Origin of the sequence: Polynucleobacter necessarius, from assembly GCF_900096765.1 — a bacterium.
In the GTDB taxonomy this organism is placed as follows: Bacteria; Pseudomonadota; Gammaproteobacteria; order Burkholderiales; family Burkholderiaceae; genus Polynucleobacter; species Polynucleobacter necessarius_F.
In genome coordinates, this window is the sequence record NZ_LT615228.1 from 1 (window position 1) to 54973 (window position 54973).

Genomic DNA, 54973 nt, shown 5'->3' on the forward strand with positions numbered 1-54973 from the left:
GATGAACTCAGAACAAGGCTTTACAGGGCCGGTGAATATTGGCAACCCAGGCGAGTTCACGATGTTGCAGTTGGCTGAAACTGTATTAAAGCTATCTGGCGGTAAATCAAAGATTATTCACCAGCCTTTGCCATCAGACGATCCCAAACAGCGTCAGCCCAATATTGAATTAGCCAAGTTAAAGCTTGGTTGGCAACCGAAGGTCAATCTAGAAGATGGTCTCAAGGAAACGATTGCTTACTTTAGGAGGGTGCTAGCTGGCACGGGCAAATTAGGAGGCATCATATGATTGACATAATCGCACATCGTGGTTATTGGCTTGATGCTGCTGAAAAAAATACCTTCATAGCTTTCACAAGGGCTTTGGAAAATGGCTTTGGGATTGAAACTGACTTTCGGGACTTTAATAGAGAGCTGGTGGTCTCTCATGATATCCCCGTTGCTGGAGCGATGAAGGCCTCACAATTTATTGATTTGTATAGAAAATATCCCGTTTCTGCGCCCATGGCCTTGAATATCAAGTCAGATGGCTTGCACGACTTAATAAGTCAATTCATAGCGCATGCTGAATTTAAGAGTTCATTTGTATTTGATATGGCTGTACCCGATATGCGAGGTTATTTAAAAAGCGGTGTTCATACGTTTAGCCGCTTAAGTGAATATGAGCCGCACCCTGTATTTTTGAAGGATTGCAAGGGTGTCTGGCTAGATGCTTTCGAAAGCGAGTGGTATGGTGCCAGCACTATTAGTTCTCTGCTGAACCAGGAGAAAAAAATAGCAATAGTCTCTCCAGAGCTACATGGGAGACCACGTTTAGCTCTATGGGCTCTAATTAGAGATCATGATTTTCATCGTAATGAATTAGTGTCTATTTGCACTGATTTCCCCATGGAAGCAAAGGAATATTTTTATGAGCAAGATTAAGGCCATATTATTTGATATGGATGGCGTCCTCATAGATGCAAAAGATTGGCACTATGAGGCACTCAACCAGGCGCTTGCTATTTTTGGCATGGAAATTAATCGATATGATCACCTAGTTACTTATGATGGCTTACCAACAAAAAAGAAATTAGAGATGCTTACTCTGGAGCGTGGATTACCTAGAGCATTGCATAGCTTTATCAATGACATGAAGCAAGAGTTTACTTTTCAGTTAGGCTATGCGAAATGCAAGCCAACATTTAATCATCAATACGCGCTGTCTCATTTAAAAGCGAAGGGTTATAGGATGGCAGCCTGCTCAAACTCGATCCGAAAAACGATGGATATCTTGCTTGAAAGGGCTGCGCTGACTAACTATTTTGATTTTTACCTCTCCAATCAAGATGTCCATGAGCCTAAGCCACACCCTGAAATGTATACCGTTGCAATGCAAAGGATGAACTTACAGCCTAACGAATGCCTCATACTTGAAGATAATGAAAATGGCATTAAGGCTGCTCGAGCCTCTGGCGCACACCTCTTAATTATTCATGATGTCCATGAAGTCAATCTGGAAAATATCACCAAAAGAATTGATGAAATCGAGGTACAGCCATGAATTTAGTTATTCCAATTGCATCTAGTTCTAAGTTTTTTAGTCTTGAAGAGTTTGGCTACCCAAAACCTTTAATTGAAATCATGGGAATACCTATGATAGAGCACGTGATTAAAAATATTACCTACTGTAATAGCTTCAAAAAAATTATTTTTATTTTGCAGCAAGATGAATGCGATCGCTTTCATCTTGACAGTACCTTAAATTTATTAAGCCCCATTAAACCAGAGATTATTAAGTTGAGGGCAGATACAAAGGGTGCTTTATGCAGTGTTTTATTGGCCGTTGAGCACATAAATCAGAATGAGTCCTTGCTTATCTCAAATGCTGACCAAATCTTTGACCGAGGTATCGCCGAGCATCTTCAGCAGTTTGCCTCTAGCAGTCTGGATGCGGCCTGTCTTACCTTTAGTTCTGTGCATCCACGCTGGTCTTATGTAAAAACAAATGGGGATGGATTGGTGATAGAAACTGCAGAGAAAAGACCCATTAGTAAGCATGCAATTGCCGGGATTTACTGGTATAGAAAGGGTTCTGAATTTGTACAAAGCGGTATGGCCTCCATTAAGAATGGATCCTGTGTAGAAGGCAAATATTTTATCTCTCCAGTTTTTAATGAATATGTCTTGTCTGGCAAGAAAGTTGGTTATTACGCAGTGCCTAATGAGCAATACCATACGTTCTATAGCCCCCAAAAAATAGAAGAATATGAGTCAAGCCTTAAACATAATGATAGGCAATAAGATGAAAGTATTTTATTTGAACGATATGACCAAAGGTTGGTTTGTTGGTAACTTTACTCCCACGGTCCTATCAACAAATCAGGTTGAGGTTGCCGTAAAAAAATATAAGGCTGGTGAATATGAGTCAGTACACCACCACAAAATTGCTACCGAGATTACCGTGATTGTTGATGGCGAGGTAAAGATGAATAATGTTGTCTACAGAGCGGGTGCGATTTTGATGATAGAGCCTAACACTCCCACTGACTTCTTAGCGCTTACTGATGTCACTACTACGGTTGTTAAGTATCCAGGCGTAAACAATGATAAATACTCTGGAGTGCCAATTGATTAATATTGTGATTCCAATGGCGGGGCATGGGAGTCGGTTTTCGAGGGCTGGCTATACCGATCCAAAGCCACTTATACCTGTGCATGGTAAGCCTATGATTGAGGTTGTCATTAATAATTTAACGCCAAGCTGTGAGCATCGTTTTATATTTATTTGTCAAGCGGAGCATCTGCATGATTACCCGCTTCGAAATTTGTTAGAAGAAAAGTCGCCTGGATGCAAGATTCTTGAGGTAAGTAGAGTCACGGAAGGAGCTGCTTGTACAGTTCTCTTAGCGAAGCAATATATTAATAATGCTGACCAATTGATGATTGCCAATTGCGATCAATATGTCGAAATCGATATTAATCAGTACCTAAATAGCCTAAGGCCGAATATGGATGGCTTAATTATGACAATGAAAGAAAATCAGGATAAATGGTCATATATTGAGCTCAATCAACATAACAAAATTATCCGGGTGGTGGAGAAAGAGGTGGTTTCTGATGAGGCTACTGTCGGTATCTATAACTATCTACATGGTGCTGACTTCATAGTTGCTGCAGAGGCAATGATTGCCAAAAATCTACGGGTAAATAATGAGTTTTATGTGGCGCCAACTTACAATGAAATGATTGCTAGAGGCAAGACTATTGCTTACTTTAATATAGGTAGACTGGGTCATGGAATGCATGGTTTAGGAACGCCAGAGGATCTCAAAAACTTCATAGCACGGATTAACCAACTATGAAAAAAAACTTAAGGGTTATCTTGATAGAAATCCATTTCTATCAAAAGTTTCCTATTTAATTTACCGTTTGTTAGTAGTCATGAAAGGAGTAAATATAAATATTGACTCTTTGCGAGAATTTAGATCACTACAAAATGGCTTTGTTGATTTAAGTCCTGGAAACTACAAGTTTTACTCCAATGTATTGCTCGGATTAATTTCTCTCTTGTCTGATGAGCGAGTGAGACCAGTTATCCTCGATGTTGGTGCAAATGACGGCTGGTTTGCAAAAGTTGTTTATAGATTTCTAGGAAAAGAGGCTTCAGTCATTTCCTTTGAGCCCCTAAAATCGATGAGCCAAAAGCTGCAAGCAATTGCTGACCGTTTTAAATATATTAAAGATGAAAGTTATGCTCTAGGATCCACCAACGGGGTTGTTGAGATTACCGAATATAGTACTTCCATAGTACTTCCGGCCTAAGCTCCTTAAAGGAGTTTGCACCCTCTTATCAGTATGACCAAGAGCACTATTTGATAAATCCGATATGTAAGTATCCGGTAAATGTTGTGACACTAGATTGGTATCTTGAAGAAAACCATATCGAGAATCCGATTATTTTAAAAATAGATACTCAAGGTTTTGAAATGGAAGTTTTGAAGGGGGCTGCTAAGGCTCTTTCGAGTGGAAAAATTAAAGCGGTGATAATTGAAGTTATGACTATTCAAAAATATTCAAGTTCAGCTTTGTATAACGATATTTTTGATTTACTCCATTCCTACGGATATGTTTTATATGACCTGCATCAATCCTACTACGAAATAAATGGAATGTTATCTGAGTTTGATTGTGCCTTTATTTTAAAGAAATGTTAAATGCTTAAATCCGTTACATGACTAAAAAAATATTGAAGGGTATAGGTGTCGACTTAATTGGAACTATACTAGTCATAGTTATAGGGTTTTTAGTAGTACCTATCTACTTAAGTTTTCTTTCAATAGAGAGTTATGGCTTATGGCTATCAATTAATGCTTTGGTAGCATTAATTGGTTTTTTGGATTTGGGAACCGATCAGTATTTAATAGCAATTGCGGCGGATTCAAAATCATTTGAAAAAAGTGAAATCCTAGATTCTATTTTTTTGGTGTTCATTATCAAAAGCATAACTTTGGTTGGCTTATTAATTGTAAGTTACATAACATTTATTTTTTTGGGATCGTTAATCAAGTTCAATACAGATCTCAATCCTACTGCTGCGATTTTATTTTTTTTCGCACTATTGAACTTAATCATTGTAATAATAGGGGGGTCTATCTCAGCAATTTTAGTGGCTCGTCAACATTTTTYATTGGTAAATGGCGCGGCTGCTCTTTTTAATGTCCTTTCTAGTGTTGGCGCAATTGTGTTGCTCAATTTTGGTTTTGGAATTTTATCTCTCCCAGTTTCTCTAGCATTCTTTACTTTTATGCAATGTTTATATCTATTTTTACAGCTTAAAAATAGATATCCTAAGTTGAGAGTTCGCTTCAAACCTATAAACCTAGGCTTATTAAGAGAGGTGCTCAAATATTCTTTTTCATTTCATCTTGTTAAATGCGTATACGGAATTTTTAGGGTGCAATATCTATTAATTGCGATGGGTTCAATTCTTGGTCCGGCTTTTGTTTCGAGTTTTAGTGTTACGAATAGATTGCCTTCAGCGCTAAGTTCGAATAGCATGAAATTAGCCACCCCATTTTTCCCCTCCCTGGCAGAACTCTTCGCGAATGGCGATATTGAGGGAGTTAAAAATATTTTTTTTGGAATGAGCAAAGTATTGATGAGAATTTCAATTTTCGTCATCATCGTGCTTTACTGTTTCAACCAAATTTTTGTTGGTTTATGGGTGGGGAATAATCTTTACACTGGAAATGCGGTGATGAGTTTGATTTTGGTGTACACTTTTCTCTATATTCCAATGGGAGCATTTGGGGTGGTCGTTTATGCTTCAAAGCGATTTGGCTATTGGCCAGTCTGGCTAGCGGCAGAGATGCTGGTTACCGTTGTTCTCTCGCTTGAATTGGGTCCCGTCCATGGTGCCCCAGGGGTTGTGGCGAGCTTTGTAATTGGGGCAACAGTAAGCCAGGCATATCTTTTTATTCTAGTTAAAAAAGAGCTGGGATTTAGTTTTAGGAATTACATTAAGATCATTTTCTCTTATCTTTTTGTGCCTAGTTTAGTCACCATTATGGGGGGCATTATTTTTAGTGAAATCTTAAAAGTCGATAGCTGGATTTCATTGGCTTTTGCTATCAGTGGATTGACTCTACTCCAATTATTTTCGAGAGAGGGGATAAAATTTATTGCCTCAAAAGAAGTTGAATTCAAAACTAGGGTTATGCGAGCATTTTCATTATGAGAATTGGGTGTGTTATACAGGGCGATATCCGCAGGGGTACGCCTTATGTTATAGACGAGCTTTCCAAAAAATTTGATTTTACGGTTTTATCAACTTGGGCAAATGAAGATAGTTACATTCCAGCTGGAAACTATTCAGTCATTAGAAATGAAAAGCCGCCTAACGGCGGCATTTCAAATAGAAACTTTCAGCGCCTCAGTTCGGCTAAGGGGGTTCAGGAGGCAAAAGCTTTTGGATGCGATTACATACTGAAATGGCGAACAGATATGCTCCCCTCTTTTCTTGACCTTAATATTCTTTTGGAATGGGCCCAATATAAAGTTCCTGATGGGGTTGAGTCTAGGATTGTTATGCCGGCATTTAGAAATTTATCTGTTGATCCAGACTGGTTTTCATCAATACCTGATTTATTTGCTTTTGGCCATACCCAAGAAATGGAGATGTTGTGGGGCGATATTGGTTTTGATTATGCCTTAAGTATGAATATGCCAAAACAGATGTCGATGGAGTTGATGAAAATTTTTCCAAGTACCTCAGATTTGTCCGAGCTTTATTGCTCTGAGTCTGAGCTTTATGCAATTTATAAATCAAGATTGCAATCAAAGTTAGGCCGCAGCCTCGATCATAGGGAGATAGCAGTCAATTATTTTAGATTATTTGATTACAGGCGACTTGGAATTTTTTGGTTTGGTAAATCTAGCGGATTTCGCAGTGTTGGACAAGCTTGGGAGCATCCTTGGTGGAGTGAAGCTGACTGGAAAAGCGGCAAGGTTTCCGCCGTAGCCCCTGGATACATAGTGGCGGGGCGCTTTGCTTTCATTTTTAAGTTATTTTCAGCTATTACTGTTTTGCTGGAGCGCTCTAGCCAAACCATTAAATGGTGGGTAAGAAAATGAGCTTAGCTAAATTTTTTAGTCGCGGCGCTAAATTTTTTTCGAATGACCTACGWCGTAGGTCATTCGAAAAAAAAATTCACCCTGATACTTGGTATAGACATGATCAAATTCTTGAAGATGCAAAATTTAGGTCCTTAGTGGATGGGGACAGTCCTAATTTTTACTCTGATATTGCTAGGAGGGGGCAAGCCCTTCGAAATGAAGTATTAATTAGATTTAAAAATAAGTACTGTAATACAAGAGGCGTGAGAATTTTGATCCACATTCCGCCTAAAGCAGTATCTCCAGGGGGGCACTCTCTTTTTTCCAATTTATTAGAGAGTATTCAGTATATTGGCATTCCATGTGAGGGATTGTATTGGGGGGAGTCAACTGAAGATCGATTAGAGTCTTTTAGGCCAACTGTGCTTATGTCGAGTGACAACGATATTTATAGAAATAGAATAAATTGGGCGGCAGTTGAAAGATATCGGCATAAGGTATCTCTGCAAGTTGGCTTAACTGCTTCCATAGAGGCTTATGGAAATTCGCCTCTCCAAGCCAGACTTGATTGGGCGAAATCAAAAAATATCAATTTTTTTTATAGCTTCAGATCTCCAGAGTACCTTGAGGCCCGCAAAGATTATGCCCCGTATTTTTTACAGGGTTATTCAATATACAGTATTGAATTTGGGGCCAACCCCCTACACTATTATCCAATTGATGCTGTTAAGGATTTGCCATATACGTTCCTCGCCTCTTCTAATCCAGATAAACAAAGTAGATATGAGGAATGGCTTACTCCAATAATGTCTAAATATCCAGGATTTTTGGATGGCCCAGGATGGTCAAATATTAGTCAATATGCAGAAATTAAATACCATAAATTTTTATATGCACGAGCAAGAGTTGGAATTAATTTGCACATTGATGATAGTATTGATTGGGCTAGTGAATTAAATGAAAGAACATATATTCTGGCTGCTTGTGGAATTCCTCAGTTAATAGATAATCCACTTCTGCTTAATAATCGATTTACAAAACAATCCATGTTCCAGGCTAACTCTCCATCTGAATATAAAGAGCTTTTTGAGTTTATAGTTAATTCCCTAAACGAGGACTTTAAAGAAGCTTATTTTGCACTTCATGAGGTGTATGATAACCATACAACTTTTCATCGAGCCGAGGGTTTTGTACATCAGATGGCTGCATTATTAAATGAAAGTATTAATCTATAAAATTAATCATGAAATACAATTTATTTAAAAAAATAGTACATTTAATTTTTATGCGTCCGATTGAATTTTTAGTAGATTATTTGGCATTTATGAATAATTCAAGAAAGCAGCGGGACGCTAGGTTTGGTTATGCAATAAAAAAAATTAAGTTATGTCTAAGAGATAAAACACTATCAACATCATATGATCGACATTATATTTACCATACGGCATGGGCAGCTAGATTAGTTTCTAGAATAAAGCCTTTATTGCACGTTGACATATCTTCAAGCTTGTATTTCAGCTCAATTGTTTCCGCATTTGTACCCATTGAGTTTTACGATTATCGACCGGTAAGATTGGGTTTGTCTGGTCTAAATGATTTTCATGCTGATCTTAGTTCACTTCCATTTTCTAATGAGAGCATTCATTCTTTATCTTGTATGCACGTTATTGAGCATATTGGCCTGGGTAGATATGGCGATCCTATAGATTCAATTGGCGATTTAAAAGCGGCTGCTGAAATTACTCGGGTATTAGCTATTGGTGGAAGCCTGATCATAGTTGTGCCAGTGGGGAGGCCAAATATTGTATTTAATGCGCATAGAATTTATTCTTACAGCCAGGTTATAGCCATGTTTAAAGGCCTTGAACTAGTGGAATTTTCACTCGTTCCAGATGATCCATATGATGGTGGATTAATCGAAAATGCAGATATAAATATAGTTAGTAGTCAAAATTATGGCTGTGGACTTTTCCATTTTAATAAAAATAAAAAATGACATTTAAATATATATCATGCTTAATAAAAAAGTTAATTCCATTTAAGGATTATTTTAAATATGTTTCGTGGCGCATGAGAGTTGCATCATCTATAAATAGTAAAAGTATTAATGCCAATCAGTCTAATTTTATAAAGTATTCTTCTGCATCCATTACTGGAGTTGTTTTTTCAAAGGATCGAGCAATGCAGTTAGATTTATTATTGAGATCCTTTTTTGAGACAAAAATTGGTGAATGTAGTATTAAAATAATCTATGCATATTCTAGCGAACAGCATAAAAAATCATATGAAATACTTTGCTCCATATATGGCGATAAAGCTGACTTTATTTCGGAGGTTGAATTTTTTGGTTTTAAGAAATGCCTAGAAAAAACAATATTAGAATTGTCAACTGAGAAGGTTTTTTTTCTTGTTGATGACATTTTTTTTACAGAATCTATAGATTATGATTATCTATCATCACTAGATATAACTAATGCAATTTTTAGCTTAAGAATGGGTGCTAACCTCAGCTTTTCATATGTTGTAAATTCTTTGCAGCCACTTCCTAAAAATATTGAAGGTAATAATGGAGTTGAAGGTAATAATGGAGTTTTATTAAAATGGAAGTGGAGAGATGGACTGTTTGATTGGGCGTATCCACTTTCTGTTGATGGCCATATTTTCCCTACATTAGAAGTGCTGTCTTGGATAAGGCGTCTAGACTTTAATAGTCCAAGCTCATTTGAAAATTCCCTGCAAAATATTAAATATTTATATCGTAATAAGGACGGCCTCTGTTTTGCCAAATCAAGATTAGTTAATGTGCCAGCTAATAAGGTTCAAAACGAAATTGCTAATCAATATGGCTCAATACATCAAGATCACTTACTTCAGTTATGGCTGGATGGCATGGTAATTGATTATGCAAATTTAAGAGGTTTGATGAATAATTCAGTTCATCAAGAGGTTGATTTTAAATATATTAAACGTGGGCTCTAAGCTTGAACACACCTCGTGTTTCGATAATCATGCCAGCGTTTAATGCTGAGAGAACAATATCACCTGCAATTAAGAGTGTCCTTGATCAAAGTTTTAATGAGTGGGAATTATTGATTATTAACGATGGGTCTACAGACGGCACATTAGAGGTTATTTCAGGGTTTAAGGATAGCAGAATTAAAATAATCAACCAAATTAACCAAGGTGTTGCTGCAGCTAGAAATTCAGGTTTGAAAATAGCTACCGGAGAATACATTGCCTTTTTAGATGCCGATGATCTATGGCTTCCCTCTAAATTACAGAAGCAGATTTCTATTTTTTCTAAATCTCAACTAGATTTAGGTTTAGTCTATTCTGGATATCGAGGTTTTAAATTTAGCGAAACAGATTCATTTAGTCTGTTTACAGGCCCTATAAATATTCATAATAATGATCACTACAAGCTTTTGGTTTCAAACTACATTGCTACACTGACTGTAATGATAAGGCGTGATGTAGTGTTTGATGTTGGATACTTCAGGGAGGATCTTAGGGGGACGGAAGATTGGGATTACTGGATCAGGATTTCAAAGTTATATAGGCTAAAGAAAATTGATCAGGAATTAGCTTTATATAGAATTTCAGCCGGGAGTCTTTCAAGTAATAAAATTACTCATGCCAATGAAGAGTTAAAGGTATTAAAAGCGCACTTACTTGTTGAGGTCGGTATACCCAACAATATCATACATATGGCATATTTATTTTGGTCAATTAAAGCTATGAAGTATCAGCTTTTGACTTGTCGCTTCAAATATTTTCTAAGATCTCTGTTGAGTATTTTAATGTTAAATAATTTCTTTCTCAGAAATTATTTTATTTTATTGTTGTGGATCATTCGTCATTCTTATACTAGAAATCTATCAAAAATACGCGCATCAAATTTTTTTCAATGAATGCCTTGGCTCCCCCAGTATTAATTTTTATTACAGCTTTTATCTTTAGTCTTGGGGTAACCTTTGACTTGGAAATTTACGTTTTCATGTCGATGCTTTACGTGTTGTTAGTGACATCAGTAAGTTCTTATCTTATATATAAAAGCCTTAAGAATTCAATTCATATAGCGCCAAGTTACATAGCTCTTATGACCATTTGTAATCATAGCGGCATGTTACTTGGCTTTCTAATGGCGGGGGGGGCTGATTCAATGATTTGGGCGGCTGATGCAATGGATCATCATCTTCCTAATGCTATTGCCTTTTCTGATTGGATGGCAGGCGAAGGGCAATTAGAAATTTTTAATGAAAACCCATTTAAAACAATTTACATTTCTAATATTTGGGTAGGGTTATTTTTTTATTTTATGGGTGCAAATCCTTTGGCTACTGGATTGGCTATGATGCTAATAAAAATAGTAACCATCTTCATAATTTACAGGGCAGCAATGGAATTGACAAATGATGCTTGCACTTCTTCAGTTGCAGGAATTATTTATGCACTTAGCCCAACAATCACATTTTATACAATTCAATTCTATAAAGATTTTTTTATTCAGCTTTTAGTCTCATTGATATTACTATCAATATTTAAGTATAGAAATAAGATTAAAACTTTGTTAATCATCCCGATCACTATATTAATCTTTGAAAGATTTTATTTATCGATAATGATTTCTATTACATTTTTAGTATACTTTTTCCTTACGGCCAAAGGAGTAATAAAAAAAATATTAATGCAAGTCTTTTGCATAATTTTATCTTTCATCATATTTAGATACTATTTTAGAGGTCAAGAAATTTATGATTTATTTAATATAATTCAAAATTTTGCAGATACTCATAATGATTCTGCGGATGTTACTCCGACGACTAATATTTTTATTGATTTATTTAGAATTTTGTTTACTCCATTTTTTAATTTTCATAAATTAGAGGCCTATAATAAATTTGATTCTTTATTAATTTGGGGAAGTTTTGTACATCAAGTGGTGATGTTATTTTATATAAAGGGAATTTGGATTTATAGAAAAAATAGTTTAACAATTGTGAACTTAGCATTTATTTTTTTAATTTTAATTTTGGCTCTCATTGTTCCCTATAATGGACGAGCTCGCGACAGCTTTTATCCATTAATAGTTATTTATTCTGCAATAGGAATTGCATCATTATTTAAAAGAAATAAATGATTTTATGAAGTCTAAGTGCCAAAATTCAGAACTTAGGGTAATGCAAGTACTGGGTGATGTTTCTGGTGGGATAAGAAAACATGTTCATGACATTGTTAAGTCCGGGGTTGATTATGATACTAATATTTTTTATGTCCATGGGTCAACGTTAGATGTTAAAGCACAATTTGATATTAAATCATTTGATTTATATGGTATTAATAGGCTCCAGTTAGATATAGTAAAAAAGCCCCATTGGAGAGATTTATCTAATATTTTTATATTGTTACGTTATTGCTACAATAATAATATTGATATTATTCATGGCCATGGCGCAAAGGGTGGAATTTATGCAAGAATCGTTGGATTTCTTTTAAAAATTCCATCAATTTATACGCCGCACGGCGGAAGTTTGCATGCAAGTTTTGGATTCTTTGAGGGGTTTATTTACAGATTTATTGAGCGTATATTTAAGCGTATAACCGCTCTTTTCATATTTGAGTCTATATACTCCCTTCAGCGGTTCGAAGTTTTATGTGGGATTCTAGCTGATAATAAGTACATAGTTAACTACAATGGTGTTGATGAAACCCTATTTCTGCCTAAAAAACATTGGAATCATGGGGTTGAAAATAAAGTAAATTTATTAGTGGTTGGAATACTGCGAGATATGAAAGGGCAGCAAGTTGCAATAAAGGCGTTGAACATATTAAATCGATCAAATTTTTACCAATTTCATCTTCATTTTTGTGGCTCTGGGCCAGAATTTTCGTCGCTAGTTAATTTTTGCAAAGATAATTTTATAGATAACGTTACTTTTCATGGGGATGTTGGGGATGTTGCAGCCTATTATGAAAAATGTAATATTGTCCTGGTGCCATCTTTATTTGAATCGTTTGGTTATGTAGCAGTTGAGGCCTCTTTGATGCTTAGGCCCGTAATTGGCTCAAATTGCGGCGGATTGACCGAGGTTATTCAAGATAAAAAGACAGGCTATCTATTCGACTTGGGTGATGCAGCGTCACTATCAAATAGAATCATTACCATACTTAATGATACTGATAAAACAAATGAAATGGTAAATCTTGCAAAGGATTTTGTAGAAAACAATTTTACATTGAAAAAAATGCTTGATAATCTTTTTGATAATTACAAAAATCTTTGATTTTTTTATTATATGCAAAATATTTCAAATAATGAGCCATTGCAGGCCTTTCCTTATGCCGCACCTAATGATGAAATCAAAATAAAATATGCTCATATTTTTAAATTAAATGAACCTTTGCCCCTACATTTTCATAAGGTAGTATTTGATAAGTTTGTGGCGATATTATTTCTGTTGATTTCTGCCCCTATCTTATTGATTCTGAAGCTTGCTTTTTTAGTTGAGGGTTGGATTATTCCCGAAAATGCCGGGCCTATGTTTTTTTATTACAACGGAGTAAGTGCTGGGGAGATTATTCCTAAATATAAGATTCGACTAATTAAGACTAAATACATAGAGCCTGAGGGGGCTAAACGCCATGATTGGATTGCTTATTCAGCGGAGTGGACTCCGGATAGTAGGACCTATGTTGGTCAATTTGTTAAAAAATTCTATCTTGATGAATTGCCTCAGTTCTGGAGCGTACTAAAGGGGGATATGAGTATTGTTGGACCACGTCCTCTGTCTGTATTGCACTATGAGCGTGACCGAGCCCAGGGGAATGTAACCCGATTTTTGCTACGAGGGGGACTTTTGGGATTGGGCCATATTAATAAGGGTACCTCAGAAATGGGTAACCCAGTCTATGAATATGAATACGTGGATCAATATCTCAAACGATCTTCTTTTGGCTTGCTATGCCTAGATTTGTGGATTATTTGGAAGGGTATTTTGGTAATTGTTAAGGGCGGTGGTCATTAGGTTTTAGTTAAAGCCAGCAATTCTCCAATGGCGGTGGAAAGTTGTCTTTGAATACTAGTTTGATACCGCATCAAGCGATCAAGTTGATCTAAGTCTGGGGTGGTGGCCTGTTCTTCGATGGGGCCTAACTTATTAAAGTCAGCAATTTTTTGTGCGCGCACGATCATTCTCATGATTTCTTGACCGTACCACTCGGCAGCTCGCTTTAATTCTTTTAATTCCACCGCTTTTATACCATCTTCAATGTTTAATTCTATTTTAGGCTTTTGATTTGCAAAGACTATTTTCCAATTGATGCTTTGCGAGTAGGGTTCACTACCCTCGGGTTTTTGTTTGGGGAATCTTATTGGCAATAAACTCACCGATGGTCAGCTCGTTTTTTGTAGCCTCACCAAATAAATACTCACAAAACCTAGGAGTTTTATCTAAAAATTCTTCGTGAGTTGATGGTCTCTCAAAATCTACCCAGTAGTTCAGTTCATTACTGATTTCAATCTTTTCTAAAGCTAGAATTTTTTTCCTTACCACCGATTCCCATCGCCAAATTTAATGCTAATGATTTAGTCTCTCGATCCATATCAAGGTGCCGGGCAAGTTCATGGTATCCCCGACTTAGTGCTCTGCTGCGAAGAAACTGCACATCGATTGTATTTTGTATGCGTTCTAATTGAACATTTAACTTTGCTATACGCTCTAGCTGGATACGAATCAATGGATTCGTAGTTGGGTAGGATTCTTTTAGCTCTGCTAATAGTGTGTCATATTTATTTTGCTCAGCATCATTTAGCAATCGAGGCGATGTTGCGCCATGCACAATGGCATTTTTTGATGATTTAGCTTTTCCGGACTCTGAAATCGGGCCGGTAGAGTTCTTTTTGGGTTTGGCCCTTTGGCTAATATTTTTGCTTTTTTGGTTCAAAGCCATGGTATTGATTCCTCAGATATTGATAACTACATTTGCTCCACATATCGCATTACTGTATCCGTTTTTGACCATCTACCTCGATTCATTATTACGGGCATGCTGGCCCCCTCCCTTACTAAATCCTGAGCTGCTCCGACTCGCATAGAGTGGCCGCTGATATTTTTGATAGTAGCGCAATCTAGATTAGCTTTTTTGGCTAATTTCTTATAGATCCGTGGAATTTGACCAGCACCTAGATTTCCAGAAATTTGATTTGCCCGGTTAATGCCTCTAAAAATAGGCCCAGAATGAATTTCGCTTTTTGCCAACCATTCTTCCGCCGCTGCAGTGGCTGACAAAGAAAGATGTAACCATTTTTCTTGGCACTGTTGATCTGTTTTGCTTTTACGTAATTTAATTGAAATAAGTTTATTTTTCCCATTCTCCGAAAGGATAAATTTAATATCGTCAATTAATAAATCCACTATTCCGCTTCTTCTGCAAAGGGTGTCATAGGCAACGAGCAACAGTGCTCTATCTCGAATGCCACGAAGAGAATCATCTGTAGATTTGAGCATTTTATTAAGCACATCTCTATTGATTCCCATGACCTGCTTAGATGACCTTCCCAACTTGCGATGCATTCTGCGTATGGCTAGTTGCACATCGCAATCTTTAGTGGGATCTTCAAGGCGATTGAGTTTGTGGATGGTTGAGATTGAAACTAGGATTTGGCGGATATAGGCTGATGTAAATTTGCCGTCGCTCAGGCTATCGATATAGTTGCTGACAACGAACGGTTGTGAAGGTAGTGGAACAGTTTGATGTTCATGGCAATAGATGATGAAGGTATTGAAATCTGCCTTAAATGCCCTGATAGTTGCAGGCGCATAAGCACCTTCTATTCTTTGCAGAGTTTGGATAAGTAGTCTGGATGCGTTATCCTGATGCAGTTGAGCTAATTTCATAATTTAAAGAAACTAAAAGTGTCAATAATGACACATTATATGTCTAATGATTACAGGTGCGCAAGTACGGGCTGCAAAGTCCCTTATTAGATGGTCGGGATCTGATTTAGCCGATCAGGCGGGGGTTAGCTTATCAAGCATACGCAGGATTGAGGCTTTTGATGGGGTGCCGGATTCGGCCAGCGTAAAGGTGCTGCATGCAATTCAGCAAGCTTTTGAAGATGCTGGAGTTGAATTTATTGGGTCCCCAGAAGAGGGGCCAGGCGTTCGTCTTAAGTTGAAAAAAATAGCTTTTTTGCGAAACGAACTATCTAGTTTGAAGATAGTCTAAGTAGCGGTTGCGTGCGTAGAGCTCGCTAATGCCATATATCGCGCCTGCCAATCATTTCCTCTATTTCCGACATTAATATCAGCGGACTCTGATTCTTAGTTTTCCCAGACCAATTTAGGCTTATCTAATTACATCATGCAGTTTTAATTGGAGGAGTCAGATGCTATCAATCGAGTATGTACACAAGCGGGTCAAGTTATTTCGCATTGAGTTAAGTCTGCTCGTAGTTGCTTGCGTAGCAGTGGTGATTTTGATCTGGCAAATACTGCGAGTGTTGATGGTGCTTAAGTGATGGAAATGCATTTGATGATCTTTTTTCTATTGAAGATATTGCTGCAATTTATCTCAAATCTACTGTGATGCTTGGTGATGCACTTAAAGATGCATCCAGGTTGGAGTTTTGAAGCTCACTATTCTTTTGTATAGCCATACATAGGATATTGAGAATAGGATAAAGAAGCTGGTAAGTATAGGAGTTGAACTCCAAAATACGAGCGCGGGTACTGTAGCTAAGCTGCTGAGAATCCATAGGTAGGGTGCGGTTTTGGAATTTGCATTAAACCAATCGAGTTCATTATGAATGTCCGTTGGATTGAGAATTCGTCTAAAAATTAGTGAATGAAAATGAATGCCGTCAGGATGCCCAGGATTTTTTCCTTGGTGAAACTTTCTGCGGTAGATGGTGAAGAGAGTCTCCATGATGGGGTAAGCATTGATCATCAAAGCAAACCAAGGCGAGATTTCAGGATGGCGATTAACTACTAGTACGCTGAGCACTGCGATCCAAAAGCCAATTAGATAAGCGCCGCCATCCCCCAAGAAGATCAAGCCTCTAGGGTAATTGAGTAAGAAGAACCCCATGATGGCTGCGGCCATCGAAAAACTCAGAAAGAAAATGAATGGATCATTAAATTTGAATCCAATGTAACCAAGCGCAAGCAAAGTAATGATCCCCACCATACTGGATAGTCCATTGAAGCCATCGATGATGTTGTAAGCATTCGCTAATCCAGTAATTGCAAATACAGTAAAAATAATGGAGATGGCTGGTATAGAAAATGCTAGGTCGATGAAAGGTAAATCAAGACCAGTAATTCTGGCATGTAAGAAAATGGTAGCTAAGCCTGCACCAAAAGCTGTTAGCAGCAAGCGAGTGCGTACGCTAATCTGCTTGGTGAGATCTTCTGTTAAGCCAATTCCAAAAGCAGGTAATGCGCAAAAGAGCATCAACATTCCTGGAGGGTCATCTTGAGCGTTTTGATAGTTGATTGCAATGGCAGCAAACAGCGCTAGTGCAATTCCAATGCCGCCAATTCTGGGGACGGCCGCAATATGAAATTTTTGCGGACCATCAAAGTCTTTATCCCCACTGATTCCCCCATGTAATTTTTGGGTGCGAATAATAAGGATCGTGGCAAAAAAGGAGATAAAGAAAGCCGTTAATAATGAGATCACCAATTAATTATAAATACTAAAACGGCCTGAATTTCAGATATTAGCTAGTTAGTTTCTCGAGGTTTTCTCTGGCTGATCAGTAAATTAGGGTTTGTGCTTATTTTTTATATTGGTCTACGGCACCAAACTTAAAAACAAGTATTCAAAAAAGATAATGAGGTGCACAACTCCTCGCAGCAAAGTAGTTCTACCATTCCTTGCAGCAAAGTAGTTCTACCAATCGCCAAAGTTAGGCCACCAATAAAGAAGGTTAAATACATCAGCGTCATATTGAGGCTGCTGATACCAAGACTGAGTGGAAGATTAAAGTAAATTGCAATTGCCGCAATCGTTGGTATAGAGAGTCCAATACTGGCTAATGCTGATCCTAGAGCTAGGTTCAAACTACTTTGTAATCTATTGGCTTTTGCTGCTCGCACAGCTGCAAAGCCCTCAGGCAATAGCACTAGCATCGCAATGGCAATACCTACAATCGTTTTGGGTGCGCCAGCTGCTTTTACTCCTGCTTCAATCGCTGGGCTTAGTAACTCTGCAAGACCTACTACGACAACCAAAGAAATAACCAGCAAAACTACGCTCACTCCGGTTTTGAGATTACTGGGCTTAATCGCATGAACGTTCATATCCGTTTTATGTTCTTCCGCCTTCGGCAGATAGTAGTCGCGATGACTGACGGTTTGAAAGAATAAAAATGCTACATAGAGCGCAAATGAAACAATCCCAGCAAAGGCTAGTTGACTCTTAGTAAAGTCAGGACCTGGCGCGCTGGTAGTCACAATCGGCATTACCAGAATAAAAGTAGCTAAAGCAGTCAGTACAGCAAGTGATGAGTTGGTACCTTCGTTGCGAAAACTCATTTCATGGTGGTGTAATCCGCCAATGAAAATACAAAGTCCAATCACACCATTTAAAACAATCATGACGGTAGCAAAGACGGCATCACGAGCTATAAACTCAGATCCCTCATGACCTGAGAGCATCATGGAAATAATGAGCGAAACTTCAATAATGGTGACGCTAATTGCGAGAACTAGTGCACCATAAGGCTCGCCTGTTTTGTGAGCAACGACTTCAGCGTGGTGAACAGCTGATAGTACTCCGCCAACTAGGGTCATCGCCATAATGACAATAAACCAAGTTTGACCTGCGAGCTGATGAAGAGAGTCTGCTATATGGATAACTGAAAAGTAGGAAGTTGATTGAGTTGATTGATTGGCGTTAAGCTACCAAGATTACTAATTACTATTAAGAAGATACCTAGATTATCTAATGATTATGGTGACAGCTATGACATTTAGCTGCATTTTTCAGGAATTCATCTCTATATGAAAGCAATCATTCTGTTTGGCCATGGCGCTCGTGATGCACGTTGGCGTGAGCCCTTTGATCGCTTAGCGGATCTGTGGAAGGCTCAGTACCCCAATACTCCGGTAGAGCTTGCGTTTCTGGAAATGATGGCGCCCTCCTTAGAAGAGGCGGTTGGATCATTGGCATCTAAAGGGGCTGCCCAAATTTCTGTAGTTTCAGTCTTTTTTGGCCAAGGCGGTCATTTGTGCAATGACTTCCCAGTTTTACTGCAAGCTTGTCAAGCCAAGTACCCGCAGATTGCCTTAAGCGCGACGACTGCGGTTGGTGAAGATCTGGCCGTCTTGCAAGCGATTGTCGATTTCGCTGCTAGAGCGCTCTAGAGTTTCTTCACTATTGATCTGATTATTTCTTAAAGCCTCACCAACCATAATCAGCGCAGGTGAATTACTGTTAAACCACTGATCTGCTTTACCCAGTGCCAGTTCCTTTAGAGTGCTAGACCATAAGCGCTCACGTTTAGTTGAAACTGCTTCCAAGATCTGCACCGGCGTATCTTGGTGATGATTCTGGTTGGTGCTAATGAGTTGCTGCGCAATTTTGGCAGCATCTTTGCGACCCATGTAGTACACCACAAGGTATCTGCATTGGGTTGTGCGATAGGTTGTGAGAATGGCTGTGCGATTTTCTGAGTGGTAGGTTGCTTAGAGTTTGCTGTAGGTGCATTCTCGGTAGCTTGTGCTAGCGTTACAAAGGCAACACTTCTGCTAATCCCTCTAAGGGTAAGCGACTGCTGTATGCTCGCTGCACTAGCTAAGGCTGCAGTAACTCCCGGGACGACTTCAACTGCGATACCCGCAGCTTTGAGCGCCTGGATTTCCTCATCGGCCCTACCAAAAAGCATCGGGTCGCCGCCCTTAAGGCGAACAATGATTTGGTATTTTTGCGCAGCATCGACTAAACGTTTATTGATAAATTGCTGAGCGGAAGAGAGTTTGCCGCAGCGTTTACCGACTGCAACAAGCTGTGCTTGTGGGCAAAGTAAGAGCATTTCTGGGTCAACCAAAGCATCATGAAATACGATATCGGCTTGTGCTAATAACTTAGCACCACGCACGGTGATGAGATCTGCTGCGCCAGGACCAGCACCAACTAAATACACCTTACTTGGAGTATCGCTACTACCAATTTTGGTATGAGCAGCCTCTGGTGAATTGACGGAGGTATTTGACTTAGTCATGATGCGATTGATTGGATGTATTGGTTCAGCGTCTTTAGATTGATAGTGTTGCCCGTTTATCGCGCCAGGTATTTTGCATAGTTACGCTAAACAAATCGAATTGCTTAAGTGCTACATCAAGTTTTTGATCGGGGCGTAGGGCAAAGCTATCAAAGCCAACACGAGCGCCTTGCAATAGCTGGTCGATCAATACATCACCAATCGCGCGGATTTCCCCAGTCCAGGCAAAACGATCGCGTAATAGCGCGGCAGTACTGAAGCTTCTACCATCTCTAAAGATAGGAAAGTGCGCTGCAACGAGTGGCCACACTTTTTTACCTGCTTCGATTACATCAGCATGCTTGAGGATGTCATCATCAGCAGCAAACCAAACGCCAATCTGACCGGCCTTTGCTTTTGATTGAATATCCGCTTCTTTATTGTGAGTAATCCACCAAGAAAACGGTACCAATACTTTACTCTTGCCGTGCTCTAAGTCAGGGAGTTGAAAATTCGCACCTTTATCTTCGTCTTTATTAACATCGCCACTCCAAATGAACCATTCATTCGGGCCTAAGCTAGGCTTTTGTCCTTTGGGAAAATGCACGATTTGCTCATGGGCTGCAATCACATTGCTGCTGTTATTGGTTTGGCTCATGATGCATCTTCTCCCGATTTGGCTGTTTCGGCCTTTTCTTTCTTCTTGGCGTTCTCGTTTTTATCTTTATAGGTGGCCTCTTTAAATGGTGCCACTCCAAGTCGGTTGTAGGTGTCAATAAAGGCTTCGCCTTCATTGCGCTGCTCTACATAAGTATTGATGATGTTACTCATCACATCGGGGATTTCATCAGCGTAAAAAGAAGGCCCAATCACTTTGCCAATGGCAGCATCATTGCCTTGCTCGCCACCTAGGGTGATTTGATACCACTCTTCACCATCCTTATCGACGCCAAGTACGCCAATATTACCAACGTGATGATGACCGCAAGAGTTAATGCATCCAGAAATATTCAAACTAATGTCGCCTAGATCAAATAGGTAATCCAGATCATCAAAGCGCTCTTGAATTGCTTTAGCAATTGGCAATGACTTGGCCATTGGCTAGCGAGCAAAAATCGCCGCCTGGGCAGGCAATGATGTCAGTTAGCAAGCCCACATTAGGCAGTGCTACTTTTTGCTTTTTCGCTTCTTGCCAGAGTTCATAAAGCTGAGATTGCTCGACATCTGCTAGCACTAAGTTTTGTTCATGCGTAGCACGCAGTTCACCAAAACTATATTGATCGGCCAGATCGGCAATGGCCAGCATCTGCGCTGTTGTGGCATCACCAGGCGCTACTGAACCATGAGGTTTGAGCGACAAAATCACACTGGCATAACCCGGTACTTGGTGTGGTTTGACATTGCGCTCTAACCATCTTGCAAAGGCTGCTTTTTCAGCATCGCTTGCCAGATTAATCACTTGCTCATTACTGAGTGCTGGCAAGCTCTTATAGGCAGGCTTTGTAAAGTGTTTGGCAACGCAATCCCACTCTGCTTGTGTAAAGTTATCGTCACCATTCTTGATATGTAACCACTCACCTTCGACTTGCCTTGCGAATTCTTCTGGGCTTAAAGCCTTAACCAAGATCTTGATACGCGCTTTATAGAGATTGTCCCGGCGACCAAAGCGGTTATAGACGCGCAGTAATGCTGTTAAGTAGCTTGGTAGTAATTGCCATGGCAAGCCAGTTTTAATCAGCGATCCCAAAATCGGTGTACGCCCCATACCACCACCAGCATAGATGTCAGCTAACAGTTCACCTCGGGCATTTTTCTTGAGCTCAATACCCACGTCATGGCAAAGCAAAATAGTGCGGTCTTCTTTTGCGCCATTAATCGCAAATTTAAATTTACGGGGCAGGTGAGCAAACTCCGGATGCAATGTTGACCATTGACGTAGTAACTCACAGATCGGACGTGGGTCTACGTATTCATCGCCAGCAACTCCAGCAAACGCATCGCTCATAATATTGCGAATGCAGTTGCCTGATGTTTGGATGGCATGCATTTCAACTTTGGCAAGCTCAGCCAAAATATCGGGCGTGTCTTCTAGTGTGACCCAGTTGTACTGAATGTTTTGACGGGTAGTGAAGTGACCATAACCACGGTCATATTTTTCAGCAATCAGCGCCATGGTGCGCAATTGTTTGGAATTAAATAAGCCGTAGGGAATAGCAACGCGCAGCATGTAAGCAAGGCGTTGGTGATAAAGACCATTCTGGAGTCTTAGTGGACGAAACTCTTCTTCAGCCAAACTGCCGTCAAGGCGTCTTGATACCTGGTCTCGAAATTGTGCAACCCGTTGATCTACAAGGGTTTGGTCAATGTGGTCATATTTATACATAGCCCACGATTGTCATGGATTTTCAATATTCCTTCAAATACTCAAAAATCCATTCTATATAACCCGCAGCTATATAGATTCGAAAGCTCACAACTTGGCAAAAGTCTGCTTCAATAGCCTAAAAAGAGGGGTAAAAATCCCCCAAATCATGAAAACCATCATTACGGAGACAGAATGAAAACATTTCAGGCGCGTGGCCTATTTGCTGGCCTTGTTACCAGCTTGTTGTTTAGTGGCTCAATTTACGCCGCAGACACTTCAAAAGCACCTTTACCACCAAGCGCCACCCCGGGCCAAGGATTTTCAGCAGAAGGTCTGAAAAGAATCGATGCTTTTTTTGCGGAGCAGATTGCCAACAATCAATTGCCTGGTGCAGTGTTAGCGGTAGCTAAAAATGGCAAGTTAGTCATTTTTAAACCTTATGGCTATGCAGATAAAGCCAGTGGAAAAGCCATGACCACCGATGCCCTATTTAATTTGGCATCTATGACAAAAGTGATGGCGTCTGTTGGTGGCCTCACTTTTTATGAAGAGGGTAAGTTGCCACTCAATGCGCCTATTTCTAATTGGTTGCCTCAGTTTAAGAGTATGCAAGTGGGGCAAGTGGATGCCGACGGCAAGCTCACTACTGTACCGGCAAAAAATCCCATCACCGTACAAGACCTCGTGCGTCACACCAATGGTTTGACCTACGGTGGTCGCGGTACAACCGCAGTGCATAAGCTCTATCCAGCTGGATCTGCTCCTGCAGCAGTTCAATATACTGCGCCAGAATTTATCGACAAACTGGCGAGTACTCCTTTGCTCTATGAACCTGGAACTGTTTGGGACTATGGTTTTGGTATTGACGTGCTGGGCATTATCGAAGAGAAGATTGCTGGCAAGCCCTTGGGTAGCGCGTTGCAAGAGCGCATCTGGAACAAAGTGGGTATGCCAAATACCACTTTTCAGGTGGCAGAAAAAGATCGCGCTCGCTTAGCACAACCGCTGCCGATTGATCCGATGACGGGTAAGCCACAAAAGGTAGATATTCTCAATCAGACAGTGAAGTTTGATTGTGGCGGCTCCTGTGCTTTTTCTACAGCAGGCGACTATGTGCGCTTTGGTCAGATGCTACTCAATGGCGGCAGCTTAGATGGCAAGCGTGTACTAGGACCACAAACAGTCGCCTTTATGACTTCAAACCACCTCAATAAAGATATTAAAAATAATGTTGGTGGCACTGAGCCTGGTCGCGTAGGTTATGGCTTTGGTCTGGGTGTTGCGGTACGTATGGAGCGCGGCCTATCAGCGATCAACGGTAATGTTGGTGACTTTACATGGAATGGCGCTAACGGCACCATCTTCTGGGTTGATCCAAAAGAGCAAATGGTTGTCGTAATGATGGCAGTAGCACCAGGAGAAATTCGGAAGGTCCATCGCGAGCAACTGAACTCGGTCATCTATGGTGCGCTTGAGAAGTAATTGTGGTCGCACCCCTCAGCAATAAAGGAAAAAAGTAAAAAAGCCCCGGTTCGTCGAGGCTTTTTCTTGGGTATCTTTGGTTGCTTAAAAAGTGATAAATAATCTACTTTACAGAATCTGTTATACGGAATACAATAGCGCATGATCCATTCATTCTCTTGCAAAGACACTGAAGACTTATTTAACAGCAAGTCATCAAAAAAGTTGAAGGGTATAGAAAGGGTGGCGAGACGAAAGTTATTGCAATTGCATGCTGTAACAGTTTTGATTGACTTACGTATTCCGCCGGGCAATATGTTGGAGGCTTTAAGTGGGAATCGTAAGGATCAGCATAGTATTCGGATAAATAACCAATGGCGTATTTGTTTTAAATGGAAGGAAGATGGCGCTTATAGCGTAGAAATTGTGGATTACCACTAAGGATATGAATATGACAAAGCTACTTGACGAAATTCATCCAGGAGAGATTCTTCTTGAGGACTTTATGAAGCCCATGGGTATTACTGCTCGTCAGTTAGCGGCTGATATCGATGTTTCACCCAGTCGTATTAGTGAAATTGTGCATGGCTTGCGCCCAATAACTGCAGATACAGCTTTGCGTTTAGGTCTATTCTTTTCAATGGAACCGCGTTTTTGGCTTAATCTTCAGTCTGAATACGATATGCGAATGGCTAAGCGTACCCTTCAAAAGGAAATTGAACCACGCATACGTGTATTTCAAATAGCAGCATAAACCCCGCTAATTGGGATTCATATTTCAGTGATGGCTGTTTATAAGCCTACTTCGCGATAGTGCCTATATAGGTTGGCAATGGATGCAAAGCCGAGTGTAACTATCAGCACTGAAAATAAATAGCTTGTTGTCAGGTAAGTAAACACACCCACCTGAATCAATATTGTGGCAGTAATAAAGGCGCTAATCGCACCCAGCACAACCAGTTTGAAATTGGGAATAAAAGCGCCCAAAGTAATCGCAATAAAGACTAGATATAGATCGGACACTAATTGGTCTGCTGTAACAAAGATGGTGTTAGTGAGTTCTGGGTAGCTAGCTTTACCTAAAACAGCAATGATCAAAATGGCTCCCAAAATAGCGAAGTTCAGTTTCGCTTTGAGCAAAATACTTTTGAGTTGATCATTCATGAGATTGGTAATGATTGTTTGGTGGATTTAATTGGGCTTGAGCTGAGCACTTAAGCTGAATGACCACTAAATACTAAGCTGATGCCAATCCATAAAATTACAAAAGCGACCAGGATGGTCAAGCCAATCTTTTTCAGAAAGTAGCCCAGGCTATCCATATAAACTTCATCATTGCGACCAAAGTATTGATCAAAACGTTTCCAGACTAGGCGCCCAACTACCAGGGGTAACAACATGGCAACGATGCCTAGAATCACGGTCATAGTGTTATCCATTGAGGATGTCTTTCTAATATGGGTAGGTATTGATACAAGTTCTAAAGAGCAAAGAATACCCGTTTTTATTGCCAATCCCACTCGCGGGTATAGGGGTCAGTGATCAGCTGCTAGGGGCATAGGCTTACTGTATTGGTTTATTGATACAGTAGAGCCTAGAAATTACCTAATATGTCAGTCGTAAAACAAGCAGTAAAACAAGTCAAGCAGTAAAACAAGTGGAAAAACCTGAGAAAGTAAAAATATGACCGAATTAAATACCGCGCAAATCAATGAAATTCGTACCAAAGTCTTGGGTGCAGCTGCCAAGGTTCCTGGAGCCCTGATTGGTCTGGGCATTTTGTTTATCGTGTTGGGAATGATTGGTGTTGCTGGCCAAGTATTTTTCTCCCTTGTGTCTGTCAATGTATTAGGTATTTTTCTGTTTGCTGGTGGCGTACTCCAAGCTATCCATGCTTTTCAATCTGCAGGTTGGAAAAGTGTTGGCGTGCAAATCTTGTTTGCCATTTTGTATATCGTCGCAGCGATTTATGTCTGGGCTTTCCCAATCCCTGCGCTTGAAGCCATTACTTTGTGGTTAGCGGCTATCTTCTTTGTGACGGGTGTATTGCGTTTTATCGCTGCATTTCAGCATCGTCATTTTGGTGAGTGGTTTTGGTTAGCCATCTCTGCGGCGATCTCTATCTTGATGGGTGTGCTCATCATGAATAACTTCCCGTCTTCAAGCTTGTGGTTACCTGGCTTATTGATTGCTATCGAATTACTCTTGCAAGGCTGGTCTTTGTTATTCATTGGCTTTGCAGCGCGTTCACTCGCGAAGAATGTATCGAAGTAAACCCCTGATCCTTTATTGAGTTACTGAGTAATAGCAAAGAGCAGCAGCCATGGCAATGAAAAAAACCGATCTGTTTAAGAGCTTGGCATTGCTGACTGCTCAGCGCATGAAAAATTCGACTAAAACTCCTAAGCCTGGAGCTGCTGAAGCAAATGCCAAAACTAAAAAAGAGCTGGCAAGTGCTAACCCCCTGCTAGCTTCTTTAATGAAAGCTCAAGCCGAGCCAAGGTTAGCAAAAGTGATGCCAAAGAAAAAAGCAGCGCTAAAGACGTCAGCAAAATCTAGCGCGAAGTCAAAAGCCAAGTAGTGCGCCGTTCTCTGTATGACTAAGAGTGGTGCAAGATTGATTGTGAGACGGCGGTGGACCGCCTCCTTATTTTTTTACTTGTTCGACCTTGCTGCTGCTATCAACTAGTTTGATGGCACAGATTGCACCATCCCTTAATTACGATCAGAAACTGAATGATATGGTAGTCAATGCCACTCGTTCGGAGACACCCTTAGATCAAATGTCGCTCAACACCACGATATTGACCAAAGAGGTCTTGGAGTCTTCACCAGATCAAACCATCGATCAAGTATTGAAAAATGTTCCGGGCGTATTTTTAAATGATGTGCCTTATTACCAAAAAGACCCCACCGGATAAAGTATTAACGTGCGCGGTTTAGGTTATGGCCGCACTCTAGTCTTGATTGATGGTTTGCCCGCTAACGACGCCTTTTACGGAACGGTGCAATGGAATCTGGTTCCCATGTCATCGATTGAGTCGGCAGAGTTTGTCCGGGGAGGTGTCTCGAGTCTGTATGGTAACTACGGTATGGGTGGCGTGATTAATATCAATACCAAGACGCCCAAAAATAGTTCCCAGGATGTCTCTGCAAGTTATGGATCATTTGGCACTGGCAACGTCGCTGCCTCAAAAGACTTAATTGTTTCTGATGGCATGCAGATGCGCTTTTCAGCAGATTACTTTTCAAGTGAAGGCTTTCAGAACTACGCCACGATTTCACCGGGTTCGTCTAGTAATATTAAAAATGGTATGGGCACGGATGCAGTTAAGAACTCCAATATTCGTTTGCAAAATTACTTTAAGCCCAATCAAGATACCACCGGATTTTTAAGGCTGGGCTACAGCACGATGGCCGATCTGAGTACCAACTATGCTATAGCGCCAAACTTAGTTCAGACTGCTGATTTTGCTGCTGGCTCCACAACAAAATTAGATGTCGATAAAAAAGCCCAAGTAAATGTGTACTACCAAAACACCAATTTCTACAAGCAAAGCGGTTCTACCTCAACTACTGCCCCTAATAAGAATCAACCTTACGTCAACGCTAATTACACCGACCCTTATTCAACAGTAGGGGCCTCGGCACAATACACTCATGATCTCAAGGGAGCGGGCATTGACCAATATATTCTAGGTGCTGATGCGCGCAATATTTCTGCATCGAACTTAACGAATAATCTCAATAGCAACGGTAGTGGTTCTGTGACTTCGGTGAACTATGCACAAGGCCAACAAAACTTTTATGGCCTATTGGGTCAATTAAAATCAACTGCTAGTGCATTTCCGCTAGAGACAACACTTGGTGCCAGACTAGATTTTTGGAATAGCCAGACTCCAACCCTATATAACGCTGGAGTCAATGGCGCTAATCCGATTTATCAAAATATTCCTAATAAAAGCAAGACTCAGCTCAGCCCTTCTTTAGGTTTTGTATATAAGGCCACGCAGAACTGGGATTTGCGAAGTGCAGCCTATCAAGCATTTCATGCGCCCAGCATGAATAACACCTTACGTAGTTATGGATCTACTTCTGGAGGTTACTTTTTTGCCAACCCAAATTTAACGCCAGAAACAATGACGGGTTATGAGGTGGGTACAGACTATCGCTGGAAGGAAGGTTTTGCGCAGTTCACCGCATTTAATAATTACATTCAGAATGCGATTACGAGTTACAACCTCTCGACTGCTAGTGACGCAGCTTTAGCCAGTAGTCTATGTGCATCTGCTGGCAATCCACAGGGCTGTAGTTTGGGTAAGGTGAACTATTACACCAACCAGCAAAATTTATTGAGCCGCGGTATTGAAATGCAGTATCACCAAGACATTAATCCACATTGGGGTGTTGATGCCGGTTATGCCTATACCAGCACGATCTTGACATGGAGTGCTACGACAGACCCCATCAATACACAAGTTGGTGGTGTTCCTAAAAATATGGCTAATGCTGGGATTACATATTACCCTGTGCCACAGGCTAGCCTAACAACCACAGTGCGTTATGTTGGTAACTCTTGGATGGCTACGGGGTCCTTGCCGGTTCCTGCATATGCAGTAGTGGGATTAAAAGCAAACTATCAAGTAACACCCCAAGCCTCAGTATTTGCATCGGTAGTCAATTTGTTTAATCGTCAATATGTCACATTTAATATTGCTTCGCAGGCAACCGCTTATCAAGCTGGCATGCCGCAAGCCATTACTGTTGGGGCGCGTCTAGTCTTTTAAGTAGGGGCGGCAATTGATGCAGTGCAGTAGTTTTAAAGGTTTGATGTGAAGCTAGCAAAAATGCTTTAGGATTTACGCAGTACAAAGTTGATTGAATCAATCGAGTCAGAAAAATAGTAAAAATCAGGAGACTTAGCAATGAAACTCAAAACCATTCATTCATTGATGTTCGCTGCAGGTATGGCAGCTGCCAGCTTTGCTAGTGCGCAAGCTCCAGCACCAGCCCCAGCCTCAGGTATTCCGCCAACATGGGCGCAAGGTAGAACGCCTGATGGTATGAACCCTTCATTGGCCCCAAACCCTCCTGGAATTTCTGCGATGCCTGCAGATGAGATTCCGGTGAGCAAATTAAAAGTACCTGCTGGTTTCAAGATTGAATTGTGGGCATCCGGTATGCCGAACGGACGATCAATGACAGAGTCACCCAGTGGCACGGTTTATGTTGGTACACGTTTTACTGGCAATGTTTATGCGGTAGTCACAAAAGATGGCAAGCGGGAAGTCAAAACCATTGCTAAAGGTTTGCATCGTCCAAACGGTGTTGCTTTTGCCAATGGCTCACTCTATGTTGCTGAACTCTCGCGCATTATTCGTTACGACAATATCGAGAAAAATCTGGATAACCCACCAGCACCAGTAGTGGTGTTTGATGCCTTACCTAAAGATGAGCCACATGGTTGGAAGTTCATGACTTTGAGTCCAGATGGGCAATATTTGTATTTCCAAATTGGTACACCAGCCAATATCGTGGTGCCACCATCAACTCACGCAACAATCGTACGCTTAAATCTCAAGACCAATATCTTAGAGACCGTCGCAACCGGTGTGCGTAACAGTGTGGGTATGGATTTCCAAAAAGGAACCAAGGAGCTTTGGTTTACCAACAACGGTCGTGACTGGGTTGATGAAAATATTCCGAACGATACCTTGAACCGCTTGGTGCGCCCAAAAGGGATGAACTTTGGCTACCCACATTGCCATCAAGGCGATTTTTTGGATCCGGAGTTTGGCAAAGGTCGTTCATGCGATGAGTTTGATAAGCCCGAGATGAAGTTGGGTGCTCACGTGGCTGCCTTGGGTATGCGTTTTTATAACGGCAATATGTTCCCAGCAGAATACAAAGGCAATATTTTTATCGCTGAGCATGGCTCATGGAATAAAACCAAAAAGACCGGTTATCAAGTGGTTCGTGTTGTTTTGGATGGCAAGAACAAGCCAGTCAAACTCGAGCCATTTGTTACTGGCTGGCTAGAGGGCGAAACTTTCTGGGGTCGTCCAGTTGACGTGCAAGTACTCAAAGACGGTTCCATGTTGGTTTCTGATGATGAAACTGGCGCAATCTTCCGCGTGTCTTACGGCAAATGAAATTGATTGCTAGCACTAAGGCCATCCTCGGGGTGGCCTTTTTTTACTTCTCTTAGTTTGGTGTTGTTCTCTTCAACGGTTTTTGCTGCGCCACCGGATGCAGTTGCCGGTAAAGCAAAAGCACAAACCTGTTTTGCCTGTCATGGTGAAAACGGCATTGGTATTTTTGGCGAGATTCCGAATTTGGCTGCGCAACCCGCACTTTCCATTACCTATCAGTTGATTCAGTTTCGAGGTCAGCAGCGCAAGGGCGGGGCAATGGAGGCGCTTGCCGCCAGCTTAAGTGATCAGGATATGCGCGATATTGCTGCGTATTACGCTGCGCTGCCACCACCTCCGGCAAAATCAGGCAATGCCAATTTAATTGCTAAAGGCCAGCAAATCTCCAATAATCAATATTGCAACTCCTGTCATGGTGCTCAGCTGCAAGGGCAAAAACACATTGCACGCTTGGCAGGACAGTCTTCGGAGTATGTGGTGACCCAGCTCAAAAACATTCGGTCAGGTAGCCGAATTGATATGGATGGCACAATGGGAAGTGCAGCGCGCAATCTAAGCGATGAAGATATCGAGGCGATTGCTGCTTATGCTGCCTCTCTAAATTAGTTCCATTCATATTCTTTGTTGCTTTGCAGACTAAAAACCATTTTCTTCTTGTCGATTTTTTTAAAGACCTTTGCTGCCTTAACGATCATTGCGCACCACTTCTCTAGTTATGGGCAGATTGCGCAAGATGCCCAGCAACTATTGCCAGGTTTCATGACATGGTTATTTGAGTACGGACGCTATGCAGTGCAAATCTTTTTGGTCATGGGCGGCTATCTTGCTGCCCAGTCGCTCACCCGCACTACTGAGCTTAAAAATCCACGTAATGTTCTCAAGGTGGTTTTCAATCGCTATCTACGTTTGTTTGCGCCTTATGTTGTCGCTTTAACCATCACCATTGTTTGTGCTTGGGTTGCGCGCTTTTGGGTGCAAGACGAGTTTGTGGGCGAGTCAGAAACGCTTGGCCAGTTTTTGGCGCACTTGTTCTTCTTGCAAGGTATCTTGGGCTTAGATTCCATTTCTGCTGGCGTTTGGTATGTAGCCATTGATTGGCAGCTCTACGCAATCCTAGTCACCATGCTGGGTATGTTCCCTGGTTTTCGATCGGCTGTGTGGATGCTGACGGTGCTGTGCGTAGCTTCACTGCTGTACTTCAATCGACTGGGCGCTTACGAAAACTATTTCATTTATTTCATAGGTGCTTATGGCCTTGGAGTATTAGCGCAACTTTGCAAAAATTATCCAGACCCCGTAGTCAACCGTTTTGCCAGAATCTTCATGGCAGGTATCGGCATTGTGATTGTGGTTTCAAGCTTTCACCAAGTTTGGCTTCGAAACATCTTGGCTTATCTGGTGGCACTGGCTTTAATTTTTTGGGGAGATTGGGCTTACAAGGATCAAAAGCAAGAGCACCAGCGTCCTCAGCATCAATCCAAAATGCACGAAGTTGTCAATGTCATTTTGTGGGGCAGCAGAAGATCTTACTGCGCATTCTTAATCCACTTTTCTTTTATCTTGCTCGCCAACACTTTGTATATAGGATGGGGCATGAGTTTGCGTCACGATGGTGCGATGGCGCTCGCACTCATGTTTATGGCGATAGCCGCTAGTTGGATTGCTGCTAATTACTTATATCGCTGGGTTGAAGTGCCTGCGCGCAGGATCAAGCTTTAAATTCCCATCTCTTTTAAGACGCGAAAGATTTCTCGATAAGCTTTAGGTGGCTTGTTTTGTTCTTTCTCTCTGCGCGCATTACGAATGAGGGTGCGCATATTCTGAATATCCATATCCGGATACTGCTCAATCATTTTGGTGAAAGCGTCATCATTGGCAATTAATCGATCACGATAAGTCTCTAAAAAATGGAGCTTGGCGGTTTCTGCTTTACTAACCCCTTGAATCGCATCAAGGCGTTTTTGAATGACTTCTAATTCTTCTTCGTCTAAAAAGCGCATGAGTTTGCCAAGGTATTGCTTATGGCGACGAATCGCTTCAAAACCCTTAATTTTGTTGGTTTCAGCAATCGCTGCTTTGATCGCTTCATCCAAAGGGATGGTTTTGAGGGCATCGCTACTCAGTGCTGCCAGCACTTCAGCCAATTTTTGGCGTTCAGTCATTTGACGCTTGAGCTCAGACTTGCTGGGGCCTTCATCAGCCTCAATCAGCTTTGGCGTGCGATTTTTCTCATTAATGTGCATGCCCCTATTTTAGACGGGTATTGCAGCTTCTTGGCCTAGATGCTCATTTATTAAGTTTGGTAAATAATAGGGTCCATAAATCAAAATATTTGAATAAATGCAATAAATAGCGATATACCTGACGCAAAGACAATGACGCAAACAAATACTTACGACTACATCATTATTGGGGCTGGTAGTGCAGGCTGTATGTTGGCTAAACGCTTAACTGAAAATCCTCAAAAGAAAGTCTTATTAATTGAGGCGGGTAAGAACGATAATTACATCTGGATTCATATTCCCGTGGGCTATCTGTATTGCATTGATAACCCCAGAGCCGATTGGCGCTTTAAGACTGTTGCTGAAAAAGGATTAAATGGTCGCTCATTGTTCTATCCCCGTGGTCGCGTACTCGGCGGATGCTCTTCCATTAACGGCATGATTTACATGCGCGGACAAGCTGGTGACTATGCCTCTTGGGTGCAGGCAACTGGTGACGATGCGTGGTCTTGGGAAAATGCACTCAAGCGCTATAAATCATTTGAGGATTACCACAGTGATGCCAATGCTTGGCACGGTAAAGGCGGTGAGTGGACGGTATCCAAGCAGCGCTTGCGTTGGCCTATCATGGATCGCTTTAGGGATGCTGCAGTGCAGGCGGGTATTCCCGCGTCTGATGACTTTAATCGCGGCGATAACTTTGGTGTTGGTTACTTTGATGTCAGTCAGCGTAAAGGCTGGAGGCTTAATACTTCAAAAGCTTTCTTAAAAGATGCCGCAAAGCGCAGCAATCTGACTGTGATTACGCAAGCTGTCGTGACTAAATTGAAAATTGATTCGGCAACCAAGCAATGCCTGGGTATTGAGTATCTTAAAAATGGAGTTGTCTCTGAAGCACTCATCTCTTCCACAGGTGAAGTGATTCTGAGTGCGGGCGCTATTGGTAGCGTTCAAATTTTAGAGCGCTCTGGCATTGGTGCAGCTGCGCATTTAAAGAGCCTCGGCATTCCAGTGATTGCCGATCTACCTGGTGTTGGTGAGAACTTGCAAGATCACTTGCAATTGCGCATGATCTATAAGGTCAGCGGCATTAAAACTCTCAATACCAAAGCCAATACGCTCTTTGGCAAGATGATGATTGGTCTGGAGTATTTATTGAAGCGCTCTGGTCCAATGTCGATGGCGCCTTCTCAGTTAGGTGCGTTTGCCTATAGTTCTTCCGCGCAGCCAAGCGCTAATGTGGAGTATCACGTACAGCCTTTATCTTTAGAAAAATTTGGCGAGGACTTACATTCCTTTAATGCATTTACAGCTAGCGTTTGTAATTTGCGTCCGACATCCCGCGGTAGTGTGCATATCACCTCAACCGATCCTGAAGCGCCCCCAGCTATACATCCCAACTATTTATCGACTGATGAAGATCGCAAAGTGGCCGCTGAATCATTGCGCCTGACTCGCAAGATTGTGCAAAGTCCCGCACTAGCACCATATAGCCCTGAAGAATATAAGCCTGGCCTGCAATATCAAACGGATGAAGAATTAGTTAAAGCAGCGGGCGATATCGGCACAACAATTTTCCATCCAGTAGGTACCTGCAAAATGGGTCGTGATGATGATCCAATGGCGGTCTTAGATTCTCAATTGCGCGTCAGGGGTATTGATAATTTACGGGTAGTCGATGCTTCTGCTATGCCAACCATTACTCCAGGCAATACAGCAGCGCCAACGATGCTCATTGCGCAACGCGCCGCGGAGTTGCTAACTGGTGAGTAATTCCATTTCAAAAAACACAAGCTATACCTTGCCGCCAAGCCATTTGTTATTAGCTTTGGCGATTGTTGCAGTTTGGGGTACGAACTTTGTTGTGATCAAACTTTCTCTAGCGAGTTTTCCACCGTTTCTGTTTGCCGCGCTTCGTTACTGTTTTGCATTTTTGCCAGCATCTTTTTTCTTGCCCAGACCGAAAGTGTCTTGGGTAAACTTGTGTGTATACGGCTTAGCTGTGGGTGTAGGGCAGTTTGGTGTTTTGTATTACGCCATCGACGGCAATATTTCTCCAGGCTTAGCTTCTTTAGTCATTCAGACCCAAGTGTTTTTCACCATCGGGTTTGCGATGTTGTTTGCCAAAGAAAAACTCAAGCTCTATCAAGCAGTGGCGGTAGCCATCGCGATGGTGGGTTTATTGATTATTGCGGTGCACACAGATGCGACCACCACCTTCTTGGGCTTGGCCTTAGTCGTGTTCTGTGGTTTTTCTTGGGGTGTGGCCAACACAGCTAGCCGGCGTGCTGGCTCAATTAATATGCTCTCTTATGTCGTTTGGGTTAGCGTCTTTGCTATTCCGCCGCTATTTGCGATTGCCTTCCTCTTTGAAGGTGGGTGGGATGGGCTCAGCACTTCTGTAGTGGTGGCACCTCTGGGAGCTTGGCTGGGAGTCCTCTGGCAGTCCTGGGGCAATACGCTCTTTGGTTATGGCGCTTGGGCGTGGTTACTTTCCAAGCATCCTGCTGCCGTTGTAGCACCGGCTCCATTGTTGGTACCCATTTTCGGTATGGGGGCATCAGCCTTTTTCTTAAGTGAGCCTTTGCCGCTTTGGAAGATTTTGGCTGCTAGCTTAGTGATCATGGGCTTGATGGTGAATCTCTTTTGGCCCTCATTGCGCCAGCGTCTAATGGCTTCTTATCAGGGCTAAATTGCTGGTTTTAGGACTAATGTAAAACCCTAATACAAACCCCTTTTTTTGCCTGAGCATTAACTGTAAGATAGCTATTCGTTATCTGTAGTACCTATAAAAATATTTAATTCACTTGTTTTTAGTCATGGAGACTTTATGAATATACGTCGTCAAATCTTTGCTGTAGCAGCTACAGCTTTGTTCGCATCCGGTGCTTACGCTGCCGATATTAAAGTGGGCGTTGCTGGTCCATTCACAGGTGGCTCATCCTCAATGGGTGTGAGTATGCGCGATGGCGTCCGTCTTGCTGTAAAAGAAATCAACGCTGCTGGTGGTATCAACGGCAACAAGATTGTGTTGATCGAGCGTGACGATGAAGCAAAAAACGAGCGTGGCGTGCAAATTGCACAAGAGTTGATTAACAACGAAAAAGTAGTTGCTACTTTGGGTTACATCAACACTGGTGTCGCATTGGCTTCTCAGCGCTTCTATCAAGATGCGAAGATTCCTGTGCTCAACAACGTTGCTACTGGTTCAATCATTACCAAGCAATTCCCAAATGCAGCTGAAAACTATGTTTTCCGTAACGCTGCAGCTGACAACATCCAAGCGCCAATGGTGGCTAAAGAAGCAGTTGAAAAGCGTGGTTTGAAAAAGGTAGCAATCTTGGCTGACTCTACTAACTATGGTCAGTTAGGCCGTGAGGACTTAGAAAAAGCCCTGAAGACATACGGCGTAACACCTGTAGCGGTTGAGAAGTTCAACATTGGTGACGTTGATATGACTTCACAGTTGCTCAAAGCAAAAAATGCTGGTGCAGATGTTGTGTTGACTTACGCAATTGGACCTGAGTTGGCGCAAATTGCGAACGGTATGGCGAAGTTGGGTTGGAAAAAACCAATTATCGGTAGCTGGACTTTGTCTATGGCTAGCTTTATTGATACTGCTGGTAAGAACGGTGATGGCGCAACCATGCCACAAACTTATATCCAGTCTCCATCAACTACTTCAAAGCGTAAAGCTTTCCAAGATGCTTACGTAAAAGAGTTCAAGCCAAAAAATAACAACATCGCTTCTCCAGTTTCTGCTGCTCAAGGTTACGATTCTGTATACCTCTTGGCTGCAGCGATCAAACAAGCCAATAGCACAGAGGGACCAAAGATCTTGGCAGCATTGCAAGATCTCAAGACTCCAGTTGATGGTGTTGTGATTACTTACAACAAGCCATTTACTGCGCAAGATCACGAAGCAATCAAGGCAAAAGACGTCGTTATGGGTGTTGTTGAAAACGGCCGTGTTGAGTTCTTGAATGCTGAGGACGCAAAATCTAAGAAGAAGTAATTCAAGCTTTAACAGCAGTGCGAGGTAAATTTATTTTGCACTGCAACATTACTTGAAACAAAGCGCCGCCTAAAAGCGGCGTTTTGCTTACAATGACGGATTCGTTAATAAAAAGTATTAAAAATATTTAGGCCAAAAAAGTATTAAAAATATTTAGGCCAATCATATGGAAATGCTTGCACAAATCCTCTCAAGCGGTATCGCTGTGGGGATGATCTATGCGGTAATCGCTTTCGGATTTCAGCTCACTTTTGCTACATCAGGTACTCTGAATTTCGGTCAGGGTGAAGCGCTGATGTTGGGCGCTTTAGTCGGTCTGACCTGTGTAGATACCTTTGGCATCAACTATTGGGCGATGATTCCAATTGTTTGTATTTTTGGCATGCTTCAAGGTAGCTTTGTTGAGCTCATCGGCGTACGTCCAGCGATCAAAATTAAATCTGAGTTTGGTTGGATTATGTCTACCATTGCACTTGGTATTATTTTCAAGAACGTGGCTGAAAATATCTGGGGCCGTGATGCCTTACCATTCTCATCACCATTGCCAATGGAGCCAATGAATTTCATGGGTGCCAATATTCTCCCAATGGAAATCTTGGTGGTAGTCGGTGCTTTAGTAATGATGTTATTGGTTGAGTTCTTTAATCGCAAGACTATCTATGGAAAGGCAGTCGTTGCTACCGCCAATGACCGTGATGCTGCTGGCTTGATGGGCATCAATACCAGTATGGTGATTACTTTCTCCTACGCTTTATCTTCCTTGACCGCTGCATTTGCTGGTGTATTGATTGCGCCTTTGACTTTAACTGGTGCAACCATGGGCGGTGCCTTAGGCTTGAAAGCATTTGCGGTAGCGATTATTGGCGGCTTATCGAGTGGCCTCGGAATTATTGTTGGTGGCTTGATTCTCGGTATTGTTGAAACAGCTACTGGCTTTTATGTCTCTACTGGCTATAAGGATGTTCCAGGTTTGATCTTGTTGCTGCTTGTGCTTGTATACAAACCATCTGGCCTCTTCGGTAAATCTGCAATTAAGAAAGTTTAATGATGAAATTGAAGTCTTCTATTCCTCTTTTAATTGCTATTGCTGCTCTTTTTGCATTGCCGCTAGTAATTCACAATCCTTATTACATTCACTTAGCTGAAACGATTCTGATCTATACCATTCTCTTGTTTGGTTTAGATATCGTCGTGGGTTATGTTGGTCAGGTCTCTTTGGGCCATGCCGCTTTGTTCGGTATTGGTTCATATACCGCTGGTATTTTGTTCTTCCACTTGGGTTGGCCAATTTGGGCAACGATTCCAGCCTCAATTATTATTACTTCGATTTTCGGTGGCATCCTCGCGTTTCCGGCTCTCAAGGTGATCGGACCATATTTAGCGATGGTGACCTTGGCATTCGGAACCATTGCGCAGATTCTCATTAACGAGATGACTTGGTTGACTGAAGGTCCATTGGGCATCAAGTTAACCCGTCCAGAGTTGATAGGCGTGCCAATGACCAAGGCTGAGTATTTCTGGTTAGTGTCTGCCTTTGGTATCCTGGCCTTGATCGTGATCGACCGCTTTGTTAAATCCCAAATGGGGTCGTGCATTTGAAGCCTTGCGTGATAGCCCTGTTGCTTGTGACTGTATGGGCGTATCTGTATACCGTTTCAAGGTGATCGCATTTGTCATCAGCGCAGCATTTGCTGGATTAGCTGGTTGCTTGTACGCTTACTCCGAGCAGTACATTTCTCCAAATACCTATAACAACAACGAATTGGTTGTTCTCTTCTTGCTCGGCATCATCATGGGTGGTCGTAAGTCTCGTTTGGGTGCCATTATTGGCGCGGCCATCATTGTGTTGTTGCCAAAGCTCTTGGACGATATCAATTTGTTCCGTATTGTTGCCTCGATTATTGCAATCGTGGTGGTGGTCGGTGCAGCAGTGGCCTTGTCTAAGAAGGTTACTACTCCAAGACGCGTGGCAGTTCCGATTGCTGGTGTAGTTGGCTTGGCTGCCTTCTCGTTCTGGCTTAATAGCATTTCTGACTGGCGCTTGAGTATCTTCGGCTTCATGATTTTGTTGGTGGTTTACTACTTGCAAAACGGTATCGTTGGATTTGCGAAGAGCTTCTACCAATCTATTGTTGGCAAAGCGAAAACTGCTCGTGGCGGTGACGCTGAAGCCGTGGATGATTCCATCAGCTTTATTAGTGCCGTTGGTAGTAAAGATGCCGGTGCAGAGCTTCTTAAAGTGGACTCAGTATTGATGCAGTTCGGTGGCTTGAAAGCCTTGAATAACGTTGACCTGAGTATTAAGCGCGGCACGATTCATGGCTTGATTGGACCAAACGGCTCTGGTAAGAGCACCATGATGAACGTGTTGACTGGTATTTATGTGCCAACTGCCGGTAACGTTTTATATGCAGGACAGAGCGTGGTTGGTAAGACTTCATCTGATATCGCTTTATCCGGTATTGCCCGTACTTTCCAAAACGTCCAGTTGTTTGGTGAAATGACAGCGATTCAGAATATTTTGGTTGGCTTGCATCATACCTTTAAGTCGAACATGCTCGAGATCGCATTGCATCTGCCGCGCTACAAGCGTGAAGAGGCGGAAGCACACGCTCGTGCTATGGCTCTTCTCAAATTTGTTGGCTTAGATGATTTGGCTAATGAAGAAGCGCGTAACTTGCCATATGGTAAGCAACGTTTGCTAGAGATTGCTCGTGCATTGGCACTCGACCCCGAATTGCTCCTCTTGGACGAGCCAGCTGCGGGCTTGACCGCTCCAGACATCAAGGAACTCTTGCGCATCATTCGTAAGATTCGTGATAACGGAATTACCTTCATCCTGATTGAGCATCATATGGATGTGGTGATGTCGGTTTGCGATACCGTTTCTGTATTGGACTTCGGTCAGAAGATTGCGGAAGGTAAGCCAGCTGAAGTTCAGGCTAACGAGAAGGTGATTCATGCCTACTTGGGTACTTAATCACTAGAACCATATTGAATCGGTAAATACCATGTTATCTATTAAGAATCTTGAAGCAGGCTACGGCAAAGTTAAAGCCCTTCATGGCATCAATATTGATGTTCCAAAAGGTCAAGTAATCACTTTGATTGGCTCTAATGGTGCTGGCAAAACCACCACCATGCGCGCGATCACTGGCATGATTAAACCTACTGCTGGTGAAGTCACTCTTGGTGGTGAGCAAATCAATGGCTACGACTCTCATAAGATTGCGCGCTTAGGTTTAGCGCATAGTCCAGAAGGTCGTCGCGTGTTTACAACCATGTCTGTGACTGACAATTTATTGTTAGGCGCATTTCCCCGTTTTACAGGTAGCCGTTCAAAAGGCGATATCAAGACTGATTTAGAAAAAGCGTTGGAGATGTTCCCGCGCTTGAAAGAGCGTCGCAATCAATTGGCTGGCACATTGTCTGGTGGTGAGCAGCAGATGTTGGCGATGGCTCGCGCAGTGATGTTAAATCCAGAGATCATTCTCTTGGATGAGCCATCCATGGGCTTGGCGCCAATCTTGGTTGAGGAAGTATTTAAGATTATTTCTAACCTCAAGTCTCAGGGCGTGACCATGTTGTTGGTTGAACAGTTTGCTGCCGCAGCATTGAACGTAGCTGACTATGGTTATGTTTTAGAGAACGGCAAGATTGCAACCCATGGTCCTGCCGCTAAATTGAAAGATGATCCTGCCGTGAAAGCAGCTTACTTAGGTGGCGGCGGTCACTAAGTAAACCATCCGCTCAAATGAACAAAGCCCTTAGCAGTAAGGGCTTTTTCTTTTATAAATTCATATTACTGATTTGAGATCAGCCCAATGGCCTCACGTATCAATAGGGCGCGATATCCCATGTAGATCGCCACCAATGTGAAGCCAATCAGAAATAATTTGGGGACGAGGGCGCCTTCTAAAACGAGTTGGCTATTGAGCAAACCAACAGCCACGGCAAAAAAGAAGATTGCTCCCAGACCCAGCACAACCCAGTTTTCATGATGACTGACTTGTTGAGTTTGGTTGGTGTAGGCTAATACCTGAAGCGACTCACCTTGCTGGTAGCCGGCAACTTGAACGCTATCCCCATTGTTAATAGTCATCGGAGCGGAAAACTTGGCTTCTATGGCTTTTCCATCCAAGTCGAACTGGGAGATATAAAAGCGCTTGTAATAGATTGATGAGTGATCGTGAGTAGGTTTTTCGGTATTGACATATTCAAGGGTTTCCTGATGAAGATTACTGACATTGCCTGATATTGCGCTAATAGAATTGAATAACCAAGTTTGCGGTTTAGTAGAAGACATCAGCAGAGCTCCCAAAAGGCCGAAGAAAATAATATACAGAATAGTTAAAACGGGCCTTTTCATAAAGCGTAAAGGCCTTTTGCAGATAAGCTGATGGCAACTACAAATGCCAATAGTGCAAAAATTTGCTGTAATCGAGGACTGCTCAATCGATTGCTTAAGCTGCGACCGATCAGCAATCCTGCGAGTGCACCTAAAGAGAAGGGTGCTGCAATCCAAAGATCAAAATTGCCCAAGACGATTGAGAAGATCGTGCCTCCACCAGCAACAATGGCAAGTACCCCAAGTGAGGTGGCTACGATCGATTGCACCGGTAAGTCGGTATAGCGCTTGAGGGCAGGAACAATGACAAAGCCGCCGCCCACACCCAAAAGACCGGATAGAAAGCCGGCCAATCCTCCCGAGAACATGAGCGCCTTTGCGCAAGGAATATTCCAAGCAAGCTTACCAATGGATGTATCCAATAAGCACGGCGGTGGTGGCTTGCCATCAAAGTCGGCAATCCCATGAATTTCTTTATAAGCTTGTCGATATAGACGAATCGATACATAAAACAAAGTGCAACTAAACAATATAAGTAATGGCGCATTGGGAAGGCGTTGCGACAGCCACAAGCCAATGGGAGAAAGCAGCAATCCAAAAGTCGCCATGAGTCCTGCAGCTTTGTAGCGCAGGATTTTATTTTTTAACCCAAGTAGTGCACCCACTCCCGCAGCTAGAGTGATGGCGCTAAGCGATATGGGTGCGGCTTGTGCAACGTTCAAATGAAGTGCAAAGACGAGTAGTGGTACCGAGAGAATACCGCCACCAGCCCCAGTCAGGCCCATCAGAATCCCAATAACAATTCCGAGAGCAGGGCTGATGAATAGTGAGCTTTCCATTGCAGATCATTTTATAACCATCATGGTTGCAAGATTGTGAGTCTAGATTTGGTGCCTAGGATGCTTTGTGGGAAGAATGCCGGCGTGCAAGATAAAGAGCATAAAAAACAAAAGTCCAATCATCCAGTGAATATCAATGACTATTTCACGGATCGTTTCGGGGCCGTAATAGAGTAATCCCCCTGAAATTAGCAATACCGATAGAAAAGTGACTTGCCCAAAGCCACTGATCCATTTTGTCTTGGATTTCAATCCCGCCTTGAGATGAAATGGCAACACCGAACCTAGTGCCAAAGTGGCCAGCATCGCTGCAAGACCATGCATTGCCAAAATGGAGTGCGCTCCCAATTTTGGTCGGGCAAATCCAAATTCGTGACCTAGCAAATAAAGACCGCCCGTCACAGAGCAGGCGAGCATTCCAAAGATGACAAACCACTTCTGCCAGTTAGGCATTTTCCCAAGCCGACTCATGCTGTAATCCGAATGGCTTGTGCGTTAAAACGATCAAAGCAAGGATGCCGTTCTTGCCCTGAGATCGCCAACACTTTGGTGAGGGCATCGGCGTAGATGCATTCTTTTGCCAGAATCGAGTATGAGCCCTCAAAGTTGATATGAATCCCATTTTCTTCTATTGCTAGTGGGTTAATGATGTGACTTTGCTGACAATCCCTTTTTGAAAAATGCAAACTGCTAGTGGCAATTGCACAATTTTGAAACTCTCCAATATCGAGCAACTGATTTAATTGATCGGGGCTGCGAATATGAATTCGCTTTGGCGTGTCGCCAAATAGCCGTAGATCTCCTCCAGCGTTGACTATTCCAGAGTGACAGCCTTCGGAGATCAGAATCTTGACCGCCATATCTACTGCAAAGCCTTTGGCGATTCCACCTAGGTCAAGACAGACAGGTCTGTTTGATTGAATGAGATCGGGAGCTAGAAAATGAATATCCTCAATACCTCCTAAATCCAAATTGGCTAGATTGATATGTTGTGGCAATAGACCGGCCGTAACTAGGCGATGACCAATACCACAATTAAATAGACCATGCGAGTGGCGATGAATTTTCTTGGCAGTCGTAAGCACCTGCGATGTCCAGGGATGAATATTCACTGCTTTTTGGTGCGCTAGTCGGTTAATTTGGCTTAGCTCGCTTTGGGGATGATGAAATCCCATCAAACTCTGAATCATTTCGATTGACGCAAATGCACTGTTGATAACCTCCATAGGGACATCCTCGTCAATACTGATTTCTACAAAAGTGCCTAATAGTGGCTTGCAACGAGTCATCATTTGACTTGAGGTGGGTAATTTTTGAGTGCCAAGTCATAAAAAACAGTGACCCGTTTGATTCCATCGGTTAAGTGCTTGCAAGATAGTGTCGCCCCACCAATATTCTGAATATCTTGGTTGAGCTTGATCGCATCTTGAGCGCTCTTGCCAACAAATTGTTGGCGCCATTGCGCTTGGGCAACTTCGTAACCATAAGACTCGACGTATTCTAGGATCTCAATTCCTAAAATATTTCCTTTGGGGTTGAGGGCGACAGCATAGGTGATCATTTCATGTTTACCGACCACCTCATCCACAATGAACCATCCGCCATCAGCTGTTCTCCAAATTCGATCTCCTTTAAAGGGATGGCGGATACTCGATGCTGAGCGCAGTTGTTCTTGGAGATCGTCTATGATGATGATCGGAGTTTTGCTCAGCATCTTTTTCGGAAACAGAATTTGCTGAGCTTGCTCTGTCGATATATAAATTTTAGCCTGAGCAACAATGGGGGCGATCATGATTGCTAGGCCGGCAATCGCCAGAGTTGTTTGTTTGTGATTCATGGAATATGTTCTTTTTGTTTTTCTGCTTAGTTCAATGGAAAGCCAACTTTGAGGATGTATTCATTGACGCTATGGCTATCCCATACTCTTGAGTTGGAGCATTCGGCTTCACCGCCACCCATGCAGTGACCGCCTGCAAGCTGATAACGCCAAGCGCCTGTAACCCACCAGTCTTTGGCTGCGTAGTGAATATTCGGTCCAACAAAAGTAGCGCGTTGCACTTGGTTGCGTAGATTGAGTTCTGAGTAGTCGTTATGAAAGCAAGCCTCAACGCCGGCAGACCATTTCGGGGCAAAGCGATAGCTTGCACCCACCAGGATATCGAGCATGGATTCGGGTACATTGCCGTTCTCAATAAATTTCAGGCGCTCATTAGCAACGACCACATTACTTGCGAGGACTAATCGGTCGTCGATAAAGTTCGACTGAAGCAATAAGCGGGCTTCAATCTCATCTTTATTTTTCCCCCAGCTTGGTTCTAGATAAAGACCTACCCCTACAGGAGTGGTGACCGGGTTAGTAATGCGGTAGATAGCTTCGAGAGAGCCTCCTTCAATGCCACTTTTTTGATAGGCATTGGCGGGATCATGTGAAGAAGGCACGCCATAGCCACCGGTACAAGTTGGTGAATCACCGCAAGCCTCTGAATTGGTGTAGTTTTGATTGGCATTGGTGTAGTAAGAGTTAATGTAGCCTGCTACTTGCAGATCGTTTGTGAGGCCATACTCCAACTCAGTTCTTGCAGTCCATGCGTCATAGGTACCAGCAGCCTGGCCTTGATTCAGTTGCAGACGCTGTTCAAATTCCAGCTTTCCCTTGGGCTGTAGATCTAGGGTATAGATCCAGCCGAATACACCTTCGCCAGCATGTGCCAGTGAGAAGTGCAGAGTTGCCGCTAGGACGAGACTAAAAGTGATGAGTTTTTGAATGGTCAATTTCATATGGGTGAGGTGAGTTGGTTAAAAAAGAGAAATTTATAAATGAGAACGGTTCTCAATATACCAAATTAAATGAGAATGATTCTCAAATAGAAAATGATCATACGCTAGTAAGTGTCGGAATTTTTAGGGTTAATAAGCTTTGCTTGTAAGATTTCTAGATGGATGCACAAGCTCTCGAAAAACTCGTTCTCATGAAAATGCCTTTTGGTAAGCATGCTGGACGTGCCCTGGCAGACTTGCCAGGAAACTATTTAGCCTGGTTTGCACGTGAGGGATTTCCCAAAGGCGAGCTTGGTCAATTCTTGAGCTGATGCATGAGCTTGACCACAACGGCTTACGAGGTTTGCTCGCTCCAATTCAGAGAGCGCATGGCCTCAAGTAAGAAAGTAAAAGGTAAAGAAGTAAGATTTACTTAGAGTGAACGATGACCGTCACTCGATTGCGCTCGTAATGCACATCAGGAGTATCGGGAGGGCTGCTTTGAGTGGGACTCACAAATAAAGTCGTTTTCGCTTCAATCTGTGAGGCAATCTTCTTGGCTAGTTCGCTATTACGATCATATTGAATCTGAATGCTGACCACCTTACCTGCTTGAATATTGGCAAGTAGGGCATTCACTTTTTCTGGCGAGTACTCATTAAAAAAGATTGGGTACCAGCCGCCCATAATGCCCTTGTTTTCCTGGCGTACTTGGCTTGGTTGGGCATTCTTCACTCTCGAGGTCTGGGTTTGCACAATTGCTCGTTGAGTTGGTGATGAGCCTATTTCAATTGGCAGCTGGAAGTCGATGCCGGTTTTCGCAACTAATTGGGCATAGCTTATGGGGGGTGACATTTGTGCTTCATTGGAATTTTCTACCCAGTAAGCCCATGCTACATTTTTGTGTGGGTCATAAACCAGTTTATAGAGGTGACTTGGTACGGTGACATGGCTGCTACCAATGCTTCCTTGATTGCCGGTTGAGCCAGTGAACACATAAATATCACTAGCTGCTCTTTTGGCATATAGCCTGGTTGGCTCTTCAACGTTTTTGGCCCAGATACCTTGGTTGTTTTGCCTTGCCTGCGGCATCATATTGGCTAAAGAGAATGACTGGGCCATGGATCTTTCATTACTCATATCGCCTGCTGGGGCATTATGGCCACGATCATAGCCACTTCCGCGGTAATCTGAGAGGAGGGCGCGCTCTGAGACAGGCAATCTAGCTTCCTCATAAAACTGATTGCTCCTGCGAGGATGGGGTGTTAATAATTGACTGCGACTCAGCTTTTCAACTGCGTAGATGGGCTTTTTGTCTATGGGTGAGTAATAAATGGCAAAGCCATCAAAGCAAAGATCTCGCCCAGCTTGTGCCGTAATAGGAATTTGCTGTTGCGGGAAAAGATCCTGGCACTCATCAAATAGAGCAAAAGCCTTTAGAGGGGTAAAAACCACTAGGAGTGCAATGAAGGCAAACAGAGGGCGCGGTAATTTCATGGTCTAAGTGTATGACTTACTCATCATTAGCTATCCATTTTTTAATGGCTTAGTAAGCTCTTGAGCTTGTAAACAGTGGTCGATCTAGAGTTTGTCGCAACTCATGAGGGGCTAACCCAGCGATACTAATAGCGCCCTGCAACATTTCTATTGGGGTACTACCGGTAGAAAATCTAGGGCGAAAAAATACTAGATGTGCCGGTTCCAGGGCCTATTTTTCTTTCCAAATGGTAAAAAAGTCCAAATATTAAGAATTTTTTACAGAATGAAATTAGTACCCATTAACTTTATTAAGTTATTGATTTAATTGAATAAAATATTTATTACAATAGTCATATTCGGGATCTTCCTTATTTTGAGATCTAAAAGTTATCAAATTCTATTTCTTTATTCTTGACTAGATATAAGAACATTCTTAGGATGAGCCATGTTTTTTATATATTGCGATGCAGCATAAACCAGAGGATCGGTTTTGAAGGTATCGTAATAAAATGAATGAGTAAATGTTTAACGAACAATTTGAGTGAGATGCAGAGAGAACCAGCGATGCTAGCTGCCAAAAACCTGCTTGCCCACGCCATGGCCCCGGTGTACAGGGTCATTAATGGTTTACTCGTTGTCACCGTCTTCATGATTGTGGGTTTATGGCTTTCCGGTAACGGAACCAATGCCGGGGCTTTCGATCTGGCGCGCATCCTAGTGCCTGACGAAGCTCGCCATATTGTCTGGAGCAATGGCTTTGGCATGCTCGACCAATACAAGACTGAACTTTCTTCAACACCAGCCCCTGAAACTGAGATTGCAGCGGTCATCTATAACAAGTCTCAATCCGAAAAAACGGGTTTTTCTGGCGCAAAGCAGCAGACCATTGCCTTATTGATGCCCTCGGTAGCACAAGTTCAGGTGAAGTCAATTTCTCATCTGGCTGACCGCATTCCCACTTCAAAGCTTGATCCTCAGGCTTTGGATAGCAATCTGATGGGTTCTATTCAAAATCAACGGGCGGTCGCTGACTTTTTTGAGAAGAAATACAAGCTTGATCGCACCAAGATAGAAGAGTATGTATCTAACACGATCTTGATTGCCAAAGAAGTGAATATTGACCCAGTGTTGTTGCTCGCTGTTATCTCGGTGGAATCGAACTTCAATCCGAACACTAAGAGCCAGGCTGGCGCCGAGGGCTTGATGCAGGTCATGACATCAGTGCATCGCGATAAGTATGCCGTCTACGGTGGCACCGCCCAAGCTGTAAAGCCTGAAGTTAATATTCGCGTTGGCGCTTATATCTTGAAGTATTTGATTGCTACAGCAGGTTCTTTGCGTAACGGTCTGAAGTTTTATGTGGGCGCGGGTAATGCTGAAGATGATGGTGGCTATGCTGAGAAGGTAATGGCAGAGCGTAATCGCTTGATAAGTTTGTGCCAGACTCGCTCCACTAATCGCTTGACCTTGAGTGTGAAGGATTTACGTTCCTAATCAATCCTCATTCGATGGGTCTAGGTAAAAAGCCACCCGAGGGTGGCTTTATTTCTACTAAACCAAGCTGTTTAGTTCACGCCATGAAGCTCTACATCGAACACTAAGGTGGCATTTGGGGGAATCACACCGCCAGCGCCACGAGGGCCATAACCCATCTCGGATGGAATGATTAAAGTACGCTTGCCGCCGATTTTCATTCCAGCGACGCCTTCATCCCACCCCTTAATCACATGACCCGCCCCCAAAGGGAAACTAAACAGTTGGCCGCGATCGAGGGAGCTATCAAATTTTTGACCTTTATGGTCGGCTGCATTCTCGTCATAGAGCCAGCCGGTATAGTGGACATCGACATGATTGCCGGCAATAGCTTCTTTTCCTTCGCCAACCACGGTGTCGATTTTTTTGAGTTCAGTCATGTTTTTTCCTGTGCAGTGCAATTTGGCTGCTTAGTATATTCTCAGACCTATCTTTTTGATGAAGAGTCTATGTAGGCAAAACTCCATGACAAACTACTGGCTAAGCTCAGCGTACCAAACGCTTCAAACGAGTTCCGATGGTAAATTGCTCGTCACAGATGATTTTTTGCGGACCTACCTTAGCAGGCCTGAATTAAGTTTGGTACCAGAATCTTGTGCGGCCGAGAAATCTCTCCATCAGCATTTATTAAGCAACCCACGCTTAGCAGTGACATCCGCTGATATTGAGGCCCTGGCCGATGCAGATATTCAGGAGAATTACCGGATATGGTTACGTTTCCGAGAGCGTCTATTGGCAGCAGGCTCATTGGAAAGTTTTTATATGAGCCTTTTTAAAGGGGGAGGCGTAGATGTGCCACCCTTATTTGTAAGTCAATTGGCGCAGATTTTCGTGAGGCATATTTTGGGTGAGCAGGCTCACCCATTAGAAGCTAGGGCTGGGGAGATCTTCTTTAGAACTCAAAAAATTACTGTTTTAGAAGACAGCATCGTGATGGCGGCTGATGAGGAAGTTGTCACTCGTAATGCACAAGCGGTCGAATCCGGAAGCATTATGGATTTACTCAAGGGTAAATCGATGTTGATGAGATCAACCGATCTAGACGTTCTCTATGAAGAAAATGCTGAGGAATATTGGGCGCGCAATGAGGGCTTTGATTTTGCTGTCCAGCTCAATTTTGGACATGAGCCAATCACGTATTTTTGCCGTGTACTGGAAAAGTGGATTCTGCATTTTTTAGGGGCTCAAGTTCGCATTACCCCCCATGCAGCAGATCAATGACCCTAAGTGGTCGTGGCATGTGGGGCTCGATGCAGCGGCAACTGAGATTTTGAACAAGCTTTATCAAAAAGAGCCCATAGAGCTTGATGAATTAAAGCGGGTGATTTGCTTATTTCGTCTCGATTTTATAGATGAGTCTATTGTGGTCAATGCGCAGCGAGGTAAACCAGTCTATATGGCTATTGCCATGAATGAACAGGGGCAATTAAAGTTAAAACCACAAAATTTGCTATTTAATTTACCGCTTGCGAAAGCTTCTTAATAGATCAATCCCTTAATTTTGGCGTGCAAGCCATATAAGCCTTACAGCTGCCCTAGTGGATTCCCTTAAATTGCCCTCTATGTGACTGTTTGGGGTGCAAAACCTGCATTTTTGTCAATTGCGATGATTTAAAATCTCGCCCCATTGGCAAAATAAGGCCTGCTAAACACAAAAGCAGTAAGGCTGCTAAAAGCGATTTGCATAATGCGGAGTATGAGGGTGGCAGGGTAAAAACCTGACTCTGTAAATTTATCAATATCGAGGAAACGTTAATGGCTTCAGAGAAATCAAAGATTATTTACACGCTGACAGATGAAGCGCCGCTTTTGGCGACTTGCGCATTTCTGCCAATCATTCGTACTTTTACAGCCCCCGCTGGAGTAGAGATTGTGAAGAGTGACATCTCTGTGGCTGCCCGTATCTTGGCTGAGTTTCCAGATTACTTAACGGATGAGCAAAAGGTTCCAGATAATTTGGGCGAACTCGGTAAGCTGACATTAAAGCCAGATACCAACATTATTAAGTTGCCAAATATTAGTGCGTCTGTGCCGCAATTGTTGGCAGCCATTAAAGAATTGCAAACTAAGGGCTACAAAATCCCTGATTTCCCAGAAGATCCAAAAACCGATGAAGAAAAGGCCATTCGTGCACGTTATTCCAAGTGCCTGGGAAGTTCAGTAAACCCAGTATTGCGTGAAGGAAACTCTGATCGCCGTGCTCCGCCCGCAGTGAAACGTTACGCTCGTAAAAATCCACACTCCATGGGCGAGTGGAGCCAAGCGTCTCGTACTCACGTATCCCATATGCATGGCGGTGACTTCTACTCTAGCGAGAAGTCAATGACCATGACTAAGGCCTGTGACGTGAAGATGGATCTAGTAACGAAGAGTGGCAAAACCATTATTCTCAAGCCTAAGGTCTCTTTGCTCGCTGGTGAAATCATCGACAGCATGTACATGAGCAAGAAAGCATTGTGCGAGTTCTACGAAAAAGAAATCGAAGATGCTTATAAGACCGGCATGATGTTGTCCTTGCACGTGAAGGCAACCATGATGAAGGTGTCACACCCCATCGTGTTTGGTCACGCGGTCAAGATTTTCTACAAAGATGCATTTGCTAAGCATGCCAAACTCTTTGAAGAGTTGGGCGTGAACCCGAATAATGGTATGAGCAGCTTGTACGACAAGATCAAGACTTTGCCAGAATCTAAGCGCGAAGAAATCATTCAAGATTTGCATGCTTGCCATGAGCATCGCCCAGCATTGGCAATGGTTGACTCAGCTAAGGGCATTACCAACTTGCATTCTCCAAGCGATGTGATCGTCGATGCTTCGATGCCTGCGATGATTCGGGTTGGTGGCAAGATGTGGGGTGCTGATGGTCGCTTGCATGACACTAAAGCGGTGATTCCAGAAAGTACCTTTGCCCGTATCTATCAAGAAATGATTAATTTCTGTAAGACCCACGGCAACTTTGATCCAACTACGATGGGTACAGTACCTAACGTAGGTTTGATGGCTCAGCAAGCTGAAGAATACGGCTCGCACGACAAGACTTTTGAAATCCCAGAAGCTGGTGTAGCACGCATTGTTGCTGATGATGGCACTGTATTACTCGAGCAAAACGTGGAAGAGGGTGATATCTGGCGTATGTGCCAGTGTAAAGATGCCCCTATTCGTGATTGGGTAAAGTTAGCTGTTAATCGTGCCCGTCTTTCGAATACTCCAGCAGTGTTCTGGTTGGATGAGTACCGTCCACACGAAGCGGAGTTAATTAAGAAGGTCAAAACTTACCTCAAAGATTACGATCTTGAGGGAGTTGATATCCAGATCATGTCTCAGACACGGGCTATGCGTTACACCCTGGAGCGCGTGATTCGTGGTAAAGATACCATTTCTGTAACCGGCAACATTCTGCGTGACTACCTCACCGACTTGTTCCCAATCATGGAGCTGGGCACTAGCGCAAAGATGTTATCCATTGTGCCTTTGATGGCCGGTGGTGGCTTGTTCGAAACAGGTGCCGGTGGTTCTGCTCCCAAGCACGTTCAACAGCTTGTAGAAGAGAACCACTTACGTTGGGACTCTCTCGGTGAGTTTTTGGCTTTGGCAGTCTCGCTCGAAGATATTGGTGACAAGACCGGTAATCCTAAAGTGAAAATCTTGGCTCGCACATTAGACGAGGCTACCGGTAAATTATTGGATAACAATAAGTCACCTTCACCTCGCACTGGTGAGTTGGACAATCGTGGAAGCCAGTTCTACTTGGCGATGTACTGGGCCGAAGCCTTGGCTGCTCAAACTGAAGATAAGGAACTGCAGGCCTACTTTGCGCCTTTAGCAAAAACCTTGGCTGAAAATGAGCAGAAGATTGCTGAGGAATTGAAGGCCGTTCAGGGTAAGCCAGCTGACATCGGTGGTTACTATGTTGCTGATCCAGAAAAGTGCAAAGCGGTCATGCGTCCTAGCCCAACTTTCAATGCAGCTCTGAAGGCAGCAAGAGCATAATCAGTAAATGTAGGTAGAAGCGCTAAGTGCCTTATGAATTAATTGGGCATAAGATAAAAAGGGCAAACTTTCGGGTTTGCCTTTTTCTTTGAAGTTTTTCTTCCGATTTATGCCTAAACCAAAAGACCTTATTGAATTAAGCTATCTGAGTGAAGCGGTCTCAGATATGTCTTTTTTGGGATTGATGCGCTTACTTGAGTCTGCAAGAGCTTTTAATCAACAGCACGGTATTACCGGCATTCTCTTTTATGACAACCAACAGTTTGGTCAAGTGATTGAAGGCGAGCGTGCCAATATCATGAAGGTATGGAAGCGCATACAGGAAGATGAGCGCCATCATCGCATTGAGCTGTTAGAGATTCGTGAGATTACTGAGCGCAGCTATCCGGAATGGTTGTTGCGCTTTTATGGCGGCGAAACACTGATTAAGGACTACCCGGTTTTAGCTGGCCTGGTTGGTGGTATGGATAAGCACAGTTTGGCTTTACTCAATAAAATGCGTGCTGCAGCGATCTAAGGTTCAGCTTAGCAATAAATCCCTTTCAGTAGCAAAATAGCCGTATTACTTAGCTGGGGTATGCCATGCGTTTTATTGACAAAACCATTCTTTCAAGCGACATCACGCCAAAAGCCGTTTTTGAAAATCGTCGTGCGCTCATTAAAACAGCGGCTGCTGGTGGTTTTGGTGCAGCTCTTGTCCCTTGGTTTTCTAGAGAGGCTTTGGCGGTATCCCCGGAAAAGCTATCTGCAACTCCAAATACGGCTTATGGCAAAGAAGAAACCACGCCATATAAGTATGTAACGAGTTACAACAACTTTTATGAGTTTGGTACAGATAAAGCGGATCCCGCCTCACATGCGGACAGTTTGCAAACTCGCCCATGGACTATATCGATTGAAGGTTTGGTAAAAAAGCCCATTACCCTAGATATAGATGCCTTGCTCAAGATTGCCCCAATAGAAGAGCGTATTTATCGTATGCGTTGTGTTGAGGGTTGGTCTATGGTGATTCCATGGGATGGCTATTCACTCTCTAAACTCATCAATAAAGTAGAGCCCTTATCTTCAGCTAAATACGTAGAATTTATCTCCTTGGCTGATCGAAAGCAAATGCCGGGAGTATCAAGCAATATCCTCAATTGGCCCTATCGCGAAGGCCTGCGCATGGATGAGGCGATGAATCCTTTAACCCTATTGACTTTCGGTTTGTATGGTGAGGTGTTGCCAAAGCAAAACGGGGCTCCAGTGCGCATTGTGGTGCCTTGGAAGTATGGCTTTAAGAGTGCTAAGTCCATTGTCAAAATTCGTTTTACTGAAGAGATGCCCAAGACAAGTTGGAATCAATTTGACGCTCGGGAGTACGGTTTTTATTCCAACGTCAATCCTGCAGTTGATCATCCACGCTGGAGTCAGGCCATGGAACGGCGCATTGGCGATCCCAAGGGCGTCTTTGCGCCAAAGATTAAAACCCAATTATTTAATGGTTATGCCGATCAAGTTGCCAGTATGTACGCAGGTATGGACTTGAAAAAGTATTATTAAGCAATGAAGAAAGTTTTATTTGCTGCATTGGCTGCCGTTACGCTGTCTTTTAGTCTTGCCAGCTATGGCCAATCTACTGATATGCCTGTCAAGACTATCACCTCTTTAGACCTGCCTCGTTATTTAGGGGCTTGGTACGAGATTGCCAAATTTCCGAATTGGTTTCAGAAGAAATGTGTCGGCAATACTCAGGCGGTGTATTCACTCAGGCCTGACGGTAATCTCAAAGTGCTCAACAGTTGCAAAACTGCTGATGGAAAAGTATCTGAAGCCGAAGGTACTGCTAGACAAATTGGACCGAAAGATTCTCCAAAATTAGAGGTGCGTTTTGCCCCAGCCTGGCTCTCCTTTATTCCGATGGTTTGGGGCGACTACTGGTTGATCGATTTAGATTCTCAATACCAGGTTGCAGCGGTGAGTGACCCCCAGCGCCAATATCTTTGGGTGCTATCTAGAACACCACAATTAGATAGCAAGACCTATGAGGCTTTGCTGGGGCGCTTACAGGCTCAGCAGTTTGATGTGCGTAAGCTTGAGCTGACCGAGCAATCTTCCCCAGCTCAGAAGAATTAAATTGACTGCATATTCTTTGCCTCCCGGGATAACAGTTTTTGAAAGAGGTTGGTTATCAGCCAATAATATTTTTCATTTTGGTGAGGGTGATGTTTCGGTGGTCGATACCGGATATTGGGCTCATCAGCATTTAACGCTGGAGCTTATTCGCAATGCTATGGAAAAGCATCATCTGCCTACTGTGAATAAGGTCGTCAATACCCATCTGCATTCAGATCATTGCGGCGGTAATCAGCTTTTAGCAAAAACTTTTGACTGCCAAGTGTGGATACCTGCCGCTGAAGCGCCAGCAGTGCAAGACTGGAATGAGGGCTTACTAAGCTATCAAAACCTGGGCCAAGAATGTCCTCGTTTTAATCATCATGGATTACTCATTCCGGGTGAGGAGATTCAGCTAGGTCGCTATCAATGGAGGATCCTTGCCGCGCCAGGTCACGATCCGCATTCGGTCATGCTCTATCAAGAGCAGAATCGCATTTTGATTTCAGCCGATGCGTTGTGGGAAGAGGGTTTTGGGGTGATTTTCCCAGAGTTATGGGGCGAAGCAGGTTTTGAAGAGGTTTCCCAAACACTTGATTTGATTGAGAGTCTGTCGATAGATTTAGTGATTCCGGGGCATGGGGCCCCTTTTGAGGATGTTGTCAAGGCAGTTGCCATTGCACGTTCCCGCTTAGATTATTTAGCATCTGATCCTGATCGCAATGCTCGCCATGGCGCAAAAGTCTTATTGAAATATAAGTTATTAGAATGGCATCAGCGGGAGATGGACTTTGTAAATAATTGGATTATGAGCATAAATAATTTGATTATGAGCACCCCAGCATTAATGAGTGCTGCAAAGCAGTTAAATATGGGTGCTGATGAATTTGTATCTTGGTTGCCGCAGGCTTTAATCAAGTCAGGGGCTGCCAGGTTAGATGGACAATACTTAGTAGATAAAGCTTAAACATCAAAAGAGGAAATATGGAGCACACTGTTTTAGTAACTGGCGCTACAACTGGATTTGGTGAGGCTACTGCCCGCCGCTTTTTGGCTCATGGTCATCGGGTGATTGCAGTTGGCAGAAGAGCTGAGCGCTTAGATGGACTCAAAGCATCTTTACCTGCTGAGCAGCAGAAAAAATTACTGACCATGGTTATCGATGTTTGCGATAGCGCCAAAGTGGATGCTTTAGCGCAAGCCTTGCCACCTGAGTTTGCCAAGGTCACGGTCTTAGTGAACAACGCTGGTCTTGCTTTGGGTTTAGAGCCTGCACATAAAGCTTTCTTGAGTGATTGGGATCAAATGATTGACACCAACATCAAAGGCCTGGTGCATATGAGCCGCGCATTTTTGCCTGGCATGGTTGAGCGTAAGCAAGGCCACGTGATTAACTTAGGTTCTGTCGCGGCGAACTACCCTTATCCAGGCGGTAATGTTTATGGTGGCACTAAAGCGTTTGTGAAGCAATTTAGCTTAAACTTACGAGCCGATTTGATTGGTACGCCAGTACGCGTGACTTGTATCGAGCCGGGCATGTGTGCTGGGACTGAGTTTTCTAATGTGCGCTTTAAGGGTGATGACGATAAAGCAAAGAATGTCTACACTGGAGTGAAGGCGTTGAGTGCGGATGATGTCGCTGAGGCAATCTACTGGTCTGCAACTTTACCTAGTCACATGAACATCAATGTCTTGGAGTTAATGCCAGTGCAGCAAGCCTTCAATCCGTTTAATGTCCATCGTGGAGAGTTCTAGGATTTTTTATCAGCGTCTTTCCATTGGTAAAACTGTGGATAGACGCGCATTACTACCGGCCCGTTAAAGTCCCATGATTTACAAGTTCCCAGATAGAGCGGGGGCTTATTTACATCGGGATCAAACAAAGCGCCAGGAATCGATTGAAAGGCTGCAGTT

Annotated in this window: 60 protein-coding genes and 6 pseudogenes (1 of these 66 cut by a window edge); 46 read left to right on the plus strand and 20 right to left on the minus strand. The window is 42.7% G+C overall.

The features are described 5' to 3' along the window. The 17 genes and pseudogenes from DXE33_RS00005 to DXE33_RS00085 form a co-directional block, all read left to right on the plus strand. Positions 1-289: pseudogene (locus tag DXE33_RS00005) on the plus strand (SDR family NAD-dependent epimerase/dehydratase); the annotation flags it as partial. Continuing rightward, complete coding sequence (locus DXE33_RS00010) at positions 286-924, plus strand: PI-PLC domain-containing protein (RefSeq protein ID WP_114638096.1); 639 nt, start codon at positions 286-288, stop codon at positions 922-924. The pseudogene DXE33_RS00005 and the gene DXE33_RS00010, both read left to right, overlap by 4 nt. Further along, positions 911-1543 (plus strand): HAD family hydrolase, encoded by a 633-nt coding sequence (locus DXE33_RS00015; RefSeq protein WP_114638097.1) that lies wholly within the window; start codon positions 911-913, stop codon positions 1541-1543. Before DXE33_RS00010 ends, DXE33_RS00015 begins: the two co-directional genes overlap by 14 nt. Next, entirely contained in the window at positions 1540-2283 is a 744-nt protein-coding gene (locus tag DXE33_RS00020; protein ID WP_114638098.1) for a glycosyltransferase family 2 protein, read from the plus strand. The genes DXE33_RS00015 and DXE33_RS00020 overlap by 4 nt, the downstream gene beginning before the upstream one ends. A gap of 1 nt (position 2284) precedes the next feature. After that, positions 2285-2617 (plus strand): hypothetical protein, encoded by a 333-nt coding sequence (locus DXE33_RS00025; RefSeq protein ID WP_114638099.1) that lies wholly within the window; start codon positions 2285-2287, stop codon positions 2615-2617. Next, positions 2586-3344: a glycosyltransferase family 2 protein gene (locus tag DXE33_RS00030; RefSeq protein ID WP_197711952.1), complete on the plus strand. Its 759-nt coding sequence runs from the start codon at positions 2586-2588 to the stop codon at positions 3342-3344. The genes DXE33_RS00025 and DXE33_RS00030 overlap by 32 nt, the downstream gene beginning before the upstream one ends. A 79-nt stretch (positions 3345-3423) precedes the next feature. Then, positions 3424-3804, plus strand: coding sequence for an FkbM family methyltransferase (locus DXE33_RS10300; protein WP_114638101.1), 381 nt, complete (start codon positions 3424-3426; stop codon positions 3802-3804). A gap of 32 nt (positions 3805-3836) precedes the next feature. Continuing rightward, a pseudogene (locus DXE33_RS10305) lies at positions 3837-4196 on the plus strand (FkbM family methyltransferase); the annotation flags it as partial. A 17-nt stretch (positions 4197-4213) separates the two neighbouring features. Further along, positions 4214-5719: a lipopolysaccharide biosynthesis protein gene (locus tag DXE33_RS00045; protein WP_162785377.1), complete on the plus strand. Its 1506-nt coding sequence runs from the start codon at positions 4214-4216 to the stop codon at positions 5717-5719. Continuing rightward, entirely contained in the window at positions 5716-6615 is a 900-nt protein-coding gene (locus DXE33_RS00050) for a hypothetical protein (RefSeq protein ID WP_114638104.1), read from the plus strand. The genes DXE33_RS00045 and DXE33_RS00050 overlap by 4 nt, the downstream gene beginning before the upstream one ends. Then, positions 6612-7832, plus strand: a complete 1221-nt coding sequence (locus DXE33_RS00055; RefSeq protein ID WP_162785378.1) for a glycosyltransferase family protein — start codon at positions 6612-6614, stop codon at positions 7830-7832. Before DXE33_RS00050 ends, DXE33_RS00055 begins: the two co-directional genes overlap by 4 nt. An 8-nt stretch (positions 7833-7840) precedes the next feature. After that, positions 7841-8593, plus strand: a complete 753-nt coding sequence (locus DXE33_RS00060) for a DUF268 domain-containing protein (RefSeq protein WP_114638106.1) — start codon at positions 7841-7843, stop codon at positions 8591-8593. 74 nt (positions 8594-8667) lie between these two features. Next, positions 8668-9576, plus strand: coding sequence for a hypothetical protein (locus tag DXE33_RS00065; RefSeq protein WP_162785379.1), 909 nt, complete (start codon positions 8668-8670; stop codon positions 9574-9576). 2 nt (positions 9577-9578) lie between these two features. Then, complete coding sequence (locus DXE33_RS00070) at positions 9579-10508, plus strand: glycosyltransferase family 2 protein (RefSeq protein ID WP_162785380.1); 930 nt, start codon at positions 9579-9581, stop codon at positions 10506-10508. Continuing rightward, complete coding sequence (locus DXE33_RS00075; protein WP_162785381.1) at positions 10505-11737, plus strand: hypothetical protein; 1233 nt, start codon at positions 10505-10507, stop codon at positions 11735-11737. The genes DXE33_RS00070 and DXE33_RS00075 overlap by 4 nt, the downstream gene beginning before the upstream one ends. Before the next feature lie 40 nt (positions 11738-11777). Next, the gene (locus DXE33_RS00080; RefSeq protein WP_231970266.1) at positions 11778-12881 is read left to right on the plus strand and encodes a glycosyltransferase; all 1104 of its coding nucleotides are present in this window, start codon (positions 11778-11780) and stop codon (positions 12879-12881) included. Positions 12882-12893: 12 nt separating this feature from the next. Next, positions 12894-13622, plus strand: a complete 729-nt coding sequence (locus DXE33_RS00085; RefSeq protein WP_114638111.1) for a sugar transferase — start codon at positions 12894-12896, stop codon at positions 13620-13622. Here DXE33_RS00085 and DXE33_RS00090 read toward each other — a convergent pair. The 3 genes from DXE33_RS00090 to DXE33_RS00100 all read right to left on the minus strand — a co-directional run bounded on the left by DXE33_RS00090 (position 13619) and on the right by DXE33_RS00100 (position 15494). Continuing rightward, the gene (locus DXE33_RS00090; protein WP_114638112.1) at positions 13619-13984 is read right to left on the minus strand and encodes a hypothetical protein; all 366 of its coding nucleotides are present in this window, start codon (positions 13982-13984) and stop codon (positions 13619-13621) included. The genes DXE33_RS00085 and DXE33_RS00090 overlap by 4 nt on opposite strands. A 128-nt stretch (positions 13985-14112) precedes the next feature. After that, entirely contained in the window at positions 14113-14547 is a 435-nt protein-coding gene (locus DXE33_RS00095) for a hypothetical protein (protein ID WP_114638113.1), read from the minus strand. Between the two features lie 26 nt (positions 14548-14573). Next, positions 14574-15494, minus strand: a complete 921-nt coding sequence (locus DXE33_RS00100) for a site-specific integrase (RefSeq protein WP_114638114.1) — start codon at positions 15492-15494, stop codon at positions 14574-14576. Positions 15495-15540: 46 nt separating this feature from the next. On the opposite strand from DXE33_RS00100, the gene DXE33_RS00105 reads away from it, so the two are divergent. Further along, positions 15541-15825: a helix-turn-helix domain-containing protein gene (locus DXE33_RS00105; RefSeq protein WP_114638115.1), complete on the plus strand. Its 285-nt coding sequence runs from the start codon at positions 15541-15543 to the stop codon at positions 15823-15825. Positions 15826-15985: 160 nt separating this feature from the next. Beyond that, positions 15986-16117: a hypothetical protein gene (locus DXE33_RS10310; RefSeq protein ID WP_269460007.1), complete on the plus strand. Its 132-nt coding sequence runs from the start codon at positions 15986-15988 to the stop codon at positions 16115-16117. A gap of 83 nt (positions 16118-16200) precedes the next feature. On the opposite strand, the gene DXE33_RS00110 is transcribed toward DXE33_RS10310, so the two are convergent. Both DXE33_RS00110 and DXE33_RS00115 read right to left on the minus strand, forming a co-directional pair. Continuing rightward, complete coding sequence (locus tag DXE33_RS00110) at positions 16201-17280, minus strand: glycosyltransferase family 4 protein (protein ID WP_162785382.1); 1080 nt, start codon at positions 17278-17280, stop codon at positions 16201-16203. 128 nt (positions 17281-17408) lie between these two features. Then, on the minus strand, positions 17409-18401 hold the full coding sequence (locus tag DXE33_RS00115; RefSeq protein ID WP_231970267.1) for a calcium:proton antiporter: 993 nt from the start codon (positions 18399-18401) through the stop codon (positions 17409-17411). Positions 18402-18605: 204 nt separating this feature from the next. On the opposite strand from DXE33_RS00115, the gene DXE33_RS00120 reads away from it, so the two are divergent. After that, the gene (locus DXE33_RS00120; RefSeq protein WP_114638117.1) at positions 18606-18968 is read left to right on the plus strand and encodes a sirohydrochlorin chelatase; all 363 of its coding nucleotides are present in this window, start codon (positions 18606-18608) and stop codon (positions 18966-18968) included. Here DXE33_RS00120 and cobA read toward each other — a convergent pair. From cobA to DXE33_RS00135, 3 genes and pseudogenes are all read right to left on the minus strand, one after another. Continuing rightward, a pseudogene (gene cobA / locus DXE33_RS00125) lies at positions 18891-19825 on the minus strand (uroporphyrinogen-III C-methyltransferase). The gene DXE33_RS00120 and the pseudogene cobA sit on opposite strands and share 78 nt — an antisense overlap. A 34-nt stretch (positions 19826-19859) precedes the next feature. Continuing rightward, positions 19860-20462, minus strand: a complete 603-nt coding sequence (locus DXE33_RS00130; RefSeq protein WP_114638118.1) for a DUF934 domain-containing protein — start codon at positions 20460-20462, stop codon at positions 19860-19862. Then, positions 20459-22187 (minus strand): annotated as a pseudogene (locus DXE33_RS00135) (nitrite/sulfite reductase). Before DXE33_RS00135 ends, DXE33_RS00130 begins: the two are co-directional and overlap by 4 nt. A 174-nt stretch (positions 22188-22361) precedes the next feature. Here DXE33_RS00135 and DXE33_RS00140 point away from each other — a divergent pair. The 3 genes from DXE33_RS00140 (at position 22362) to DXE33_RS00150 (ending at position 24384) form a co-directional block, all read left to right on the plus strand. Further along, the gene (locus tag DXE33_RS00140; RefSeq protein ID WP_114638119.1) at positions 22362-23651 is read left to right on the plus strand and encodes a serine hydrolase domain-containing protein; all 1290 of its coding nucleotides are present in this window, start codon (positions 22362-22364) and stop codon (positions 23649-23651) included. Positions 23652-23792: 141 nt separating this feature from the next. Beyond that, the gene (locus DXE33_RS00145; RefSeq protein ID WP_114638120.1) at positions 23793-24071 is read left to right on the plus strand and encodes a type II toxin-antitoxin system RelE/ParE family toxin; all 279 of its coding nucleotides are present in this window, start codon (positions 23793-23795) and stop codon (positions 24069-24071) included. 10 nt (positions 24072-24081) lie between these two features. Then, positions 24082-24384: a HigA family addiction module antitoxin gene (locus tag DXE33_RS00150; protein ID WP_114639663.1), complete on the plus strand. Its 303-nt coding sequence runs from the start codon at positions 24082-24084 to the stop codon at positions 24382-24384. 38 nt (positions 24385-24422) lie between these two features. On the opposite strand, the gene DXE33_RS00155 is transcribed toward DXE33_RS00150, so the two are convergent. Together DXE33_RS00155 and DXE33_RS00160 are read right to left on the minus strand one after the other, a co-directional pair. Next, the gene (locus tag DXE33_RS00155; protein WP_114638121.1) at positions 24423-24794 is read right to left on the minus strand and encodes a hypothetical protein; all 372 of its coding nucleotides are present in this window, start codon (positions 24792-24794) and stop codon (positions 24423-24425) included. A gap of 50 nt (positions 24795-24844) precedes the next feature. Further along, entirely contained in the window at positions 24845-25057 is a 213-nt protein-coding gene (locus DXE33_RS00160; protein ID WP_162785383.1) for a hypothetical protein, read from the minus strand. A 256-nt stretch (positions 25058-25313) separates the two neighbouring features. Here DXE33_RS00160 and DXE33_RS00165 point away from each other — a divergent pair, with 256 nt between their 5' ends. The 7 genes from DXE33_RS00165 to DXE33_RS00195 all read left to right on the plus strand — a co-directional run bounded on the left by DXE33_RS00165 (position 25314) and on the right by DXE33_RS00195 (position 31501). Then, a complete protein-coding gene (locus DXE33_RS00165; protein ID WP_114638123.1) occupies positions 25314-25904 on the plus strand; it encodes an HdeD family acid-resistance protein in 591 nt (196 codons plus the stop codon). A gap of 49 nt (positions 25905-25953) precedes the next feature. Beyond that, on the plus strand, positions 25954-26211 hold the full coding sequence (locus tag DXE33_RS00170; RefSeq protein ID WP_114638124.1) for a hypothetical protein: 258 nt from the start codon (positions 25954-25956) through the stop codon (positions 26209-26211). Positions 26212-26323: 112 nt separating this feature from the next. Further along, complete coding sequence (locus DXE33_RS00175; protein ID WP_114638125.1) at positions 26324-26551, plus strand: hypothetical protein; 228 nt, start codon at positions 26324-26326, stop codon at positions 26549-26551. Positions 26552-26560: 9 nt separating this feature from the next. After that, positions 26561-28417 carry a TonB-dependent receptor gene (locus DXE33_RS00180; RefSeq protein WP_114638126.1) on the plus strand — a complete coding sequence of 619 codons (1857 nt, stop codon included), beginning with the start codon at positions 26561-26563 and terminating at the stop codon, positions 28415-28417. Positions 28418-28555: 138 nt separating this feature from the next. Beyond that, a complete protein-coding gene (locus tag DXE33_RS00185; protein ID WP_231970269.1) occupies positions 28556-29782 on the plus strand; it encodes a PQQ-dependent sugar dehydrogenase in 1227 nt (408 codons plus the stop codon). 60 nt (positions 29783-29842) lie between these two features. Continuing rightward, positions 29843-30388 (plus strand): c-type cytochrome, encoded by a 546-nt coding sequence (locus DXE33_RS00190; RefSeq protein WP_162785384.1) that lies wholly within the window; start codon positions 29843-29845, stop codon positions 30386-30388. Positions 30389-30436: 48 nt separating this feature from the next. Then, positions 30437-31501 carry an acyltransferase family protein gene (locus DXE33_RS00195; protein WP_197711953.1) on the plus strand — a complete coding sequence of 355 codons (1065 nt, stop codon included), beginning with the start codon at positions 30437-30439 and terminating at the stop codon, positions 31499-31501. Here the strand turns inward: DXE33_RS00195 and yjgA are convergent. After that, complete coding sequence (gene yjgA, locus DXE33_RS00200) at positions 31498-32025, minus strand: ribosome biogenesis factor YjgA (RefSeq protein WP_114638128.1); 528 nt, start codon at positions 32023-32025, stop codon at positions 31498-31500. The two genes, DXE33_RS00195 and yjgA, sit on opposite strands and share 4 nt — an antisense overlap. Positions 32026-32157: 132 nt before the next feature. Between yjgA and DXE33_RS00205 the strand changes: the two genes are divergently transcribed. The 6 genes and pseudogenes from DXE33_RS00205 to DXE33_RS00230 all read left to right on the plus strand — a co-directional run bounded on the left by DXE33_RS00205 (position 32158) and on the right by DXE33_RS00230 (position 39756). Next, on the plus strand, positions 32158-33777 hold the full coding sequence (locus DXE33_RS00205; protein ID WP_114638129.1) for a GMC family oxidoreductase: 1620 nt from the start codon (positions 32158-32160) through the stop codon (positions 33775-33777). 28 nt (positions 33778-33805) lie between these two features. Beyond that, positions 33806-34696, plus strand: coding sequence for an EamA family transporter (locus DXE33_RS00210; protein ID WP_197712024.1), 891 nt, complete (start codon positions 33806-33808; stop codon positions 34694-34696). Between the two features lie 138 nt (positions 34697-34834). After that, the gene (locus DXE33_RS00215) at positions 34835-36019 is read left to right on the plus strand and encodes an ABC transporter substrate-binding protein (protein WP_114638130.1); all 1185 of its coding nucleotides are present in this window, start codon (positions 34835-34837) and stop codon (positions 36017-36019) included. A 166-nt stretch (positions 36020-36185) separates the two neighbouring features. Next, complete coding sequence (locus DXE33_RS00220) at positions 36186-37064, plus strand: branched-chain amino acid ABC transporter permease (RefSeq protein WP_114638131.1); 879 nt, start codon at positions 36186-36188, stop codon at positions 37062-37064. A 2-nt stretch (positions 37065-37066) separates the two neighbouring features. Further along, a pseudogene (locus DXE33_RS00225) lies at positions 37067-38999 on the plus strand (branched-chain amino acid ABC transporter ATP-binding protein/permease). Between the two features lie 31 nt (positions 39000-39030). Further along, positions 39031-39756 (plus strand): ABC transporter ATP-binding protein, encoded by a 726-nt coding sequence (locus DXE33_RS00230; RefSeq protein ID WP_114638132.1) that lies wholly within the window; start codon positions 39031-39033, stop codon positions 39754-39756. Between the two features lie 65 nt (positions 39757-39821). Here the strand turns inward: DXE33_RS00230 and DXE33_RS00235 are convergent, their stop codons facing one another. Genes DXE33_RS00235 through DXE33_RS00260 form a run of 6 tightly spaced genes read right to left on the minus strand, consistent with a single transcriptional unit; the run spans position 39822 to position 43984 of the window. After that, the gene (locus DXE33_RS00235; RefSeq protein WP_114639667.1) at positions 39822-40325 is read right to left on the minus strand and encodes a hypothetical protein; all 504 of its coding nucleotides are present in this window, start codon (positions 40323-40325) and stop codon (positions 39822-39824) included. Between the two features lie 59 nt (positions 40326-40384). Then, positions 40385-41206, minus strand: coding sequence for a sulfite exporter TauE/SafE family protein (locus tag DXE33_RS00240; RefSeq protein ID WP_114638133.1), 822 nt, complete (start codon positions 41204-41206; stop codon positions 40385-40387). A gap of 42 nt (positions 41207-41248) precedes the next feature. Continuing rightward, positions 41249-41677 carry a hypothetical protein gene (locus DXE33_RS00245; RefSeq protein WP_114638134.1) on the minus strand — a complete coding sequence of 143 codons (429 nt, stop codon included), beginning with the start codon at positions 41675-41677 and terminating at the stop codon, positions 41249-41251. Continuing rightward, positions 41674-42498 (minus strand): FAD:protein FMN transferase, encoded by an 825-nt coding sequence (locus DXE33_RS00250; RefSeq protein ID WP_231970270.1) that lies wholly within the window; start codon positions 42496-42498, stop codon positions 41674-41676. Before DXE33_RS00250 ends, DXE33_RS00245 begins: the two co-directional genes overlap by 4 nt. Further along, positions 42495-43043: an FMN-binding protein gene (locus DXE33_RS00255; RefSeq protein ID WP_114638135.1), complete on the minus strand. Its 549-nt coding sequence runs from the start codon at positions 43041-43043 to the stop codon at positions 42495-42497. Before DXE33_RS00255 ends, DXE33_RS00250 begins: the two co-directional genes overlap by 4 nt. A 26-nt stretch (positions 43044-43069) precedes the next feature. Continuing rightward, positions 43070-43984, minus strand: a complete 915-nt coding sequence (locus DXE33_RS00260; protein WP_114638136.1) for a DUF6662 family protein — start codon at positions 43982-43984, stop codon at positions 43070-43072. A 158-nt stretch (positions 43985-44142) separates the two neighbouring features. Here DXE33_RS00260 and DXE33_RS00265 point away from each other — a divergent pair. After that, positions 44143-44366 (plus strand): annotated as a pseudogene (locus tag DXE33_RS00265) (DUF3820 family protein). A 26-nt stretch (positions 44367-44392) separates the two neighbouring features. On the opposite strand, the gene DXE33_RS00270 reads toward DXE33_RS00265, so the two are convergent. Continuing rightward, positions 44393-45460 carry a DNA/RNA non-specific endonuclease gene (locus DXE33_RS00270; protein ID WP_114638137.1) on the minus strand — a complete coding sequence of 356 codons (1068 nt, stop codon included), beginning with the start codon at positions 45458-45460 and terminating at the stop codon, positions 44393-44395. Positions 45461-45988: 528 nt separating this feature from the next. Here DXE33_RS00270 and DXE33_RS00275 point away from each other — a divergent pair. Continuing rightward, entirely contained in the window at positions 45989-46936 is a 948-nt protein-coding gene (locus tag DXE33_RS00275; protein WP_231970271.1) for a transglycosylase SLT domain-containing protein, read from the plus strand. Between the two features lie 71 nt (positions 46937-47007). Here the strand turns inward: DXE33_RS00275 and DXE33_RS00280 are convergent, their stop codons facing one another. Next, positions 47008-47355, minus strand: a complete 348-nt coding sequence (locus tag DXE33_RS00280) for an FKBP-type peptidyl-prolyl cis-trans isomerase (RefSeq protein ID WP_114638139.1) — start codon at positions 47353-47355, stop codon at positions 47008-47010. Positions 47356-47440: 85 nt separating this feature from the next. Here DXE33_RS00280 and DXE33_RS00285 point away from each other — a divergent pair, with 85 nt between their 5' ends. The 8 genes from DXE33_RS00285 to DXE33_RS00315 all read left to right on the plus strand — a co-directional run bounded on the left by DXE33_RS00285 (position 47441) and on the right by DXE33_RS00315 (position 54814). Continuing rightward, positions 47441-48196, plus strand: coding sequence for a DUF6352 family protein (locus DXE33_RS00285; RefSeq protein ID WP_197711954.1), 756 nt, complete (start codon positions 47441-47443; stop codon positions 48194-48196). Next, positions 48180-48458: a DUF6352 family protein gene (locus DXE33_RS10315; protein ID WP_197711955.1), complete on the plus strand. Its 279-nt coding sequence runs from the start codon at positions 48180-48182 to the stop codon at positions 48456-48458. Before DXE33_RS00285 ends, DXE33_RS10315 begins: the two co-directional genes overlap by 17 nt. 272 nt (positions 48459-48730) lie before the next feature. Continuing rightward, positions 48731-50965 carry an NADP-dependent isocitrate dehydrogenase gene (locus DXE33_RS00290; RefSeq protein WP_114638140.1) on the plus strand — a complete coding sequence of 745 codons (2235 nt, stop codon included), beginning with the start codon at positions 48731-48733 and terminating at the stop codon, positions 50963-50965. 109 nt (positions 50966-51074) lie between these two features. Next, complete coding sequence (locus tag DXE33_RS00295; RefSeq protein WP_114638141.1) at positions 51075-51482, plus strand: BLUF domain-containing protein; 408 nt, start codon at positions 51075-51077, stop codon at positions 51480-51482. A gap of 65 nt (positions 51483-51547) precedes the next feature. Then, positions 51548-52507 (plus strand): protein-methionine-sulfoxide reductase catalytic subunit MsrP, encoded by a 960-nt coding sequence (gene msrP / locus DXE33_RS00300; RefSeq protein ID WP_114638142.1) that lies wholly within the window; start codon positions 51548-51550, stop codon positions 52505-52507. A gap of 3 nt (positions 52508-52510) precedes the next feature. Continuing rightward, on the plus strand, positions 52511-53080 hold the full coding sequence (locus DXE33_RS00305; protein WP_114638143.1) for a lipocalin family protein: 570 nt from the start codon (positions 52511-52513) through the stop codon (positions 53078-53080). A 1-nt stretch (position 53081) separates the two neighbouring features. Further along, positions 53082-54026, plus strand: a complete 945-nt coding sequence (locus tag DXE33_RS00310) for an MBL fold metallo-hydrolase (RefSeq protein ID WP_114638144.1) — start codon at positions 53082-53084, stop codon at positions 54024-54026. Between the two features lie 17 nt (positions 54027-54043). After that, positions 54044-54814, plus strand: coding sequence for an SDR family oxidoreductase (locus DXE33_RS00315; RefSeq protein WP_114638145.1), 771 nt, complete (start codon positions 54044-54046; stop codon positions 54812-54814). Here the strand turns inward: DXE33_RS00315 and DXE33_RS00320 are convergent. Beyond that, positions 54811-54973: the end of a DUF2889 domain-containing protein gene (locus tag DXE33_RS00320; RefSeq protein WP_114638146.1), read on the minus strand. The gene runs 386 nt beyond the window's last position; 163 of the gene's 549 nt are visible here — the last part of the coding sequence; its start codon lies beyond the right edge, outside the window — the gene reads right to left on this strand; its stop codon occupies positions 54811-54813. The genes DXE33_RS00315 and DXE33_RS00320 overlap by 4 nt on opposite strands.

What these genes read in the sequence shown, in the direction of transcription:
- DXE33_RS00010 (WP_114638096.1), top strand. Translation starts at nt 286, where the DNA reads ATGATTGACATAATCGCACATCGTGGTTATTGGCTTGATGCTGCTGAA.
- DXE33_RS00015 (WP_114638097.1), top strand. Translation starts at nt 911, where the DNA reads ATGAGCAAGATTAAGGCCATATTATTTGATATGGATGGCGTCCTCATA.
- DXE33_RS00020 (WP_114638098.1), top strand. Translation starts at nt 1,540, where the DNA reads ATGAATTTAGTTATTCCAATTGCATCTAGTTCTAAGTTTTTTAGTCTT.
- DXE33_RS00025 (WP_114638099.1), top strand. Translation starts at nt 2,285, where the DNA reads ATGAAAGTATTTTATTTGAACGATATGACCAAAGGTTGGTTTGTTGGT.
- DXE33_RS00030 (WP_197711952.1), top strand. Translation starts at nt 2,586, where the DNA reads ATGATAAATACTCTGGAGTGCCAATTGATTAATATTGTGATTCCAATG.
- DXE33_RS10300 (WP_114638101.1), top strand. Translation starts at nt 3,424, where the DNA reads ATGAAAGGAGTAAATATAAATATTGACTCTTTGCGAGAATTTAGATCA.
- DXE33_RS00050 (WP_114638104.1), top strand. Translation starts at nt 5,716, where the DNA reads ATGAGAATTGGGTGTGTTATACAGGGCGATATCCGCAGGGGTACGCCT.
- DXE33_RS00060 (WP_114638106.1), top strand. Translation starts at nt 7,841, where the DNA reads ATGAAATACAATTTATTTAAAAAAATAGTACATTTAATTTTTATGCGT.
- DXE33_RS00065 (WP_162785379.1), top strand. Translation starts at nt 8,668, where the DNA reads ATGAGAGTTGCATCATCTATAAATAGTAAAAGTATTAATGCCAATCAG.
- DXE33_RS00075 (WP_162785381.1), top strand. Translation starts at nt 10,505, where the DNA reads ATGAATGCCTTGGCTCCCCCAGTATTAATTTTTATTACAGCTTTTATC.
- DXE33_RS00080 (WP_231970266.1), top strand. Translation starts at nt 11,778, where the DNA reads ATGCAAGTACTGGGTGATGTTTCTGGTGGGATAAGAAAACATGTTCAT.
- DXE33_RS00085 (WP_114638111.1), top strand. Translation starts at nt 12,894, where the DNA reads ATGCAAAATATTTCAAATAATGAGCCATTGCAGGCCTTTCCTTATGCC.
- DXE33_RS00095 (WP_114638113.1), bottom strand. Translation starts at nt 14,547, where the DNA reads ATGGCTTTGAACCAAAAAAGCAAAAATATTAGCCAAAGGGCCAAACCC.
- DXE33_RS00100 (WP_114638114.1), bottom strand. Translation starts at nt 15,494, where the DNA reads ATGAAATTAGCTCAACTGCATCAGGATAACGCATCCAGACTACTTATC.
- DXE33_RS00105 (WP_114638115.1), top strand. Translation starts at nt 15,541, where the DNA reads ATGATTACAGGTGCGCAAGTACGGGCTGCAAAGTCCCTTATTAGATGG.
- DXE33_RS10310 (WP_269460007.1), top strand. Translation starts at nt 15,986, where the DNA reads ATGCTATCAATCGAGTATGTACACAAGCGGGTCAAGTTATTTCGCATT.
- DXE33_RS00115 (WP_231970267.1), bottom strand. Translation starts at nt 18,401, where the DNA reads ATGGCGATGACCCTAGTTGGCGGAGTACTATCAGCTGTTCACCACGCT.
- DXE33_RS00120 (WP_114638117.1), top strand. Translation starts at nt 18,606, where the DNA reads ATGAAAGCAATCATTCTGTTTGGCCATGGCGCTCGTGATGCACGTTGG.
- DXE33_RS00130 (WP_114638118.1), bottom strand. Translation starts at nt 20,462, where the DNA reads ATGAGCCAAACCAATAACAGCAGCAATGTGATTGCAGCCCATGAGCAA.
- DXE33_RS00140 (WP_114638119.1), top strand. Translation starts at nt 22,362, where the DNA reads ATGAAAACATTTCAGGCGCGTGGCCTATTTGCTGGCCTTGTTACCAGC.
- DXE33_RS00145 (WP_114638120.1), top strand. Translation starts at nt 23,793, where the DNA reads ATGATCCATTCATTCTCTTGCAAAGACACTGAAGACTTATTTAACAGC.
- DXE33_RS00150 (WP_114639663.1), top strand. Translation starts at nt 24,082, where the DNA reads ATGACAAAGCTACTTGACGAAATTCATCCAGGAGAGATTCTTCTTGAG.
- DXE33_RS00155 (WP_114638121.1), bottom strand. Translation starts at nt 24,794, where the DNA reads ATGAATGATCAACTCAAAAGTATTTTGCTCAAAGCGAAACTGAACTTC.
- DXE33_RS00160 (WP_162785383.1), bottom strand. Translation starts at nt 25,057, where the DNA reads ATGACCGTGATTCTAGGCATCGTTGCCATGTTGTTACCCCTGGTAGTT.
- DXE33_RS00165 (WP_114638123.1), top strand. Translation starts at nt 25,314, where the DNA reads ATGACCGAATTAAATACCGCGCAAATCAATGAAATTCGTACCAAAGTC.
- DXE33_RS00170 (WP_114638124.1), top strand. Translation starts at nt 25,954, where the DNA reads ATGGCAATGAAAAAAACCGATCTGTTTAAGAGCTTGGCATTGCTGACT.
- DXE33_RS00175 (WP_114638125.1), top strand. Translation starts at nt 26,324, where the DNA reads ATGGCACAGATTGCACCATCCCTTAATTACGATCAGAAACTGAATGAT.
- DXE33_RS00185 (WP_231970269.1), top strand. Translation starts at nt 28,556, where the DNA reads ATGAAACTCAAAACCATTCATTCATTGATGTTCGCTGCAGGTATGGCA.
- yjgA (WP_114638128.1), bottom strand. Translation starts at nt 32,025, where the DNA reads ATGCACATTAATGAGAAAAATCGCACGCCAAAGCTGATTGAGGCTGAT.
- DXE33_RS00205 (WP_114638129.1), top strand. Translation starts at nt 32,158, where the DNA reads ATGACGCAAACAAATACTTACGACTACATCATTATTGGGGCTGGTAGT.
- DXE33_RS00215 (WP_114638130.1), top strand. Translation starts at nt 34,835, where the DNA reads ATGAATATACGTCGTCAAATCTTTGCTGTAGCAGCTACAGCTTTGTTC.
- DXE33_RS00220 (WP_114638131.1), top strand. Translation starts at nt 36,186, where the DNA reads ATGGAAATGCTTGCACAAATCCTCTCAAGCGGTATCGCTGTGGGGATG.
- DXE33_RS00230 (WP_114638132.1), top strand. Translation starts at nt 39,031, where the DNA reads ATGTTATCTATTAAGAATCTTGAAGCAGGCTACGGCAAAGTTAAAGCC.
- DXE33_RS00235 (WP_114639667.1), bottom strand. Translation starts at nt 40,325, where the DNA reads ATGTCTTCTACTAAACCGCAAACTTGGTTATTCAATTCTATTAGCGCA.
- DXE33_RS00240 (WP_114638133.1), bottom strand. Translation starts at nt 41,206, where the DNA reads ATGGAAAGCTCACTATTCATCAGCCCTGCTCTCGGAATTGTTATTGGG.
- DXE33_RS00245 (WP_114638134.1), bottom strand. Translation starts at nt 41,677, where the DNA reads ATGAGTCGGCTTGGGAAAATGCCTAACTGGCAGAAGTGGTTTGTCATC.
- DXE33_RS00250 (WP_231970270.1), bottom strand. Translation starts at nt 42,498, where the DNA reads ATGATGACTCGTTGCAAGCCACTATTAGGCACTTTTGTAGAAATCAGT.
- DXE33_RS00255 (WP_114638135.1), bottom strand. Translation starts at nt 43,043, where the DNA reads ATGAATCACAAACAAACAACTCTGGCGATTGCCGGCCTAGCAATCATG.
- DXE33_RS00260 (WP_114638136.1), bottom strand. Translation starts at nt 43,984, where the DNA reads ATGAAATTGACCATTCAAAAACTCATCACTTTTAGTCTCGTCCTAGCG.
- DXE33_RS00270 (WP_114638137.1), bottom strand. Translation starts at nt 45,460, where the DNA reads ATGAAATTACCGCGCCCTCTGTTTGCCTTCATTGCACTCCTAGTGGTT.
- DXE33_RS00275 (WP_231970271.1), top strand. Translation starts at nt 45,989, where the DNA reads ATGCAGAGAGAACCAGCGATGCTAGCTGCCAAAAACCTGCTTGCCCAC.
- DXE33_RS00280 (WP_114638139.1), bottom strand. Translation starts at nt 47,355, where the DNA reads ATGACTGAACTCAAAAAAATCGACACCGTGGTTGGCGAAGGAAAAGAA.
- DXE33_RS00285 (WP_197711954.1), top strand. Translation starts at nt 47,441, where the DNA reads ATGACAAACTACTGGCTAAGCTCAGCGTACCAAACGCTTCAAACGAGT.
- DXE33_RS10315 (WP_197711955.1), top strand. Translation starts at nt 48,180, where the DNA reads ATGCAGCAGATCAATGACCCTAAGTGGTCGTGGCATGTGGGGCTCGAT.
- DXE33_RS00290 (WP_114638140.1), top strand. Translation starts at nt 48,731, where the DNA reads ATGGCTTCAGAGAAATCAAAGATTATTTACACGCTGACAGATGAAGCG.
- DXE33_RS00295 (WP_114638141.1), top strand. Translation starts at nt 51,075, where the DNA reads ATGCCTAAACCAAAAGACCTTATTGAATTAAGCTATCTGAGTGAAGCG.
- msrP (WP_114638142.1), top strand. Translation starts at nt 51,548, where the DNA reads ATGCGTTTTATTGACAAAACCATTCTTTCAAGCGACATCACGCCAAAA.
- DXE33_RS00305 (WP_114638143.1), top strand. Translation starts at nt 52,511, where the DNA reads ATGAAGAAAGTTTTATTTGCTGCATTGGCTGCCGTTACGCTGTCTTTT.
- DXE33_RS00315 (WP_114638145.1), top strand. Translation starts at nt 54,044, where the DNA reads ATGGAGCACACTGTTTTAGTAACTGGCGCTACAACTGGATTTGGTGAG.